A 55,271-nucleotide genomic window follows, 5' to 3' on the forward strand; every position below is an offset into this window, starting at 1 on the left:
CTATAAAGACTCTTTTTTTTTAGAAACGACAAAATTGCTGAAAAACCTATAATATTTTTTCGAAAAAAGAATATGGATATACAGATGTAGATGTAATGAGGTAAAAGCGGGGGAATAAAATGGATGATATACACCGGATTTTGGATGTAGTCGCCAATTCTAAGAATGCTATGGTATTGGCTACCATAATTAAAGTAGAGGGGTCCGCTTATAAAAAAGAAGGGGCCTCCATGTTAATTTTAGGGGACAAAACAAGAGTTGGCATGTTATCTGCCGGTTGTTTAGAAGAGGATCTTGTTGAAAGGGCAGAGCAAGTTTGGACTACAGGAGAGCCCTTGATTGTTCATTTTGATATGAGTGAAGAGGACGATTTATCGTGGGGACAGGGAGTTGGCTGTAATGGTGTTTTGACGGTTTTACTCGAGCCTGTAAAAGGGGAATTAGAAAGAAATCTTAGGACAGTAAAGAAATGCTTAGATATAAAAAAGTCTGTTACTCGAATGAAACGATTCACTAAAAGATTAGAGCCAAGGGAAGATATGTATATCGTTGAAGATGGCAGCGTGTTTGGAACTGGGGATGTTAAGGAGCTAGGCTGTATTCAAAAACTGAGAAATCAGAATCCCCTTTATGATACAGAAAAGGGAATCAAAAGAGATGAATATACGTCTGATTTATTTTTTATCCATCAGATGGTTCCAAAACCTTGTTTATATGTCTTTGGAGCAGGGGAAGATGCGAAGCCATTAGTTTCTTTGGCAGCTGGTATAGGCTTTCATGTCACAGTGATTGATTGGCGTCCTTCTTTATGTCATAACGGCCATTTTCCTAAAGCCGACGATTTGATTGTAGGAGTACTGGAAGAAGTAATGGAGGGTCTGAGCATTACAGAAAGGGATTTTATCGTCATAATGACACACAGCTTTCAAAAAGATCAGATCATTTTACATAAATTTAAAAATATGGATGTGTTTTATAAAGGTGTATTAGGCCCTAAGAGGCGCACGGAACGACTATTAGGCGGGGCTCAGATTCCAGAAGATATTCATTCCCCAATTGGACTTCCCATTGGGGCACAAGGCCCCGAGGAAATTGCTATAAGTATTGTTGGCGAGATGATTAAAAACATGCGAAAACAAAGGTCTACCTCATGAAAACAGCAGCCATATACTTGGCAGCTGGTACAAGCAGACGTATGGGAACAGATAAGCGAAGTTTATTTCTTAATGGAGCCTCCCTAGGAAGTATGGCTCTTAAAAATGCCTTGTTATCTAAATTAGATCATATTTTCGTTATTACGAGAAAGGGAGATTCATTGCATTGGCTTTCGGCTTTTTTCTTTTTATATCCTATGTCAAATAAATGGAGTCAGGTGGAATGTGAGCAAGCGGGTAAGGGCCAGGGCCACTCCATACAATGTGGTTTAAAAAGAGCAGTAGAGTATGAGGCTGATGCCGTTATCATTCTTCTTGCAGATCAGCCATTTGTCACCACAGATATCATCAATACGTTAATTGATTCCTATCAAAGAGAGCACCACTATTCATTTATAGCTGCTGAAAATCAACATCTGCCTATGCCCCCTATCTTATTTTCAAATCAATGTTTTCCAGTGTTACATCAGTTAAAGGGAGATCAAGGCGCTCGGTATGTCATCCGTGAACATATTTTAAATACGGGAAAAATGATTAACTTCCAAGACCCTTTGCTTTTTTATGACGTAGATACAGTTGAAGATTACAATTTACTACTGAATAAATTCGGGGAGTGAATGAGTTGGAGTATATCGGGAAAAGTGTTATACGAAAAGAGGCCCTTGAAAAAGTGACAGGAAAGGCGAAATATACAAATGATTTTCAAGAAACAGGGACATTACACGCAAAAATGTTGGTTAGTCCGTATGCTCATGCGAATATTGCTTCTATAGACTTTTCAGAAGCTTGGAAGATTCCTGGAGTGAAAGCGATATTGGGTGATGAACCTTTTCCGCTTGTAGGTGAAGAAATTAAAGACAGGTCACCGATTGCTTATAAAAAAGTTAGATATCATGGTGAGCCAGTTGCTGTAGTTGTTGCGGAAAATCCAATCATAGCTCAAAAGGCGGCGGATGCCATCAAAGTGTCCTATGAACCTCTTCCTGTCGTAAATTCCCCCCGTGCGGCCTTCCAGAAGAATGCTCCCCTCGTCCATGAACATTTGGACCGCTATGAGAAGAAGGAAGGTGTATACCCGGTTCCGAAGACAAATATCGCAAACCTAGATAAAATCAGAAAAGGAAATATAGAAGACGGGTTTAGGGAAAGTGATGTGGTAGCAGAGTTTCAAATTTCCTTTAATCCTTCTGATCACGCTGCTATGGAAACAAGATGCTCGATTGCTGAAATTCGAGCGGATGGAGAGATTATCATCACCACATCCTCTCAAGCTCCTTTTGCCATTAAAAAATTAATGGAATGGTATTTTGGAATTGAACCTGGAAAGGTTATCGTCAAAACCCCTTTAGTAGGAGGGGCGTACGGGGGAAAAGCAGCAGTTCAGTTAGAGGTTATTGCATATTTGGCATCAAAAGCAGTTGGTGGGCAGCCTGTAAAATTATTTAATTCAAGAGAAGAGGATATGATCACATCTCCTGTTCATATCGGATTGGATGCCATCGTAAAATTAGGAGCAACAAAAGATGGAATCTTAAGGGCGGCAGACATTCAGTTTTTATTTGATGGCGGAGCATACTCCGATAAAGGAGTTGACGTCAGTCGAGCTGGAGTGGTTGATTGTACGGGTCCATACGCAATCGACCATATATGGTGTGATTCATATTGTATGTATACGAATCATCCATATCCCAGTGCATTTAGAGGCTATAGTCATGCTGAAGTTTTATTTGCTTTTGAACGAACGATGGATGTATTGGCAGAAAAGCTAAACATTGATCCATTAGAACTTCGCTATAAAAATGCCATTCATCCTGGTGATACTACACCTACTCAAGTTCTTCTCAATTCAAGCACGGTCGGAAATGTACCAAAATGTATTGAAAGATTGAAGGAATTAATGAATTGGGACGAGGGACAGAGAATTGAAATCGATGATCGGAAGATACGGGCAAAGGGAATGAGCTGCATTTGGAAAACGTCAACATTTGATACAAATGCAACATCCGGGGTTATTTTAACCTTTAATCCTGACGGAAGCATTAATTTGATGTCAGGGGTAGTGGAAATTGGAACAGGGACAAAAACAGTGTTAGCCCAAATCTTAGCGGAACGAATGAAAATGGACATAAGCAAAATTCATGTAAAAATGCTTATCGATACCCAAACAACACCTGAGCATTGGAAAACCGTAGGCAGCAGAGGGACTTTAATGGGAGGAAGAGCTGTACTGAATGCAGCGGAGGAAGCCATTCGAAAGCTTAAGGACGTGGCATCTTGTGTGTTAAGAGTTCCTGTTGAGGAATTAGAGGTGGCTGATGGAAAGGTTTATTTTTTAGATAATCCTAATGTGAATGTTGAAATAAAAGACATTGCTTACGGATATACATTTCCAAATGGAAATACCATTGGCGGCCAAATCATTGCGAGCGGCAACTACACATTAACCCGGATGACGAATTTAGACCAAGAAACAGGAAAAGGAAAGCCGGGACCCGAGTGGGCTGTAGGCGCTCAGGGAATTGAAGTTGAATTAGATAAACGGGATTATACGTATCGAATTACAAAAGCCTATTCTGTTGTGGATATAGGAACTGTACTGAATGAAAAAGCGGCAAGGGGTCAAGTGATGGGGGCGATGAGTATGGGAATTGCATTTGGAGGAAGAGAAACCTTTGTGTTTGATCCATACGGAAGAGTATTAAATCCTCAACTTAGAACATACAGACCCCTTCACTATGGAGAGCAGCCTGAATATATCATTGAATTTGTTGAAACCCCGCATGTGATTGCGCCTTATGGAGCGCGCGGCGGCGGGGAACATGGCCTGTTGGGGATGCCGGCAGCATTGGGAAATTGCCTTTCCACTGCTTTAGGTGTCCAATTGAATCAACTTCCTCTGATTCCTGAACATTTATGGAGGACGCAAGAGGGGTGGAATGATGATACCTTTTGATTTCGACTATTTTAAACCGAAGACCATTCAAGAAACAACCCGCCTGTTTCACTCTCTTGCGGCCGAAAAGAAAACACCAATGTATTATTCCGGCGGCACAGAAATCATAACATTAGGAAGGTTGAATCTCATCTATACGGATGCAGCTATAGATATTAACGCACTTCCGGAATTTCATACCATCCGTTTTCATGAAAATTATCTAGTGATGGGAGCAGGTGTGTCATTAACGAAAGTGGAGGAAGAAAATCCGTTTCCGTTATTGAGTAAAACAGTAAGTGAAATCGCGGACCGGACGGCTCGAAATAAAATCAGCCTGGGTGGAAATATTTGCGGGAACATCTATTACCGTGAGGCAGTCTTGCCATTGTTAATTTCCGATAGTTTGGTAGGAGTCGCAGGGAGAGCAGGGCTTCGTTACCATCCTATTAATAAAGTATTTAACAGGGAAATACAATTACAAAAAGGGGATTTTTTATTTCATATCCTTATAGATCGAACGTATATAGAATTGCCATTTGTAAGTATAAAAAGAAGACAACAGTGGAATGTTGGGTATCCATTGGTGACAGTTTGTGCACTAAAAAAAGATGAAGAGGTTAGAATGGCCTTTAGCGGCGTATGTCCATTTCCTTTTCGTTCTATTGAAATGGAGGAAATGTTCAACGATAAAAGCTATTCATTAGAAGACAGAGTGCGCAGGTCTTTACAGTATCTGCCCAAACCCATTCTTGATGATGTAGAAGGCTCAAGTGAATATCGGATATTTGTCTTGCAACATGCAATCTTGGATGCCTTACATGAATTAGAAGGAGGCCCAAATGTCTAACCCTATTACATTAAAAATAAATGGCAAGGAAAGACGGATTACTGTCAGACCAGCCGATACTTTGTTATATGCCCTTCGTCTTCGTCTTGGATTAACTGGTTCAAAGCCAGGCTGCTTAAATGGCGATTGTGGCGCCTGTACGGTATTAATAGATGGAGTACCGATGAAATCTTGTTTGATGCTTGCAGTAGAAGGTGAAGGTAAGGATATTACTACAATTGAAGGAATTATAAATACGCCAATCCAAAAGGCTTTTATTGAGAAATTTGCGTTTCAATGTGGCTATTGTACCCCAGGTTTTCTAATGAATTGTCATGCTTTAGTGAATACTGAGCCGAACGCTGGCGATGAAATGATAAAAGATTGGCTGCAGTCCAATATTTGCAGATGTACTGGTTATAGGGAGATTGAAGAAGCAGTTAAATCTGTTTTACATACAGAGAAAGGGAATCATTAGCCCGGCATAACTGATTACCAAATATCACGTAAGATTTTTCTTCTAATGAGATCCTTAAAGCCTGAGATGAACTGAATGTTTCATCCAGGCTTTTTTTAGGTATAATATAGCTTATCCTAGGGTGTAATGCATATAGGCAATGATGAGTCAGCTTCCTGTAATGAAGAAACGTTTCTCAGCAAACGAAGGAGGCTTGGGTATCTATAGCTCTTTTACCATTACCTTTTCGCCATTAAAATCGAGTTCACCATTAAAGTGAAAACCAAACCTTTGATAAAGGCGAAGAGCATGAATATTATTTTCAAATATACTTAAATAAATTCTCTTACATTTATATAGCTCAGCAAGGTGCTGAATGAGAGCTTTAAGCATTTTCTTCCCTAATCCTTTTCCCTGATAGTGTTCGTCGATAAAAAATCGGTCAAGCCAAACTCGTCCATTTTTATTATCTTCATCATACTCGGGAAACAATCCATACATTGCAAAACCGACTAGATCTCCTTCAGAGTAAAGCCCGACAGGTTTATAATAGGGGCATTCTTTCGCATCCTCTAAACACACTTTTGCAGATTCAATATATGATAGTTGATTCTGGCTGACATGCAGATCAAGAATGGCAGCACGATTATCATCAGTTACTGCTTTTATTTTTATACTCATACTACATTCTCCTTATTTTTCTTATCCCCCTGTTAGGCTGCGGCTTAAGGTGATGGCAGATGGAATTGATATTGCTAAAACTCTGCATAACTATATTCACGTCAAGCAACATGTAGCCTATCAAATTAAGTACCTTATCTTATTGTGCCTAACCAGGGGCATTCCCTGCATCCAAATGACTTGACTTTATAGAAAATGAATTAATTCAAAGCTGCAGCATCATTCTTATTTTCTTTCCAAACCATTGTAAGACCAAGGCCGATAATCATAACGAAACCTGCAAATAGGAAAGGGAAATGAATGTTAAGATCAAATAGGATACCGCCTAGAGCGGGGCCAAATATATTTCCCAGGCTGGTGTATGTGGAGTTCATGCCTGCTACGAAACCCTGCTGGTTACCGGCCATATTGGATAAATGAGCAGTTAAGGCCGGGCGTAGCAAATCGAACGCCAGGAAAATAAAACAAGTTACAAGCAAAACAGTTAAAAATCCTGACATAACAGTAGACACGAAAGCTAAGATCGCTCCGGTTATTAAGCATAGCTGAATGATTCTTTTCTCTCCAAGTTTGTTGACCAATTTCCCGAAAAGTAAAACTTGAATAACTACCGCCACAATGGAACTAATCGTAATAATGGTTGCAATATCTTTTGGTGTGAAACCAAATTTATGATCAGAAAACAAGCTGAATACCGTTTCATAAGCTGATAAACCAAAAGCCATTACAAAGACGATAATAAATGCAATGAAATAGACAGGATGTATGGACCTCTTCAAGTCTTTAACGAAATTTGACTCCTTTGTGTGAGAGGAGAGTTGATGGCGTTCTTCTATTGACAATGACTCTTTTAGTATAAAAACGGAAGTGACAGCTGCTATTAATGCGATGGCGGAGGCGAAGAAAAACGGCATGCGGATGCCAAAGCCGGCAATAAATCCTCCCGCACCAGGTCCAATAATAAAGCCTGTGCTAATTGCAGCAGAAACATACCCCATAGCTTTTGACCTTTCCTTTAGGGTTGTCATATCAGCTACATATGCTGTTACCGCGGTCATGATAAAAGCCGCACTTATGCCACCCAATATCCTCGAAACATAAAAGATTGAAACATGGGTCCCTAATCCGAAAATCAGCTCTGATAAACTGAATATAAGCAACCCGAGAATAATCATTTTTTTTCTGCCGAAACGGTCAACCCACCTACCTGCAAACGGTGACGCAACTAACTGAGAAATGGCAAAAGCCGCAACAAGATAACCCATAGTGCTGCCGGATAAATGCATGATTTTCATAAAAGAAGGCATAACCGGAATAATTAAACCGATACCAAGAAATGCTACGAAGATGTTGCTCAATAGTATAATGAAAATCGTTTTTTGCTCACTTATTGATTTTTTCATTTGAATTCCCCTTTACTCAATTGAACCCTTTTACCTATCCTTTTCACTTGAAGCTTTTTTCAAGTACAATCAAATCATAAGGTATATGGTTACCGTATAGTCAAGGAGGTTTTTATGGGCGAAGATGTTAGGAAGTATTTCACAACAGGGGAGTTTTCAAAGCTCTGCCGTGTAAAAAAACAAACCTTATTTCATTATGATGAGATTGGTCTATTCTCACCGGAAATAAAAAAAGAAAATGGGTATAGATATTATTCCTATCATCAATTTGAGATTTTTCAAGTCATCAGACTATTTAAAGAGCTTGGCGTTCCGTTAAAAGAAATAAAGTGTCTAATAAAAGGGAAAACACCAGACAAGATCCTGCATGTTCTAAAAGAAAAATCGATTGAAATTGATAAAAAAATAAATGAGCTTAAGCAGTTGCAAACGATCTTACATACAAAAGTGGCGCTTACTGAACAAGCACTTGAGACTGATTTTTCCTCAATTTCTTTTGAATATTTACATGAAGAAACATTCATGTTAAGCCGAAACACATTAAACTTACGAGAACGAAAATATGTGGCTGCCATTTCAGAACTCATTCATGAAGTTCAACAATATGAATTAGATGAAGGATATCCGATAGGCGGGATCTTTGCACGGGAACAAATATTACAAAAAGACTTCTACAATTACAGTTACTTTTATATAAAAGTAAAAGATGGGATAGAGAACATAAATTATCATGTGCGGCCAAAAGGCCTTTATGCAGTTGGATATGAAATAGGCGGAAACACTGAAGAGGCGTATCGCAGAATCATTGAGTTCATTGAAAAGAATGGAATGCAAATAGGGGAAAATGCATATGAGGAATATATGCTGGATGAGATGGTAGTTGACGGGTATGAAAATACATACGCCAAAATCCTCCTTCAAGTTAAGGAGGTGTAAGATTACGAGATGTTGATATGGAAATTGTTACTATTGTGTGCCCAAGAAGAATATAAACTGGTTACATAAAAGCGAGCCTACATACAGGTGACGGTACAAACGGTACTGGGAACCGCAAGTCTATCGGCGTTGACATATGCGATAACGATTCAGGAGGCGCTAAATACTACGTTGCTGAAAAGCTGGCCATCAAGTTGTGGCGCAACTGCTTAAAGAACTCGTAAAGGGCTTTTTTAATGGTTTCGAAAATCCCTAGCTATACAGGGTGTTTTCGAAATCATTTAAAAAACAACCAGTTACCGATTGATTATCGATGACTGGTTGTTTAACTTGCAAGGTGCTTGAACCCTCATATCAGAGGCTCTCTCTCCAAAAATCTACTCTGTTTTGGAATAGCTTGAACTTACTGCTCTTTTTTATAAGCTTTGAGACGTGGGGCGAACAATCAGTTCGTTAATGGTTACGTTCTTCGGCTGCTGGATAGCAAACAGTATGGTTCTTGCAATGTCGATTGGGTCAAGTTGACTCCATTCCTGGCTCCCCAATTTCTCCAATGCCGGATAAATGGAGTTATCGGTTATGGTATCGTACAGTTCGGTCTCCACCGCGCCGGGGGAGATGAGCGTCGTCCGAATATTTTGCGTGTGTCCCAATTCCATTCGCATACCTTCTGTTAAAACCCGTACAGCATGCTTGGTCGCACTATAAATAGAGCTTGAAGGGAAGATGATGTGTCCCGCAATGGACGAGAAATTAATAATATGTCCCTCATTACGGTCCTCCATATGTTTGTATACCGCCGCCATCCCGTAGAGGACGCCTTTAATATTCACATCAATCATTCTCTCCCATTCGTCAACCTTCAAATTTCTGAAGAATGAAAGAGGCATTATGCCAGCATTATTAATCAATATGTCGATTTGACCATAGACTTTAATGGTTTCATCCGCCAAGGCTTCAACGTCAGCGCGCGAAGTGACATCAGTCACCTTGTAGCTGGCCTCGCCTCCAGCGTTACGGATTTCTTCTTGCAACTGCTGCAATCGGTTTTCTCGGCGAGCGGCAAGCATAACTTTAATATTGTGTTGAGCGAGAAGTTTAGCTGTAGCCGCTCCCATTCCACTGCTTGCACCTGTAATGATTGCTACTTTTGCATTCATGTGTGATTCCCCTTTGTCCTTTTATTAGCCACTCATCGCTGGCTTGATTCTAGGTTATCAATTCGAGTTTGCTATAAGTCAAGACTCAATAATTAAAATATTTCTCATAGGCGTAATCCCCACATATCCATGGTTTTTAGGTGATGAAGGATAATAAAAGAGGGTGAAAAAGGGAATGAATGTATAAAATACATTAGAGTTCACTCTAATGTATGAATCAAAAAAACACGTCTTCATCCCGTAAAACGCTCTCCACTTTAGAGCGAAATGTTGCACGACGGAATCCTAGGGTAGCATCTTGTTCAATTCTTTTTCCTGCATGTCATAAAGTGCCAGCTTGTAATTGATTTGCTCCAAATATTTAATAGTCTTCGAGAGTTCCTTCTCCACTTTTTCCTTGTGCGTAAGCATCATTTGTTTACGCATGGTAAGTGTGTTCTCGCCTTCTCGGTATAAATCCACATATTTCTTGATTTCGGCAAGCGGCATGCCCGTCGCTCGCAGCGCCAGAATAAAATTCAACCATTCCATACTCTCTTCGTCATACAATCGATTGCCACTCGAGTCGCGCTTGACGCATGGCAGTATTCCTTCTCGTTCATAAAATCGAAGAGTATGTGGGGTAATTCCGGTTTTCTCCGAAATTTCTTTAATCTTGAACATCGTTTTATCCTCCAATCATCGAAGTAAACTCTAACCTTTTTTCCTCATTCACTTCTATATTACTGGCATTAATTACTGATTATTAAGCGGATTTGTCTAATTTAAAGGCGGATTCAACAAGCTTTTAAATAAGAGTATACTGTTGGGTATTAAAAATAAAAAGCTATACTTTCATTAGCGATCTCATGATCCAAAAAACAATTACAGGTTCATGGAGAAGATATTCTGTAATCAAAACAAAAGAGGTTTCCCCCTGCATCTGTAGCAAAAGGTATAATCTTATCAACTAACTGGTCTTTAACATTATCAATTGTAATAAGGAGATCAATTGGTCGAGTAGGATCTCCGATGCTCAGTAAATTGTTGATTGATTCTCGAGAATCTTGAAATAAAACGACCTTTTTATCTATAGGGAAACATCCATTTTGGTCTTTAATGAACTCTCTGTAATCTGTCGGGAACTTGATTTTTAATTTTTCTTCTACATACTCAATTTGACTGTTTGTGAGGTACATCTCTCAATGAAGAATTTAGTGGTTTTGGAGATTGGCTTATTAAAAACCCACTTCGTGGATGAAGACAATGCTTCAAATGGAGTTTTAAAAATTGTCGCAGGTCGAGTTAATGCATAAAAAGGAAGGTGATTAGACCTTCCTTTTTTATTCGGATGGATTGCTGAACTTGTGCCCAAAATGAATAAAAAAATGTAAATGAGTGTAATGAATGACGACAAATGCGTGAAATAACAGGCATTTGTAACTGAATATGTACTCCCACTTTATTAAGGGCCTAGTGGATGAATAATCCGTGAAGGTTCAAGTCCTCTCGGCCGTATCAATGATACCAAGGGTTTTGCTGCCCTTGGTTATCATCTTTCAAATATCCTTTCGATCTCAGCGAAAAGTCTCGTCTGCTTTTTTGGAAATGGATTTATAAACTATAAACCTTCTGTAGCAATTGCCTTTCCTACAGTATTTGCCCTTCTTATTTTCTTTAAAGGTTCGTACATTTCCGAGTTGAAAAAAGCTTCAATGTTCTGTTTACTAGGAAACTTGAGAATCACAAGTCTTTTAGGCTTCCAATCTCCCTCCATGACAGTTGTGTTGTCATCTTGAACGATGGGGTAACCACCGAAATGATTGACGACACTAAAAATACGATCTTCATATTCTTTGAAGTTATCTGGGTTAGTAATATCAATATCAATAACTAGATAAGCACTCAAAGTAACACCACCTTAGTTGATTTGGAAAGGGCTGAGTTTTATCTCCTCGTTTTCTAAGACCCCTTTCTAGATAAAAGTATACAGACTTGATACAATTCAAGTAAATTAACTATAATTGCTGATAATATTCAAAATAAATGAATGTTAGGTGGGTTAAAATGGAGATTCGCCAGTTAATCACGTTTCAAACTGTTGCTTCCACATTGAACTTTACACGAGCAGCTGAAGTCCTCAACTATGTACCATCCAATGTCACCATGCAAATACAAGCTTTGGAGGAAGAGTTGGGCGTTCGTCTAATAGACCGCTTGGGAAAACAAATCATCCTTACAGAAATAGGAGAAAGATTCCTCATACATACGAAAAAAGTCTTAAACGATCTCGAAGAGGCGAAGCTAGCCGTTAAAGAAAGTAATGAAATAACAGGCACCATTACGTTTAGTGCCAATGAGATAGTTTTAACCTACCGATTACCTGCCCTTTTAAAAGAGTTTAGATCCTTATATCCAGGCGTTCGTTTAATGTTCCGTTCCTTTCCGAATGAACAATTGAAACAAAGTCTTTATGAAGGGAAGACTGATGTAGTGTTTCTTTTGGATGAACCGCTCGTTACGACAAGCCTCCTTTCAAAAACATTAAGGAGTGAGGCATTTCGACTTCTAGTCTCCTTGGATCATCCTCTTGCCAAAAGGAAAAAAATCAGCGGCACAGAACTTCAAGACGAAGTATTCCTGCTGACGGAAAAAGGATGTACATTCCGTACATTGTTTGACCAGTTACTGGAGAGAAAAGGGATCGAAGGAATAACTGACATGGTTTTTTGCAGTGCCGAAGCTATCAAGCAGTGTACTATGGCGGGAATGGGAATAGGTTTTTTACCTGAAGTCGCTGTTAAATCCGAACTTGAGAGAGGAGAATTGGTTTCTCTTCCATTGAAGATGTCGAATCCAAATTTCAAGACTCAAGTGATTTGGCATAAGGATAAGTGGATATCCCCTGCAGTCAGTGCATTCTTAAATGTTGCCGAAAGGGTTCTTGACGATTCAACACAAACCATAATTTCGTGAAAATATTTATAGACAAGCATGAAATAGGTGTTACTTAAACAGTAAGCATGTCTCGCTTTTTAATGAGATGTGCTTTTTATTATAAAAAAGAACAACAAGGTGTGTTAGAAAAAATAAATTTTTCTGAAAATATTGCATGCGATATATTTATGCGATATATTACATGTAACAATAATTTAATTGAGGTGATACAAATGCCAGTACCTAAAAATTTTTCTTCACCAGTTCGGATGACTGCTAAAGAACGAGCACTTTCCCAAATTCAGAGATGGATTATCGACGGTACTCTACAACCTGGTGAGAAGCTAATAGATGCCGAGCTCGCAGAATCTTTGGCTGTAAGTAGAACTCCTATAAGAGAAGCTTTTCAACTTTTAGAAGTTCAAGGCTTGGTTTCAATGTATCCAGGTAAGGAAACTCGTGTTTCGAATATTCAGAAGAGTGATATTTTTCATTTATATCCTACGCTTGCATCTCTTCATGCATTGGCAGCTGAATATACTGCAAATAACATTTTACCTGAGCAAATAGAAAAGCTAAGAGAATTAAATATACAGTTTAAAAAGGCAATTGAAAGTGGACAACCTTATCAGGCAATGGAACTAGATGAACAATTCCATAACTTAATTATAGAAATATCGGAAAATCCATACATTGCTTCGTTTAGTGAATCCCTACAAATTCATATTAGAAGATTTAAATATGTCTTTTTAAAACAACCTATCAAAGAAACTTTAAATTCAGTAAATGAACATGAGTCCATAATAACTGCTTTAGAAAATAAAGATGTACAAAGAGTTTCGGAGTTAATGAAACAAAATGTAATCAGACCGATGCATGAACTAACTAAATTATTTAAGGAGAAAGAGAATAATGAGTAATAAAAGAGATTTGAGAATTCGTAGTAAAGTCATTAGTGAGGGTGTGAACCGAGCACCTAATCGTGCCATGTTGAGAGCTGTTGGGTTTCAAGATGAAGATTTTAAAAAGCCAATGATAGGAATAGCGAGTACATGGAGTGAAGTAACTCCTTGTAATATGCATATTAATGATTTGGCAATACAAGCAAAAAAGGGCGCCAAGGATAATGGGGGCGCACCTTTAATCTTTAATACCATTACCGTTTCAGATGGCATTTCCATGGGACATCATGGCATGTCTTATTCTTTGCCTAGCCGAGAAGCTATTGCGGATACAATTGAAATTGTAACAAATGCAGAGCGTTTTGATGGCATTGTTGCAATTGGTGGGTGTGATAAAAATACCCCTGCCTGTTTAATGTCTATAGGACGCATGAATTTACCTGCTGTTTATATTTATGGGGGGACCATTCAACCTGGACAGTTAGATGGAGATAAGGTGGATATTGTAAGTGCTTTTGAGGCTGTTGGTAAATACCATGATGGTAAAGTTACGGAAGATGAATTACATAAAATTGAATGCAGTGCATGTCCTGGAGCTGGGGCTTGCGGTGGAATGTACACAGCAAATACAATGGCAGCGGCTGCTGAAGCGATGGGAATAAGTCTTCCTGGCTCATCTTCCACTCCTGCTATATCCCCGAATAAGGCTATTGAGTGTGAAGAAGCTGGCAAAAGGGTTCTTGATCTTCTAGAAAAAGGTATTTTCCCTAGAGATATCATGACCAAAAAAGCATTTGAAAATGCGATTACGGTTGTCATGGCTCTGGGAGGTTCAACTAATGCTTTCTTGCATCTTCTCGCGATAGCACATTCAGTTGAAGTAGATTTAAACTATGATGATTTTGAACGTATTCGCAAAAGAGTCCCTCATATCGCAGACTTAAAACCGAGTGGAAGATATGCTATGCAAGACCTAAATAATATAGGTGGGGTTCCAGGTGTCATGAAGATTCTTCTTGAGAAGGGACTCCTTCATGGTGATTGTATAACCGTTACAGGTAAGACATTAGCAGAAAACTTAGCGGAAGCTAAGGACTTGGATCAAGATCAAGATATTATTCGCTCTTTTGATAATCCATTAAAGCCTAATGGACCATTAATTGTATTGAAAGGCAACTTAGCTCCTGATGGGGCGATTGCTAAAATGTCTGGTATGAAAAGATCACGATTTATTGGTACAGCTAAAGTTTATGATAGTGAAGAAGCGGCAACAGAAGCCATTATGCGTAATGAGATAAAAAAAGGGGATGTTCTTGTTATTAGATATTCGGGTCCAAAGGGGGGACCTGGAATGCCTGAAATGCTGTCAGTAACAGCTTTAATTGTAGGAAAAGGACTAGGCGGTGAAGTTGCCCTGATTACAGATGGAAGATTTTCTGGTGGATCTCACGGTTTTGTAATTGGACATGTTGCACCTGAAGCACAAGTAGGTGGTCCAATTGCTTTTCTTAAAAATGGTGATATCGTAACCATTGATAGTGAGAGTCAGGAAATTTCATTCAACATTACAGAAGAAGAATTGCAACACCGTAAGGATAATTGGACTCAACCAAAACTAAAAGTATCAACAGGAGCACTGGGAAAGTATGCACGTTTAGTATCAGCAGCATCAAAAGGTGCAGTCACAGACCTATTTGAACAATAGGTTTATAAGGTATTACAATTGTAGATTTTAAAAGAGATTTCGAAGAAACACAAAGTATCGGGAGAGGTTAGTGAAGAACAATTTAGTGAATTAAGGATGTTGTAATATCTGGCTATTTGATTAAATGACAACTTTCTGGAATAACGAAAAAAGCCCAATTTCTTAAATTCAAAGCTGAGAAATTGGACTTTTTTATGTTCTAAAATAACGTAAAACATAAACACCCAAATCTTTAAAGGTGGGGGAGAGCTTTTGATGATTTTCAAGGTCATCGTAGTTGCCGGCAATGACAAAATGGCACTGTATACGTCTGACAGAATAAAGCTCGTGTTTCTTACAGATATTGTATGAAAGCTCGGCGTAATGCATTGAGATATGTGTTATTTTCATATGATAATAGATTTCGCTTAAAATAAAACTCAGCTTTTTCAATCTTTCGGAGATCGTGGGAATTTTGCGTTCAGCTTTTTTGTAATATGTAATGGCCTTTGTGTATTCACCGTTTCTAAACTCATACATCCCGCGGAAGAAGTTATAATAATATGCCCGCATATTGTCTAGCTTCTTCTTATGTCCTTCGATTTTATTTAAATATTCTGGAAGTTCCATTCGGTTTTCATCTGATGGCAGTGTGTATTCCAAGTTAAATCAAAATAGCCTACTGAGATTATCTTAGGAATTTTGCAAACCTCAATTTAGACAAACACAAACACGTTTGTTTGGATTAGGAAATATAGGTGAAGATAAGTAAAAAAAATTACAAACTTTTTAGCGCATCCAAAGAGATAAATCTAAAAGAGCAGGGATAGGGGGGACAAACAACAGAATTTCGTATACTCTGTTGTTGTGCTATGTAAATGTTCAAAAGCCATTTAGGAGCGTTGACCTTTGATAATCCATCATAAAAGTGTCATCCGATGTATTCGATGTCTTGTTAACAAAGGCTAGTGAAATTCAACATCCATAAAATGATGAAAAAGTCGGTGATAAATTATTCATCCGTGAATCAAACGGTGATCGAACATTCCATTTTGTGTTTAATATGAGTTTTCTTGATTTAGCACACTCCCTTAATAAATGCATAGGATACTATCACAAAAATTTAAAATTGCGGGGATCAAAAAATGTACTATTACCCTTTTTCGCCTCAATGTTATTATTATGTGACTGTACCGATGTATAACGATGGAAGATCTGTTTATTGGACTATTCCAAATGAGATGGAACACGTACACAGATGTGCCGATTTGCGCTCTTCATATGAAGACAGAAACCTTCTCTTGAAGGATTATGGACCAAAACCATTTGTTGTAAATATCAATCGAGCCACAAAACAAAACAATACGTTCCGTACTGCTTTATGGACAGGAAAGCATTTTCAAGTTACTTTGATGAGTCTTGGTATTGGAGAAGATATTGGTTTGGAAATCCATCCTAACGTCGATCAGTTCTTACGGATTGAACAGGGGCGTGGGATCGTCAAAATGGGAAAGAGCAAAGATCATTTGAACTTTCAAAGAAATGTTTATGATGATTCTGCCATTATTGTACCTGCCGGCACTTGGCACAACGTGATGAATACAGGTAATACGCCATTAAAACTTTACTCCATTTATGCTCCTCCTAACCATCCATTTGGTACAGTTCATGAAACCAAAGCAGATGCAGTGGCTGCGGAAGGTTAGCATAGATATTCGCAGAATTCTATGTAATTGGAGTCACATCCAGCATGAAACATGGGGAACCAGTACCCAAGAATTGTTTTTATGTAAATGAAACCCTATGTAATATCCAAGCAGTATGTGCTAATTTTAAAAGTAATTGATAAAATAAAGTCGATTTAATAAAATCGGCTTATTTCTTTATTCGAGTCACTTTTAGCAGAATTGGCATTATCGAAATGAATCTATCAACTCAAAGAAAGTAACTTTCACACTTGACTATATACCTATGGGGGTATATTATTGTTTTGTGAATAACAAAGAGTTAATAAGGTGGTGTAACTCGTATCAATTATTTAGTTATTGCATTCCTGCTTATTTTTGTGATTATCATTGCAACGTATAGACGTTATTATCCTATAACCGGAATCTCTTGTATCCATAAAGATAAATTAAAGCCTATGGACATGACAATATTAGATATTCGCCATTATAACGATGTACCCAATTTTTCGGATGATATTATTTTAAACATCCCATATGCGTATCTAAAACGTTTTTATTTAGAGATCCCACGTGATAAAATACACATAATAGCTCGTGATCGGGTGGAATTAAATTTAGGAGTGCGTTTTCTAAAGCGCAAAGGTATCCATGTAAACAGTTATGAACTGGCAGCATGTAAATGTAAAAATAAATGAAAGAAAGGATTTCATTGATATATGGAGTATGATCAAAAGATTAAAAACCGCTTACGACGGATAGAAGGACAAATTAAAGGTGTATTGACTATGATGGAACAAGGAAAAGATTGTAGAGAGGTTGTGACCCAATTAGCAGCTTCCCGTAATGCTATCGATCGAGCGATGGGTTTAATAGTGAGCACAAACCTTGAACATTGTGTTCGTGAAAGTTTAGAAAAAGGCGAAGACACACAAAATTTAGTAAAAGAAGCAGTCGACTTGTTGGTAAAGAGCCGATAAAAATTCATCAACCTATATTTAAGGTTGACGAATTTTTATATGCGTTATATTATACCCCTAACGGTATTTAAAGAGTTGAATAATAGCAGATCTTTCGAAAAAATTTTTTTGACTTCGATTATACCCCTAGGGGTAATTAGTTAGGAGAATAAACATGACAGAACAAACAAAACGCACAACAATTGTTTTATTTAGCGGGGATTATGATAAAGCAATGGCAGCCTATATTATTGCAAATGGTGCAGCTGCCTACGATCATGAAGTGACGATCTTCCATACTTTTTGGGGATTAAACGCTTTACGTAAAGAAGAGCTGATTCCAGTGAAAAAAGGATTTCTTGAAAAAATGTTTGGAAAGATGATGCCTCGTGGTGCTGATAAGATGGGTTTATCTAAAATGAACTTTGCAGGTATGGGCCCTAAAATGATTAAAAATGTGATGAAAAAGCATAATGCACTTACTTTGCCTCAGTTGATTGAGATGGCTCAAGAACAGGGGGTAAAGCTCGTAGCCTGTACGATGACAATGGATCTTCTTGGTTTACAGGAAAAAGAACTATTAGATGATATCGACTATGCTGGTGTAGCAGCTTATTTGGCAGATGCTGAGGAAGGCAGTGTCAACTTATTTATCTAATGTTACTCATTGCTAAATAAATGAAGGGAGGTTATAACACTACACTATGGATAGTGGCGTAATGTTCAATATCTTACTCATTTTATTTTTACTATGGTTCGTATTTCGACGTTTTTTATCATTGCAAGGTGTTAGACAAATAACAACTGCTGATTTAAAGTCAGAGCTGAAAAATAAAGACATACAGTTTATAGATGTGCGAACACCTTATGAGTTTCGTACAAGGCATATTAAAGGGTTCAAAAATATTCCCTTGACTAACTTGCCTCATCTAACTAATCAGCTTTCGAAAGACAAAGAAGTTTTTGTTATCTGTCAAAGCGGAATGAGAAGTTTAAAGGCAAGTAACATATTGAAGAAACAAGGATTTAAAAACATCACAAATATAAAAGGGGGTATGAATACATGGTATTAACTTCTAGAGGGAACCTTTTTGCATATTTATATACCCCCACCCCTATATGAGAAAAGGAGGAAAAAATGATGAAAGCAAATATTGTACTAGACGCTAAAGGTTTGGCGTGTCCAATGCCTATCGTAAAAACGAAGAAGAGTATGAAGGATTTAAAAGCTGGTGAAGTATTGGAAATTCAAGCGACAGATAAAGGTTCTACAGCAGATCTGGAAGCATGGGCAAATAGTACAGGCCATGAATATCTAGGTACTGAAGCAGAGGGGGAAATACTTCGTCATTTTCTTCGAAAAGGAGGAGAGCTTTCAGCAGAAAATGCAGCTTCAATTCCTGAGATTTCATTAGAAGCTTTCAAACAGAAAGTGGATAGTGACGAGTCTCTTAACATTTTAGATGTACGAGAGATAGAGGAGTATGAAAAAGCTCATATTCCTGGAGTTGTGCATATCCCTCTAGGTGAAGTGGAAAAGCGCTCTAACGAATTAAACAAAAATGATGAAATTTATATTATCTGCCATTCGGGAAGAAGAAGTGAAATGGCGGCCCAAACCATGAAAAAACAAGGTTTTAAAAAGGTTATTAATGTTGTCCCCGGTATGCGGGATTGGACTGGTAAAACAGAAAAAGGAGGCATGTAAACATGACCGTTCAAGCACTTACCGCAAAAGAAGTCACACAAAAAATCTTTAACAAAGAATCTTTATTTATTCTGGATGTGCGTAATGAAAATGACTTTAACGATTGGAAGATCGAAGGACATTGTTTTGACTATTTAAATGTACCGTATTTCGATCTTTTAGATGGCGTAGAAGATATCTTGGAGAAAATTCCTTCTGATAAAGAAGTGCTGGTCGTTTGTGCAAAAGAAGGTTCATCCGTCATGGTATCCGAAATGCTTTCTGAAGCAGGTCATTCTGTATCCTATCTTAAGGGTGGAATGAAAGCATGGAGCGAACATTTAGAGCCGGTAAAGGTCGGGGATTTAAAAGATGGCGGTGAGATGTATCAGTTTGTTCGTATCGGTAAAGGCTGCCTGTCATACATGGTCATTTCCGATGGTGAAGCGGCGGTTATTGATGCGACACGTATGGCGGATATTTTTATAGACTTTGCGAAAGAGAAGGGCGCGGAGATTACACACGTATTTGATACACATCTTCACGCAGACCATATTTCAGGCGGCAGAGTCATTGCTGAAAAAACTAAAGCAACCTACTGGTTACCGCCTAAAGATGCTGAAGAAGTGGCATTCGATTATCAGCCGTTGGAAGAAGGAAATGACATGATTATTGGAAATACAAAGATTAAAATTCACCCGATTTATTCTCCGGGGCACACGATTGGGTCCACTTCTTTCATTGTCGATGATCTGTATCTTCTTTCAGGTGATATTTTGTTTATTGATTCAATTGGCAGACCAGACTTAGCCGGTATGGCAGAAGATTGGGTAGGAGATTTAAGAAAAACGCTTTATAGCCGTTACAAGTCGTTATCAAAGGATTTAATTGTATTACCTGCACACTTTATGATCATTGACGAGCTAAATGAGAATGGAAGTGTTGGTAAAAAACTAAGCACGTTATTTAGCGAGAACCATGGTTTGAACATTGCGGATGAAACAGAATTTAGACACCTAGTAACAGATCATTTGCCTCCGCAGCCAAATGCATACCAAGAGATTCGAGAAACAAACATGGGGAAAATCAGCCCAGATGAAGAAAAACAGCGTGAAATGGAGATTGGTCCAAACCGCTGTGCAATACGGTAACACAAGTTTCTATTAAAAAGAGGAGAGATGAACATGAAATCAGATAAAGTATTAGACGCAAAAGGCCTGGCATGCCCAATGCCAATCGTCAGGACAAAAAAAGCGATGAATGAACTGGAATCAGGTCAAATATTAGAAGTGCATGCAACAGATAAGGGAGCTAAAAGTGATCTTGCAGCTTGGTCTAAATCAGGCGGGCATGACCTTTTAGAGCAAACTGATGAAGGCGATGTATTGAAATTCTGGATTAAAAAAGGCTAATGAATGGAAAGGGTATCGAATAAAAAGATACCCTTTTCCTTTGAAAGGAGGAAACCAAAGTGGATATTGCCTTTATCACAACTCTTTTCACTATAGGGTTTATTGGTGCCTTTATTTCCGGAATGATTGGTATTGGCGGAGCAGTTATTAATTATCCAATGCTATTGTACATTCCTTCTTTAGTGGGAGTGATGTCATTAACTGCCCATGAAGTGTCAGGGATAGGGGCTATTCAAGTTTTCTTTGCGACACTTGGCGGTGTTTGGGCTTATCGTAAGAGTGGTCTTCTAAATAAAGCATTAATTATTTACTTGGGAAGCAGCATCCTTGTAGGGAGTGTATTGGGGAGTTACTTTTCTCATTATATATCTGAAAAAGGAATTAACTTTATATACGGTATTCTGGCTATTTTAGCAGTTATTTTAATGTTTATACCTAAAAAAGGACAAGAACAAAGCGAAGACAAAGAAGTGATATTTAATAAATGGTTGGCTTCGTCCCTAGCGTTTATCATTGGTGGTGTATCGGGTGTTTTAGGAGCTGGCGGCGCCTTTATCCTGGTCCCCTTTATGTTATCAATTTTAAATATTCCTGTTAGAATCACAGTCGCTTCATCTCTTGCGATTACATTTCTTTCATCTATTGGCGCAACAGTTGGAAAAGTAATCACGGGCCAGGTTCTTTTTGTACCGGCTCTGGTTCTTATGATTGCCAGTTTAATTGCTTCTCCTATTGGCGCATCAGTTGGGCAAAAAGTAAATACAAAATTCCTGCAATGGATTTTAGCGTTATTAATAAGTGCGACAGCTATTAAAATTTGGTTAGAGCTGATATGAGTCAGCGGGTAAAATGAAAGATTAAATGATTCATTACTCGTTGGTTTCTTATTAATGTTATGACACTTGGCCATGTTCAATAAATGTTTCAAGTATTTGATGAAATTCATTTTGATAATGGTGACTTGGACAAGTCTGACATAGTACCTTGAAATGCATTTGACTTAGTGGCGTCCAGTGGAATTAGGACAACGTTAAGAAAATAAAAAAACCATAACTTCACCTTTGATCATTTTTTTAAAACGTTTTAATCCTGATTGGTTTAATGGGTATTAATGAGTTAATATAAATTATGTCTATTTTGTATAATAGGCTGTATGGCATGATTTCAAATGCTTGAAACGGCGTGCTTTGTAACTGATAATATACCACTTTTGTTGAGGGATTCGAACTAAAAAGAAGATGCCAAACTATATGGGTATCTTTGTTTGCTTTAGAGTTATTATATTTGAATATCATGACATGGCACCAACAACACGTTATTAAGCATATAAAAAAGAAGCAACTACTTAGGCAGCTTTTGCTGTCTTTTAACACCATATCATATCACCCTCATATGTAATATAATGTTGCCAACCCATATTGGTTGATTCCTTTAAGAGACGTGGCACTGAGGAGGAAATGATAGATGGTTTATTTCGTAATGTTTTTTTGTTTTGCTATTACACTGCATAATATTGAGGAGGCTATTTGGTTACCTAAGTGGTCACAACAACCTTCAAAGTTTCAAAAGCCAGTAACCTCAAATGAATTTCATTTTGCTGTCATTGTTATAACTATGTTGGCTTATTTATCTGCATTTGGTTTTTTATATATGCCAGAATCAGATATTGCAAAATGGATTTTCATTGGCTTTCTAGGTTCTATGGTTATCAACGCTATTTTTCCACATCTTATCGCAACTGTTTTAATGAAAAAGTATGCACCTGGACTTCTCACGGGCTTATTGCTTAATATTCCAGTAAACTCATTAGTCATTTATCAAATGTTTTTAAAGAATTTGATTGTATGGAAGGAGTTAATAATATCTACGTTGGTTGTAGGAATTATTTTATTAGCACTTATTCCATTATTATTTAAAGTTGGTGATAAAGTATCTCCTTAATGAGTTTGAATTGATTAGAATTGAGGAAGATATTAAGGGACACAAATTAGAGGTCAAGATAAAATGGAGTGAAACAAAAGAAAAAACAACAGTATTTAAATTAGAAGAGAAAAAGTTTTTGAATCTAGATTTCTAAAAATTTGCAATGAAATTATTAAAAGGCAGCTGAAACTGGTTGCCTTTTGTGGTTATTTTAAGAGAGACATGGTACCAATGGCAGATCGAATTAACTGATGCTGACCAGAATCGGCTTGTTTTCGTGTTTCGCTTTTTCGAAGGCTTCTTCTCCCCAAGGGCACCAGTTTACACGGTTGTGAGCATGTTAAGTAAGGAGACTTCTCAGCATTGGGTCTATTGTGCGGGCATGGGATCACCTTCTTTCTTTATGATTTATTATCGAGTATGATTTTCTTTATTTGGTATACCGCAAGCTATATCTTTATAGCCTTGTTCTGTGGACTTCTAATCTATTTGTGAATAAAGCAACTACTTAAAGGGTACTTCAGATGGAGTCAATATAACTTACCAACAACACATTTGGTGTTTTTTTATTTATCCTACCTAGTGAAGATCATCTCATTAGGACAAACAGCTGTTACATAGCATTGCCAAGGGGTGATGCATTCTATGAGGTGATAATCATAAGAGGGTCCGCAAGCTGAACAATGTTATTAACGATGGATATTATTGAAAATGGAAATGTTGTAAGGGTGTCGTGTAAGCACAAGCGATCAAGGGGGCAAGCATCGACAGCCAGACCGGAGCCTGCATGAAGAATGCAGGAACGAGGATGCTCTGAAGTTTGACAATGAATGCTTTTCTGGAGAGCTGTTAGAACGTTCGGCTTTGAACTGCTTAAGGGAGGGGGTCAGGAGGGTGTCAGTAAGGCCCCATAAGCCAAATCATCTGCTATGATCCAGACTGTCTTTCTCGGAGAGCATATCAGTGATGACAAAAATGATGTTCCCCTTCGCCTTCTTCCGCTTTTTCCTTCTCTACCCGATAAAACTCATGAAACATCTTCATCAGCGCCCGCTTTTCAATCTGCGATACATTTCGGCTGTCCAAGCATATGTTATAAATTCCGCTGTGTTTAAGTGCGAAGCTTGTAACTGGTTTAAATGAAATCCTGATGTCTAAAGCTTCGGCAATCCGTTCAAAATTAATTTGTTCAGGCTCTGTCATATCAATCTTCCTGTATAAGTTTTCAATCCAATCCTCTAAATGACTGTTTGTATACCTCAAGATGAAAAACCTCTTTAAAGACGACAATTCTAAAAATTGGATTCGCTTAAATATTATAGGGAAATCAAGACTTTTTTTCATAGGAAATTCGTCCAAGTAGATGGGGAATGAATCCATTTAATAAGGACTGTTATCGTAAGTATGATGATTTTAACACGCATCTGGATTTCCCTAGAAAAGTAAAGGTCTTTAGGGATTTATGTCAAAATAATAGTAAGTACCTTATGCAACAAACAGGGAGTTTGGTTGCTTAATAAGGAGGGGGAAGTATGAAAAAAAATATTCACATATTGGGAGCCTCTGGTGCCGGAACGTCAACATTGGGTGCTGCATTATCAAAGCGTTTGCCTCATACGCATCTTGATACTGATAATTACTATTGGTTAGATAAATTCACTAAAAAAAGAGAAATTCCTGAAAGAAAAAGGTTGCTTGAAACAGACTTAACAATAAATGAGAAATGGATTCTTTCTGGTGCAGTGTGTGGCTGGGGCGATAATCTAAAAAGTTATTTTGACCTTGTCGTCTTCTTATGGATTCCACAAGATATACGGCTTGAGAGATTAAGGCATAGGGAATTTCAGCGTTATGGAAATGAAGTGTTAGCCGGTGGCAGTAAATATGAACAATCAAAAGCATTTTTAGAATGGGCTTCTTTATATGACACTGCTGGAATGGAAGTTAGAAGTAAAGCATTACACGAACATTGGATGGCAGATTTATCTTGTCCAGTGCTAAAGATTGAAGGCGATTACTCAGTCAATGAAAGAGTTGACCGTGTCTTGGATTATCTGGATTCTAATTAAACTAACGGATAGCGATAGCTACATAAGAAAATAAATTTAAAAATCAAAGAAAGTACCAGTATGGCATTTACTGAGCTGTTTTTTTATATCGCTATCAGTATGCTGTTGGAGGGGTTAAATATCAATAAAAAATTCTTAAAAAGGTTAATGATTGTACCAATTCTATTCATTTGTTATGTTATATTTTTAAATCCTGAAGTTATACTTGAAGAGAAATGTCCTAATAAGCCTTATAGTTTAACAATCGTAAAGCACGGGACAGGTATATTTGATAAGAAAACTGTTCTAATATATTACAAGATCAACGGAAAAACAGCAGCTGTTGGGGATTTGGTGTTTTTTGAGAATTTCGGCAGGGATATAGATGTTACTTGGGATACGAATACTGATGATGGAACTTGGTGGATAGATAAAAACGTACATTTAACCATGACCTATGCTAAAAATGTTAAGGGGGAATTAGACAAGAAAGATATTGATTTTGATTATGGTACTGTCCAATAATAGTGAAGCAGTTTATTTAAAATAAGAATATACACTAAAAGAACCGCCAGTTGCGGTTCTTTTCTGTTATACAGCTGGTATTAAGTAAAACCAGTCAATGCATATAAGTCCTCCAATCCCTGAAATAAAAAGTAGAACACTGCTCAACTTTGGGTTTGAATAAGACAACAATTGAAGCCGTAAACCGAATACATGAAAAGATCAAAGACCCTCATGCCCCAACAAGAAGGTCGCTGACGGTTTATCATTCAGGACATTGAGTTAACGCTAAGGTTTCAGGAAAATTAGCAGGAACTGTATCAAAAACTAACAAAAGCACAAAATATGTAGAGAGTAGCGTTAAGACAAAGAAAGTACTTAATAGCTGTACTGAAGTTTCCGATTTTAGGCGAAAAATGGACGATGTCCTGATAATTACATAACTAAGGAGAAGCAAAAAAATTAGGATGGGAAAGCAAAAAAGGTAATTTATCAAAAGTAGCACCGGGTAAAAGTATCGGGGGAGATATATACAAAAACAGAGAAAAGTGTCTTCCTGAAGCTAAAAATAGAGTGCGTGAAGCTGATATAAACTATACCACAGGTTACAGAGGGAATGACAGATTACTCTATTCGAATGATGGATTAATATATAAAACAACAGATCATTATAAAACGTTTGTTAAGTTAAAATAATGGAGGACATAATTTTTAATGAAAAAAATAGTTGTAGATGGAAAAGACTTTGAAAATAAAGAAGGGTTACATAATGCACTAAAAGATAAATTAAATTTCCCAGACTACTATGGGAAAAATTTAGACGCTTTATGGGATTGCCTTACAGGGTGGATAGAATTGCCGCAAACTTTAGTTTGGAGAAATTTTGAGTTGAGTAAAAAGTTATTAGGTTCATACGCTGATGATGTATTAGAAGTTTTGCAAGAGGCTCAAGAGGAATTAGAAGGTGAGTTTAAAATAATAGTAGAGTAGACTTTCTTTTTTAGTTTTGTGAATTTGAAAAGAGTACCTTAGCGGCTTTACTTGGGTTCAAGAATGCTTCTGAGGTATTTTATAAATAAGAAAGGCCCTCTTGAAAAGAGGGCCTTTTTTATAATATTAATCCTCAATATTTTCGATTACCTGTCTAACCATCTCATGTATTTGGTCAAACTGCCATTCTATATCACCTATTACTAAATGTAACTGTAGTAATTCAGAAGTTAGTTTTTCTTTATCTTCAATTTGACTTAAATTAGCTAAAATTTTATTCATTCTTTCATCTATTTGCGGAAGTTCTTTAATATTTTCCTCTTCTTCTAAAAGTTCTTCTGTTGAAATTAATGTACTATTATATTTTTCATTTAATTTTTTTAAAGAACTAAAGATTTTATCAATATTTTTCATCTATCTTAACCACCTATTTTAATTTTCTTCCAATGGCATTCTTAGTCTTAACTTCGTTCAATGTTCCATCCAAATTCAACACTACTCTTAAATTTCCTCTTTTATCGAAAACTTCTAAATGATCCTTGTGCAAATTATCTAAATAAAATCTATCGCCTTTTTTCAGATACGGATTATCCAATTTTTTATTAACTTCATAGATTGATTGGCCTTGGAATTGATTTTTTGTTTTTGTAACATTGTTTTTTATAGTTTTTCCAAATCCATCATTAAAAAATTCTTTCATATTCGATACGGATTTAGCTTCACTGGTTATCTTACTACTATTAGCATTCCCCTTAGAACCATGATCAACATCAAAAGACTTTTTAATTTGTTGAATTGTATCTTGTCCAGATTTTTGTAAGTTTAGCACATTTATAGGAACATCGCTAGCTAACAGAAGTTCTTTAGCAAAAGGATTTGGTATTGACTCTAAACCTTTTTTTAAAAGTTTCCCAAAGTCTTTGGTGTCTTTTACTACTTTTTTTGATGCAGATTTACCAACATTTCCGGCACTGTTTACCCCTTTTTTACCCGACTTGCTGATTCCCTTCTCTGCGACTTTCCCGACCTTTGAAACGACGGACCCACTCTTTGTAACAGCACCACCGCCGCCTGATATGAATAGGCTGGCTACATTCAAAGTGAAATATGTGGTGTAGTGCGATTGTGAATACATATCTCCGTGTACAAAGTTTTTGTCCCAGCTTTCTTTTACCTCATCCCAAGTAGAATCCCAGGCTTTTTTATAGTCGAATTCAAAAACGGACTTTATCGTTCCTTTTGGATCTAAACCGAGATCGATCCCGAATTTTGCAATTCCTAAAAGTCCTTCACCAGTTTCCTTCGAAAAATCATAATATGCCATTTGTTTGCCTTTATAGTATTCATATACTGGACCTAGATATTTTTTACCCGCTGCATCTATAGGGGCTAAATATTCTTTAACCGTCTTCTCTGTATCATCTATACCGGCTAATAAACCTTCATATACACCGTCAATCTGTTCTTTCAAAATATCCTTGGTCGCTCGAAGAGGATTATCCCAAAACTCGAGGGATTTAACATACTCCTGTTGTTCAGTGGTGAGGTTGTCGTATCCAATCTCTTTAGCAACTTTTAGATACTCGTCAGGATCATCAACCAACGTATTGAGCTTTTTCTGTAATTCTTTGATTTCCCGTTCTTTTTCTTTTTTCTTCTTAAACGTCAAATAAGCTTCCGTTCGCTTCTCAATATCGCCTTTTTTCTTATGTATATCACTCTCACGGTACGCCTTGGCGTTGTAGTGGATGGGCGTAGCGTTTTTGCCTTTGCCAGTTGCTTCTTGGAGCTTTTGGAAATCTGACTTGATGAATTGTTCATTTGGTTCCGACATAGCATATTCTGTCAGTAAATCTTCGTCAAGGTCACCTAGTTTTTCAATTGTTTTTTTACGTTTATCATTGGCATCCGCAAGCTCATCTTTGAAGGTTTCTGTTGAAAACAAGTCGAGCGGGAGGATGTCGTCAATGTCGTTTAAGATATCTTTCATGGCTTTTTTCTGCTCAGACATGATGGACTTTGATTTTTTATGGGCGTTAGCCAGTTCATGTTCTAAAAAGGATTCTTCAATATAAGCATCAGAGAGACCTTTGTCCTCGACAGCTCCGGCAATGCTGTTAAAAAATGCGATTTTCATGTCAATGTAATCGATCCATTGATCGGTGACACCAACATGATCGTGATAGAATGCTTTAATGTTATTAGCGCCTTTACCTGAGAATTCGCTGTCGTCAAGTTCAGCGACGCTTTGTAAAGCTTTTCTCAAGTTGACCATTTGCGTCCTTAGTTCTTTATATTCTTTGGCGCGGTCTGTAGCTTCAGACATAAGTGTTTTAGCTTCAAAGACTTTCATAATCATATCCTCTCATTTAATTGTATAATAAAATATTACCATGGAAGAATGATGAAACTAATCTAAAATGATCTTGATTAATCATATCAAAGATACCGAATAAAAAGTTTGCGGTTTTTTTGCGGTTCAAACACTTTTTTGAAATGTTAGAAGATTATATAAAAAGACATAAAAGGAGGGGTCCTGTGAATCCGGTTTTATCATCGTCAGAAGTTGGCGTGAAAATCAATGAATGGTATAAAATGATACGTCAATTCAGTGTTCCGGATGCAGAGATTTTAAAGGCAGAGGTGGAACAAGAGATCAATCAGATGGAGGAAGATGAGTATTTACTTATTTACTTCTCTCTAATGAAATTCCGTCATCAGCTTATGTTAGATTATTTGCAACCAGTTATAACAAGAATCAGGCCAACTATTGATGAACTGCTTGAAAAAATAGAAGCATCCAATAAGGGGATAACTGGTCTGTTGTCTTACTACTCTCTTTTTTTTCGTGGAATGTATGAGTTTGATAAGAGGGAATATGTCAAAGCAATTGGTTTTTATCGAGAAGCAGAAAAACACCTTACTCATGTTAATGATGATATTGAGAAGGCGGAATTTCATTTTAAGTTGGCTGAAGCTTACTATATTATGAAGCAAAATCATATCTCGATGCACCATGTTAAACAAGCGATGGACATTTATAATCAATATGAACTTTATAAAGTGCGAAAAATACAATGTCATTTCGTGATATCTGGAAATTACGTTGATTTTAAACATTTCGAGAAAAGCCTGCCGCACCTTGAAAAAGCCTTAGAGTTATCCAAACAATTAGATCGCAATGAAAGGCTGCTTAGCTCGGCTTACTACAATCTCGGAAAGAATTACGCAGATTTAGGAATAAATGATAAAGCAGATCATTTCTTAAATGAGGCTGCCAAGGTATCAGAAAGTGCTAAGTTGAGCAATTTACCACATTCACTGTTTACATACGCTAAATTTCTTTTTAAGCAAGGGGAAACAAGTGAAGCAATAAAAATGAGTAAAAAGGGTTTATTAGCTGCAATATCTCAAGATGATAAACTTTTTGTGTCCCTGCAAAAGTATTTGGAAGCACTTTATATTAATGCAGTAGATCAAGTGGGAATCAAAAAAACGATTGATTACTTAGAAAGAAATAAGAATTATGCGTATGTGGAAGATATCGCAATTGATACGGCTGAAGTTTTTGCAAAATCAAAGGAATTTGAAACATCATATGTTTATCATCAAAAAATGCTTGAAACGCAAAAACAAATTCAGAGGGGAGAATGCCTGTATGAATTTTAAAAAGAGCGTAATCATTATTCTTACTGCAGTAACTTTAAGTTTAGGTCTCGTTACTACTTTTACTGTTGAGCAAGGTATTGCATATCATCAACTTTCTGACCGAAATCAAACATGAAAACTGATTAAACCCTCTTAATTGAGGGTTTTTTATTAAGGTAGTAGGGCACCACAATATAAATTTTCGGTGTGACCACAATAACTTTTTGGTTCTGAAGGAAGATCTCTCAATGGTGAATTAAGCAGTATTAAGAGATTAGTTTATTAAAATTCACTTTGTTGATGCAGACAGTGCTTCAACTGGTGGTTTCAAAATTGCAGGAGATCAAGTTAGAGACTAAAGGAAGAGCGGAACCTTCCTTTTTTTATTTGGATGGATTGAAAATAGTGCTCATTTTCGGCCGAAATGAATATAAAATAGCGTCAATGAATGGAAGGTGTCAGTAAGTAATAATTGTAACAGAAACAACAAAATCTCTTGTTCCTGTTAATACATCCAAGTATGAGTGAGAAATGCAGACTTATTAAAATCGCAATTTGCCCTGAGAATTTGTAGCGGATTTCTTTAATTGACGTACCCAAATAAAGTGTCGGATCAGATAAAAGGTAGTTATCAGGGCAATCATTAATAAAGTCCATAAGGATGAGAAAGATAGGATAATCAAAAAACAGATAATAAGTATTATCGATAAACTCTTTGAAAACTTTCCAAGCAATAATTTATATGCAGACAAAACACCACAAATCGCATTACTAATAAAGAAAGCGTTAGCGATTCCAACTATTTGTTCAACATTAATGAGATGTAAAAATAAAAGAATAAAAACAAAGGCATGAACTATTGTTAATAAACCAATAGATCCAATCGGTATATTGGTTTTGGAGCGGTAAGAAATCAAGGTCATTTTTTTAGTCTCCGAAGCTATTAGACGTGATACTCCACCAGTAACTAATAGATATGTGCTCATACATAATATTGTTGTGATAAAAGCCATTGTCGGGTAAGCAAACGTTCCGAGCATTGGAATTAAAATAATCGTTAATTTTAAGTGAGTATGTGCGTGATGTAAGTCAATCCATTGATAAGCAGCAGCTACAACAATACAAACCGTTGTAATGACAGCTGAGCTTATTACTATTGCTTGGGGAATCGTTCTATTTCTGTTTTTGACATCCAAACTATAATTACCTATAATTTCCCAACCTACTAGAGTCCAAAAAAGCAAAAGAATACTGTAACCAAAGTCATCAAGATGAAATGGGGTTTTAATAAAAGCTTTATCTTTCGTATGGAGAATTGAACTAATCCCTCCACTTAACAATACTACTGTGGCGGCTGTGGAAAATATAAATGACACTTTTCCGACAGAAGAGGTATTCGATAATAGAATGAATAAACAAATCATCATAAGAATGATTCCAAATATCTCTAAGGGCCAATCATTATTTTTGAATAAAGCCTTGAGGTATTGACTGGCTGTCATGAGAACAGCAACTGGTCCCATACTGCCCGCAATAATAAAAAATACAGAAGTTAATTGTTTTATATGCTGTCCAAATGCAAGCTCAATTGTATGTGCAACACCAGATTCATTTGGAAATTCAACACTTAACTTTCCAAACAATGAAGCAAATAGAAAACTAATGATTATCATAATAAACCATGCGAAAACAGCATAATCCCCAGTCTTTCCAAAAATGATTGGTGGTAGCAAAATGATCCCAGATCCCAAAATAGGTCCGACAATTAATCCGCTTAAAAGTACGGGACCAAGTTTTCTTTCTCTCACTTTTCATTCCATCCCTTCCTAAACGTGTTTTACGTTCATATTTCAATTGTAATTTGTTTCCTTTCATCAGTAAAATAGATATATATGATCTTTTCCATCGGAATTAGTAATGTTTAAAGGGGGAGGAATGATGGAAATACGGCATTTAAAAACATTTATAACAATAGTGGAAAAGGGAGGATTTACAAAAGCAGCTGAATATTTGGGTTATGCCCAATCAACCATAACGTCACATATTAAAGATATAGAGCAAGAAATAGGAAAACCGTTATTTAATCGTTTTGGGAAGAAAATGCTGTTAACTGAAGTGGGAGAACGTTTGTTTCCTTACGCTAACGAAATGATCAGGATTTCTGAAAAAGTAAAACAAATACAATTAAGCGATGAACCTATGGGGAATCTCGTTATTGGTGCCCCGGAATCTTTAACGGTTTACCGTTTACCTCAAATTATTCACGAATTCAAAAAGCTTTTTCCTAAAGTGAAAGTAACTTTAAAATCATCGACGTGCTGGGAATTAAAAGATGATCTCCGAAATGGGAAGGTGGATTTAGCGTTTCTGTTGGAGTATGAACAAGAGGAATCTGATTTATATATAGAAAAACTGATAACTGAGCCAATGATATTGATATTCCCTGAACAGCATCAGTTAAAAAATATTTCATTTGATGATTTTTATTTTTCATCTGATGAAGTGATTTTATATACAGAACATGGGTGCAGCTACCGTACTTATTTTGAAGAGTATATGAAACACCAAGGACTGGTTTCGGAGAATACCTTTGAATTCTGGAGTGTTGAGGCTATAAAGCAGTGCGTTTTGTGCGGTTTAGGAATTTCACTATTACCGTTGATCACTGTACAAAAAGAGTTAAAAGAAAACAAATTAAGTGGATTAATTATGGATGAAACACGTATTATAACGCAGATGGCATATCATAAAAAAAGATGGCTTTCCACAGCGATGGTTGAATTTATGAATATAGTAAAAAAACATGCGGAATTATGGGAAAAAACCAGACTTTATAGTCAATGATCTTTAAAATCTTACTTCATTCTTACGCCAGAATAAATAATTGTAAGCACCTATAATCTAAACAAACGTTGATATATAAAGGTTTTGTAACAGAAAGCACAGTTCAGCTTTTTTATTGAAGACCTAGTGGTGTTGAAAACCGATGATCAAAACCATCGGTTTTTTTATTTGTTTTCATACTCATTGAAAATCACCTCATTAGGACAAATATAGTTATTACATAGCATTGCCCAAGGGCGATGCTATGTAAAAGGTGATAATCCTCGAGGGACCGCAAGCTGAACAATGTTATTAACGATTGCTATTATTATTTAATAACAATGGAGATGTATGTAAGGGTATCGACCGAGGAACAAGCGATAAAGGGGGCGAGCATCGACAGCCAGACCGGCGCCTGCATGGAGAGCAGGAACGAGGATGCTCTGAAGTTTGACAATGAATGCTTTTCTGGAAAACTGTTAGAACGTCCGGCTTTGAACTGCTAATAGGCGTACTACTTTTAATTTGCAAAGGGATCACAAAGGTATTATCAACGTGACAGATGGTGTCGAACGAAGATAACTCCTTGAAAATCTACGTCTTGGGGTGCCTACGTAAGTGCCGGGACTACATTTAACAAATCACTGATATTTGTAGAATACGAGAGGGTTGTAGACATTCTTAATAACGAATTGACAACGACGAAATTGTTAAACAATGACATATGGGGAATTCTTGTTTACCTACTATTCACGTGATAAATCAGTTTCGGTTGAATTGGACAATAACTCACTCACAAGCCTAACAGTAGAGAAAATAAGAGTTTCAGAAAAACAAAAATTGTCCGTGTACTTGATGCAATTAATAGTGACCTTACATCTCTTTTGAAAGCATTGATCGAGTTTCGCAAAGCGAGCGGCAGCGACGTTCCTGCTACAAATGACGGTCTTCAGTTCGTGAAAACGTTGATTTTCAATACTTGAGTGTTCTTTAGGATAACGGAGGCATTACTGTTTTTGATTCAGAGAATGACATTACAATTGCTCTGAATAATGATCGAGACAGCTTTTTATTAACCAGTTCAACCAATCGATGTATATGGAAAATAACACCTCAACATTGAGGTGAAATAAAAATAGTATTAAATAGCGCAAAACACCATTTCCGGTAAGAAGGCAGGCTGTTTCTTGATGGAGAAGAAATGGCCCATATCAAAATGTTTGAAGACAACGTGGAGAAAACAAATTCGAGGGGTAATTATCATGTCCCGTTTGCACCGGTATAAAACAACCGGTGCAAACGGGACAGGGACAGCTACTTTTTATAAGATGACCTCTCAATTTGTTTTTATTAAGATGGACTATGTGAAAAAGAGAAGTGATCCTTACTTCACTTTACAAGCTGTTCTGGAAGACGCATCTTCAGATCGTAACCTTGTATGAGATGAACTTGGAGAAAATGGCTGGGCTTGATGTTGATTTAGAAGCAAGTACCTTTGAGGACTTTGGTGTTCCGAAGCAGTTAAAATCAACATTCTAATCACTTTCACAAAATCTCGAAATAGATTACGAAAAGCTTGCGTAAAAAATCACGAAATTCTGACGAGATATTCACGAAAAAATGTGGTAAGATTACGTTAGAAGTAATCCAACTGAACAAGATTAAAATATGAATTGTATTTCTTTCAAAAAAATGCATAAAATAAAAAATACCGGAGTGCTGCAACACTCCGGCCAGTACAAATGCTGGCTCCTCATTGGAGAACTGGCTATAGGTGTATTTAGTATGGACCTCCCCTAGAAGTTTCTCAGGCCTCAAAGGGTGGTCTATTTCTTTTTGTCTATATACGTCAACAAAGCGAGAATAAACATTCCCGTTCCAAGCATTAGGCTTAGGGCTTGAAATGTTGACATAGGCATCACCCCCTTTTAGGGGATTTTAGCCAGCAGACTACCTTTGAGTTAGCCGTGCAAATGGTACAGGAATAATTATACACTGGACAACTATATTTGTGGTTGTCTTTTTTGTTGGATTAAAATTGATTTTAATTTCAAAGGTGACTGATCAATATGAGTGAAAAACAAAACGAAAAAGTATACGACCTTTCATTCTTTATGCCAGGACAACCAATTGAAGCGAAAAAAGTAAGCGTGCTTATGTCTAAGCGGATTTAGACAAGCAAGGAAAGGTAATACCATTTGGTTCAAAGCTATTACCACAGAACGCGTTGGTGAGCTAGAGATAGAAAACAAAAATTACAATAAGTATAAAAAATTCGTGAGCGTGTGAAAGAATTAGCCAGCCGACGCTATTATGCTCGCATTGCAGTTGAAACAACTGTTTATCTGTTTAACGTTAAGGAACGGGAACTACGTGAAAAACAGAAGATGAAGATCCAGGAGAAGTTGCAACTCGTACTCTATTGAAGCAGTTAACGTGATCTTGTCGGCGGTGAGTATGCGAACTTGCTTAGTTCAGCAAGTTCGCATACTCACCAGTTTTGATGAACAGATATAGAAAGCTGGAGCAGCTCTAAATTTCTACCCGGATAAAGGAGCGAAACATAATGGCATAGATTGCATTTTTGGACTGAAAACAGCAGATGCAGTTAGACGATTCCAGTTAATGCATGGGCTTTCTGTCGAGGTATTTATGGACTAAGACTAGAGCGAAACTTGAGTTATTTATTGTTGATTCAATACTTCATCAGAAGGTTGATACTTCAGTTTTTTAACTAATTTATCATTGATTGATACTTCATTTCCATCCACAACACCTGAAAACGTAACTTTTTTGTTAGAAGGATCGTAGTGAAAAATGTAATAGTTGTTTTTGTCAGTTTCGTTCTTTACATAAACAGTTTTAAAGAATCCTTTAGGTGCGTTCAAAGATTTAAACATAGGGTAATCCTCTGATTTAATCTCTTTTTTTGGAATACCATAATCAGCAATATACTGATCGATCTTAGCTTCAGCTACTTTTCGATTGTTAAAATGAACAATTAGGGTGATGCCTCCGATAATAATAATTAGAGCTAATAGAATAAGAGTTATTTTTTTCATATAACGGTCCTCCAATTTAATATCTGTGAACTGAAAAAAATTAGGATTTAAACCAACGGTAATAACGATACCACATTTTAGCTGTCTATCCCCTTAAAATTTCCTTATCGTACTAAAATAATAATTTAGGAAAGTTTTTAAGGGAGATAGGCATATAGGTCTGAAAGAATACTTTATTCATATGGTAAATCAATGTATAAAACAGATTATTCTAAAACATCAGTTGATAAATTCAATGTTATGAGCAATTTTGAAAAGAAAAGGTTATATAAATTCTTCCAAGTCAGATATAGAGAAGCACTAAAAAAACAATTTAATGAAGAGCAACTTATTTTTATTATGCGATAAAAACCTTTGAATTTACAGAAATATTGGAAGAGAAAAAAAGCATTGTCATCATGTCAAATAATCAAATATTAATTTCATATTACTTAAAAGATGGGCAGTTTGGAAAAGAGGATATTGAAAAATTAAAAGAAATGGTCGATGAACAATACTGGTTTCAAAATTATCAATTTAATATTGTATACTGATAATTTACAAAGTGATTTAGATAACAGTATTAGGAAATATTTAATTCCTAAATACGCAAAAAAAGAAAAACAAAGGGACTCTTATATGGATTTTTATAGAAAGAATACATTAGCTGGACTATCTATTGTTAGGGACATTCCTGAGGTCCTTGAAGAAATTAAAGATTATTTAGTATTGCGAATAGAAGAAATGGAGGAAGAATTTGAAGATCAAGAAGAATTTGAAGTTGAACTTTAATTAGATGATTTTAAATATTTATTGCACTTTGGAAAATGACAACTGAATATGAGGGAATAGTGGGCGTGGTATGCGTCAGAGAAGAAACCGATGATCCAAACCATCGGTTTTTTTATTTGTTTTCATACTCATTGAAAATCTCTTCATTTGGACAAACAGCTCCTACATAGCATTACCCATCGAGGGACCGCAAGCTGACAAATGCATTAACGATTGCTATCATTATTTAATAAAACTCTATAGGAAGGAGATCCAGGGTGATAGCAATATATGTAAGGGTATCGACCGAGGAACAAGCGATCAAGGGATCCAGCATTGACAGCCAGATCGAGGCCTGTAAAAGAAAGCAGGGACTTTGTGCTGAAGTATGCCGATGAAGGATTTTCTGGGGAGCTTATCAGTGATAACAAAATGATGTTCATAACTCTTTTATATATTCTTTCTCTATTTCTTTTAAAAGAAACTTTAGTAAAATAGAGAAAGCCGGAACATGAGATCCGGCCTCTTCTGCATTATTTCCCCTTCGCCTTCTTCCGCTTTTCCTTCTCTGCCCGATAAAACTCATGAAACATCTTCATCAGCGCCCGCTTTTCAATCCGCGATACATAGCTGCGCGAGATCCCGAGTTCTTTGGCAATCTCACGCTGCGTTTTTTCCTTCTTCAAATCAAGTCCAAACCGCCCGACAATCACTTCCTTTTCACGGTCATCTAAAATGTCAATGTATTGTTTCACTTTTTCAAGCTCCATATTGAGCTGGATCGTGTCTATCACATCTTCGTTTTCTGATTTCAAGACATCAATCAGGCTTATTTCATTCCCTTCCTTATCCTGCCCGATCGGATCGTGAAGGGACACATCTTTTTTTGTTTTTTTCAATGCGCGCAAATGCATGAGGATTTCATTATTAATTACAAAAGGGGGGTGCACAGATTTCCCGTAACAGTTTGATTAAATAAAGGTTGAGTCAGCTTCCTGTAATAAATGCTCAAACGTTTCTTCGCAAACGAAGGGGATACCTTAAATAACCAAGCTATATTTTCAATTGCATGTGATTGTATGTAAGGAAGGTTGATATTACGCAACATGAAAGTTGGAATGCAAAAGTGATATGTAAAATAATTCGACTGCCACTCTAAATAATCAGTCCAAGTTGACGGCATTGTTTTTTTATCACCTTCATGTCTATATATATGGCAAAATTCATGAGCGAAATCATACCATTGTTCAGTTCGGCTTTTTCGGCTGTCCAAGCATATATTATAAATCCCGCTGTGTTTAAGTGCGAAGCTTGTAACAGGTTTAAACGAAAGCCTGATATCTAAAGCCTCGGCAATCCGTTCAAAATTAATTTGTTCAGGTTCTGTAATATCAATCTTCCTGTATAAGTTTTCAATCCAATCCTCTAAATGACTGTTTGTATACCTCAAGATGAAAAACCTCCTTAAAGACGACAATCTAAAAATTGGATTCGTTAAATATTATAGGGAAGGTACAACTTTTTTCATAGGAAAAACGTCCAAAAGATGCAGGGGTATCCAAATAAATTGGATTGTTAAACGGAGTTTCTTGGTTGGAGGGAGTTAATATCAATAAAAAATTATTAACAAGGTTAATGATTGTGCCCATTTTATTCATCTGTTATGTTTTATTTTTAAATCCTGAAATTATATTTGAAGAGCAATGTCCTAATAAGCCTTACAGTTTAACAATCGTAAAGCACGGAACAGGTATATTCGATAAGAAAATTGTTTTAATATATTACAAGATCGACGGAAAAACAGTAGCTGTTGGAAATTTGGTGTTTTTTGAGAATTTGGGTAGGGATATAGATGTTACTTGGGATACGAACACTGATGATGGAACTTGGTGGATAGATAAAAGTGTACATTTAACCATGACTTATGCTAAAAATTTTAAGGGGGATTTAGACAAGAAAGATATTGATTTTGATTATGGTACTGTCCAATGATAATGAATCAGTTTATTTAAAACAGGAAATACAATAAAAGAACCGCCAGTCGCGGTTCTTTTGTTTTCAGATTCAAACTGATTTAAGAGCAGATTTTTCTTTCCTTACAAATATCATGATCCCGGGGATGATCATAAGTATAGCTGGTATTAAATAGAAACAATCAATACATATAAGTCCTCCCCCTGAGACAAATAGTAGAACACTGCTCAACTTTGGCTTAAATAAGACAACAATTGAAGCTGTAAACCCAATACATGAAAGGACCAAAGATACCCATGCCTCAACAAGAAGGTCGCTTGTCATTTCAAAGTATCTAATTAAATGAAAAAATAAATCAAGATAGGCGATAACTAAAGCAAAAATAGACGCTACAACACCCAATAGGCTCCCTGTCAAACTTAAAAAAAACTCAATGTTTCTCTTCACAATAAACGCTCCTTATGTAATCAGGCCACTTCATTTTTATATATGAAAATGTAAAAGAAACATAAATGAAAATATAAATGAGAAAAACTACAAAAACCCTTGCCACGTAAGGGTTTGTATGGGATTCAAAAGTCACTTTATAAATGAGGGTATGATTGAGATATAAATGAGAATCTAAATCTTATTAGTAAACAGAATTAAACATAATAAACAGAAATAAATAATAATAAACTAACTGCGTTTATTTATCTGATTTCCGTCTTTCCTTTAATTGCTCCGTTATAATCTCCAAAGCAGCCTGTAGAATTTCATCAGTTACTTCACCGTCTTTAGCTGCAAGGAATGTTTCAGGATCGTTTAATACTTTTTTTGCATCGTCAGTGATTATATTGGATGATTTATCTTTTCCTCTTAAAAGGTAGTCTGTAGATACATCAAAAAAGTCGGCTATTTTAATTAATGTTTCGTAATCAGGTTCGCGAGTGCCTTGTTCATAATTAGCAAGTTTTCCTCTTGAAAAGCCTAATCTATCTGCGAGTTCATATTGGCTTAGACCTTTTTCTTTTCTTAAAGCTGCTATCCTTTTACCTAACATATACACTCACTCCTTGTTATTAATTATAACTTGGAAACTAAGCGTTTCTACATTTAGAAACAAAAAGTTTCTAAAAACACTTGACGGACACGTTTTGTGTCCTGTATATTAAAAATCGTAAAAGGAAACAAAACGTTTCTAAGGGGGTGTTATGAGTGGAAAGAGAAGTTTTGTTTTCCTTACGTGGAAACACGTCAAGAACAGTAGTTGCTAATGACTTAAACATAACTCCACAGATGCTAGGGGCTATTGAAAGAGGGGATAGAACTCCTTCCTTAAGTCTGGCCAAAAAGATTGCAGACTATTATGGAACAACTGTAGATGAAATTTTTTTTACTCAAATCAGACACAAAATGTGTCCTGAATATAAGACAAGGACAGATAAGGGGGCTTAATTATGAAAGTCATCTTGAAAAAAGGACCGCTGTTTGAACAGGCAGAGGCCAAAGCTTACAAATACCTCAGTAGCATACTTGTTCAGCGCATGAATGAACACCAAGAGAAGCTTGCACAACAAAATAAAAAGGAATCAGCCTAAGTCATTTATAAACAGCATGGTCTTTTAACTTCAATTTTAAAACTGAAAACTCAATATATCAGGAGGCAAACATATGGAGAACAACCCATACAACATGCGGAATTTACCGCAGATTATGCGTAGTGCCCGAAAGGCTGCAGGTCTTTCCCAATACCAAATCGGCAAGTTAATCGGAGGTAAGGATCAAAGGTATGTTTCAGATGTTGAAAATGGACTTGCCAAGCTCACTCCAGAGTTATGTATCAAGTGGTTTGAGAAGTGTGATGCCTATGAACATATTGATCTTGTCCATTACTTATTTAAACTTCATCCCACAGCCGCTGCTCCTATTGATCCGGCACTTAATGAATGTGCAAGTAATGCGGTGATTAATATGGTTCACCAATTGGAGGAAGCATTACAAGCAACCAAACATTTAGCCCGTTGGCTTACGGATAACCGGCCAGGTAAAACAGAAGAGCTGCCGATGGCAGATATTAAGCAGATTTTTGATTTGATTGCGGCTAACAAAACATTAATTTATTCACTTGTTCGCACTCACGGGTTGAAAATGCAGGAGCTTGCAGATAGGTGGACACGGAAAGCTTTAGTTGATCAAGTTGCTATGGCAAAACAAGAAGGAAGGCAGGTGGTTTCAGTATGAATACAAATCATTTCTTGAAGGCAGATGTTCCTATCGCAAAAAGAAAAATCGAATCAGCAGAAGAGTTAGCAATCATGCTGTCAGAGGCATTGCGTGATGGTGATTATGAAGAAGCGATTAGTCTCGCTGGAAGCATCAAGGTTCTTACTGAGGATATTAGCCGGCTGGCAAACAAAGGACAGCTTTATGAAACAGCATTGAAAATGCAACAGCGAGGCATCAACTTAACAGTAGTGAGCAGGTGTATAGGATGATAGTTCATTATGTTCATAAGCCGGCAACTGCTCTGGAAGTTCGTAAATGGTGTGCGATGATTCGTAACAATAGTGAATTCCATCTGTTATGGGATAGACGTGCAGACAAATTCAGAGAGGAGAATATGAATGGTCGAAAACCCAATGGTCATAAACAACTGGCACGATAAGCTGACTGAAACGGGTGTGCAAATAGATTTTTACGGTGATGAAGTAACTCCAGTTGATGATTATGTAATTGATGGCGGCGAAATCATTCTCAGAGAGAACTTGGAAAGATATCTAAGGGAGCAACTTGGTTTTGAATTTAAAAATGCGCAATAAAAAAGCCCACTCGGCAAAGTGGACTTCTTTAAAGGCTATCTAAAAAAACTCATGTGCAAATATTTTATCAGATAGCCTCAATAAAAACAATGGGGGTTAGGTGGTATGACAAGCAAACGGGCTGAGGTTCTTGCTAAGACTTCTGAAATGAGCCGTGATGAATGGCTTATTGAAAGAAGAAAAGGAATTGGCGGCTCAGATGCATCCATTATCTTGGGGTTAAACAAGTGGAAGACACCTTTTGAATTATGGTTAGACAAAACAGGACAGGTCCCTGTTAGTGAATCGCAAAGTGAAGCTGCTTACTTTGGATCATTGCTTGAAGACATTGTTGCAAAAGAATTTGAGATACGTAGTGGCAAGAAGGTTAGACGTAAAAAAGCAATACTCAGACATCCGGAACATGATTTCATTTTGGCTAATGTAGATCGGATGATTGTTGGTGAAAAAGCGATCCTTGAATGTAAAACAACCTCTGCCTACAACTTAAAAGAATGGGAAGACGAAGAAATCCCCGAGAGCTATATTGTTCAGGTCCAGCATTATCTGGGTGTGCTTGGACCTGAATATCAGAAAGCTTACTTTGCTGTGCTGATCGGCGGGAACAAATTTGTCTGGAAAGAGATTGAGAGAGACGATGAGTTAATTGACATGATCTTTGAAGCAGAGATTGAGTTCTGGAATGACAAGGTCTTAGGTGGACAAGCGCCTGCTTTAGATGGTTCAAGTGCTGCGGAGGAATACCTCAAAAAACGATATGCCGAAACGGAAAATAACAAAGCTATTGATTTAACTGGGGCTAATCGAGAACGTATTCAACAATACTTGCTTCTTAAAGAACAGATCTCAGAACTCCAAAGCCAGGCAAAAGAATTAGAGAACCAGATCAAACATGAAATGAAGGACGCAGAGTATGGGTTTATCGGAAACTATCAAGCTTGTTGGAAGCCTGTTGTCTCAAATCGAGTTGACACGAAAAAGCTCAAAGAGCAGTTTCCGGATATTTACGAGAAGGTCAAAAAGGAAACTCATTTCAGACGTTTTGCAATCAAGGAGGTTAGCTGATTATGGCTACTAATCAATCAATTAAAAACAACATCCAAAAGAAGCAAAAAAACGCACCTGTGCAACAACAAGGAGCAACCATGAAAGGGCTACTTTCCTCACCATCCGTTATTAAGCGATTCGAGGAAGTGTTAGGGAAGAGGGCTACACAGTTTACTGCTTCTATCTTAAGCCTTTATAACAGCGAGCAGATGTTACAGAAAACAGATCCTATGAGCGTTATCTCATCTGCAATGGTGGCAGCTACACTCGACCTTCCTATAGATAAAAACTTAGGATATGCCTGGATTGTTCCTTATGGAGGAAAGGCTCAATTCCAGCTTGGATACAAAGGATACATACAGCTAGCCTTACGAACAGGCCAATATAAATCCATCAATTGCATACCGATTCATGAAGGCGAATTGGAGAAGTGGAATCCGCTGACTGAGGAGATCGAGATTGATTTTGAAAAACGAGAATCAGATGCGGTAATTGGTTATGCAGCTTATTTTGAGTTGATAAATGGTTTCAGAAAAACAGTGTACTGGACAAAGGCACAAGTGGAGAAACACAAAAAGAAATTCAGTAAGTCTGATTTTGGATGGAAAAATGATTGGGATGCGATGGCTCTTAAGACTGTATTAAAAGCAGTTTTGAGTAAGTGGGGGATTCTCTCTGTGGAAATGCAAAAAGCCGTTATTGAGGAAGATGAAACAAGGGAACGGATTGACATTACCAATGAAGCGGATAGCTCAGAAATTATTGATTCCGAGCCTTCAAATAAAGACGAACCGGAAAAAACAAGCGAACAAGAAGCTGATCCTTTTGACGGCAAGCCTGTAGATATAAAAGTAGATGAACTTCCGTTCGATTGAGGTCGGCATCCGTGACATAACTGCACTCTGTGAAAGGAAGTAGGTGATTGACTTGGACATCAAAGCAATGGGGTATGTGGTCATACCCCGACTACCATTCAAAGAGTTTAGGGATGAAAAAATCTATGATCACTTGTTCAAAAGAGCTGAATACAGGCCAAATCAAGAGTTAGAACTTGGGCAGACGATTATCAAAGTTGTAGAACTTGCAAAAGACTTTAATTGGTCAGCTGCTCAGATTAAATACTCACTAGACCGAATGGAGAAACAGGGATATATCAAATTGGACCGTCTTCCACAAAAAAGAGGGTTCATCGTCACCATACTTCATTATGCAGACTACATACAGTTAGGAAATTACATGAAGAAAAAAGCTTTGGAACCAGCTGAGATTGAACATCAGGAGGTCGATGACAAAATGAAAAATGCCTTTGAGCTATATGAAAACAAAGTTGCTCGGTCAGTCGGTCCTATAGAGGCACAGCGAATTGGATACATGGTCGACGATTATGGTGAAGAAAAAGTGATGGAGGCTATCAAGACAGCGTTTCAGCTAAAGGGGAAATCAGTAAGTTTGTCATATGTTCAAGCCATCTTATCAAATCCATTCACTCAAAAGAGAAAGGAGACACAATATGGCTATAAACAAAGCAGTCAGTATAGACACCGCATTTCAAACGATCATGCAGGAGCTTCGGGAAAAGTCAGCCCGCTTTTTGGGAACAAAACAGGCCGTATCCGAAGAAAAGGCTGAATTTGATTGTCCTTATTGTAAGGATCGTGGAATTGTCGTTTATCGGGTCCATAAGGACACTTCTTGGCATTTAGATGAACAGTTAGACCTTATGGTTCCAGACGATATGGTACCTGAAGATGATTTTCTGTTGGGGAAGGTTTGCTCGCCGGACAAAGCTAGTGAATGGAAAGATACTTATTCAAAACAGTGTGAATGTGTGAGACGAAAGAAAATTGCCAGACTCATGGCAGCTAGCGGCATTACAGAAGAGTTTGAAAAGCTTCTCTTTGGTAACTTCATCACGGGCGGTAAGCCAGACATGATCAAGGACGCTTATGAGTGTGCAGTGGAATACTATAAAGATTTTCAAAAGATCAAAGGAGAACGGCAAAACAGTATCGCATTACTTGGACAGCCAGGTAGCGGTAAAACTCATTTGCTCACGGCGATAATGAATAATCTGATCAAGAAAAAATCAGTACACTGCATGTATTTCCCTTATGTAGAGGGCATGGGTGATTTGAAAGCTGACTTTGACAATTTAGAAGCAAAACTCGATGCCATGAGAAAGGTCCAAGTTCTATTCATTGATGACTTATTCAAACCAATAAACGGGCAGCCAAGGGCAACCGATTGGCAGGTTGAACAAATCCAGTCAGTCTTGAACTATCGGTATTTAAATCACAAACCTTTGCTGATTTCTTCGGAGTTAACAATCGATGAGATTTTGGATATAGACGAGGCTCTTGGTTCACGAATTCACCAGATGTGCCGTGATTACATAGTGATTATTAGAGGCGATCGAATGCAATTAAATCATAGGTTAGGTGATTGGGAATGAAAAAGAAAACTGATATAAAAGCAGCTGATGGACTTTATATATTCGGACCTCTAAGTCCTACAGAAGGTAAAGATCTTACGCCAACTATCCGTTTACTTGAGGAAAAAATAAAGCAAATGGAGCGGATGCTGAGTGCTTAAAGCAGTCGTGTCTCTGCTGGCAATTTTACTCTCGGCATCGAGAATAGAAAAAGAAATTGAGCTATGGGAACAGCTTGACGGGAGGTAAAGAACAGTTGGATTGCATTAAGTTCACTGTTTATGGAGAGCCAGTCGCACAAGGACGGCCGCGTGGATCAATACGAAATGGGAAATTGCATATGCGAGATCCAGCAAAATCAAAGCACTTTAAGCAGTATGTCGCATTGGTTGCGTCCCAGTATCGGCCAAAAACAGTTATTACTGGTCCTGTCTCAATGGATGTCAAAGTGTACAGACCAATGCCCCAATCAGTTTCAAACTCATCAAAGAAGAAAGAGAAAGCTGAAAAGGGTCTTCTGCGGCCGACTACAAAGCCCGACGTTGATAACTATGTAAAGGGTGTAAAAGACGCTCTGAACCATCTGATATATAAAGATGATAGTCAGGTGGTGGATTTGAAAGTCAGTAAGTTTTATAGCGAAGAGCCAAGGGTGGAGATCAAGATAAACGAGGTTTCTGTCTAAAAATAAAAAACACCGAAGCGCTTAGCCTCAGTGTTCTTGATATGAACTGGTACTTCTATCATAACACAGGGGGCGCTTTGAGTGTACAATCCAAGAGAAATAAACATCAAAAAAGACTTCACTATTCAGCAGAAGATTGATCCAGGAAAAGTTCAGATTATCGTTTTAGATGGGAATCAGGGAACTGCTCATGTCTTAGATGCTCCGGTACACGGTAAAACGGTTATTCAAACTGTAAAGGGGAGCTTTGCGCGGGTTGATCATGAGATAGGATACAAAGTCAGGTAAGTTATTGAAGGGGTGGCTACTTAGGCATTGCAGTGTTTTTTTATTCTACAGGATTGCGGTTCTGCGGGAGATAGGAGACGAATTCTTTAAATTTCATACAACAACCTTAATTGATTTCAACTAAAATTTAGTATATTTTTAAGAAGGAATTTTTACATGAATTGCATATATACTTTTAGTATAGAAATTTTAAGTTTATAAAAGGTGATACTATGTACAAGTTAAAAGACATAGATCTAAGGAGAAGCCTCTTAGATGTATTATATACAGAATGTGAAAATGAACAAGATACTCGCATTGTAAATGAAATGGGTATACTTTATGGAAAGTCTAGAGTGGATGTGGCGGTTATTAATGGGATTAGACATGGTTATGAAATAAAAAGTGAAAGTGACACATTAATAAGATTGCCGTCTCAAATCTCTCACTATAACTTGGTTTTTAATAGGATGACAATAGTCGTTTCTAAAAATTACCTTGATCAAGTAAAGGAGTTAGTTCCTAAATGGTGGGGAATTATTGTTGTTTATAATAATAAAGGAATTCCGCGACTTAAAAGGGTTAGGAAGGGAAGGGAAAATAAGAAATTAGATCCTATGTCAATCTCGCAGTTATTATGGAAAGAAGAAGCATTAGACATTCTGAAAGAAAAGGGTTTACAAAGAGGTTATCTAAGTAAACCCAAGAATGCGATATTGAACTATTTAGCAGAATCACTGGGGTTAGAGGAACTTCAACAGGAAGTTAACTCTAAATTGAAACAACGAGAGAACTGGATAACTGGGAAGCAACATATTCAAGGTGATGATTTACATTTACAGTAACCCAAGAGGTTGGGTTTCCTCTAGAACTTTCAGGGTTAGTAGCGCGTTCATATATGAAATTATCGCCATAGGAGAAGGCTGCACCCATGTATGCTGGATTAGATATAACATCCTGCGCTAAAGCTTTGGTTTGACCAAAGCCTTCTCCACTTGCTTTAACACCTGATCCTCTATAAATTAAAAATTCTGATTTTGTGGTGTATTTAATTGCTGGAGCCATGTCCATTATTCTTGGGTCAAAATCAGTAGAAGTCATAGGGTTAGTGATTGTATAATCACCGAAACTTGGGATTCTTGCGAGATTTAGTTTTAAAAGTCTTTGATAAGTTAGCCATTCAACTCTCGGAATTGAACCGTTATTTTTAGTCGGAACTTTTTTACTTAACTGCACAGGGAAGGAGGTACCGCAAAATGTAATGGTTCTCCAACTATTTAATTTGGGGAAATTAAGTAAAATTTGAATTAACTCATCTACTACTTGATCAACTGATCTGGTTGAAATATCTTTAAAATCTAAAATAATGTCTACATTTTCTTCGGTTAGACCGAAATATTCAAGTTCATCAGTTATATCAGAAGATAATGTTTGTAAATCACTTAAATCATCGGGAGTTAATCTGATACAAAGACCTCTTTTATACTGATCTATTAACTCCTTTAAAACAATGTCGTATTGTTCTTCAGTATTGTATCTATAGAAACTATACACGGGTATACAATGAGTTCCTGCCATTTCTACTGATGAGACGATATATTTTAAAGGGTGAACGTCTCCGTCAATAAAAGTATCATTTTCGACACTAGAATATAGAGAATCAACATCTACAAAAATTGGGTCTTCTTTTGACCACGACTCTTCAATACTTTGCTGAAATCCAGATAGGTGGTCCTCAATAGTTTTGTTTTTGTCGGGTGATTGAATTTCTAATAAAGGTGTTATGTCTTGTTTGCGATGTAGGTGTTTAAGTGCGTTTCTTTCGCCTTTTTTCCATTTTAAAACAGGTACATAGTGCTTTTCGTCAAACATGTTATAACCTCCATTTTGTTTAGGATAAAAGTAATACGATAAAGGAAGAAATAGGTTTCAAAAAAATTCAAAAAAATTAGATTGTCCAAGATGGAAAGCCTGCGGACACTGAACTACAGCATTTACGCTGTTGGTTTGGTGTCCGTTTTTATTTGTTTAAAAGGAGGACGTTTTATGAATCGAAAAGAAATTGAAAATCTAATCAATAGCTATCATTGGATGGTGAAAGAGGTTCGTCGTTTGCAGAGGGTACTCTATGGTTCAGTAATTCCAATGAAGAATTGGGGGGTTGCTCAATATGGATTAGAAGCTACTATGCCAAAAGGAAGTCCTGGGAAGAGTCAGGCTGAATTGCGGCAAATGGATATGAGAGAGGAACGTCTTTTCAAGCGTCTTAAGTATTATGAAGAGCGAGTATATGCAGTGGAGTTAGGGGCTGAAAAAATCAAAGGAGAGCAACACAAAGTTATTTATGATTGCATGATGGAGGGGATGAGCTACCGTGCTATTGGTCTTCACCTTGGCATTTCACGGGAAACTGTTCGCAAAATGAAAGACGAGTTGATCAGTCAATTATGCCAAGATTGCCACTTTGAGCGTTTGTTGAATCTGAAAAAATCTGTAGTGTAAAATGGGAGGCAGGTCGGCGCGGATCATTTAATCATTCGCGTTAGGAATAAATTAAAAAACAAAAAACCTCTCTCCTAACGGAGAAAGGCATTAGCGATTGCAATCAAAATTGCGACTGCAAACTCCCGGGAAATTTTGATGTGGATTTCCATAACCACACCCCCCTCTAGGCGAGTAAGGATTTCGACTTGTTCGGATTAACCGTGAGAGCCGCGCTCACCTAGCTTACAAAAGCTTGAAATAATTTTAATATAAAAAAAGGATCTGTGTAATGCGTAATCGTTCGACAAATTCTGCAAAATGTTCTTTGTCGAAACCTTTTGCCGATATTAAGGTGGGAGGTGAAAACGTGACAAGAACAATTAATGTTAATCAGCAACATTTGTTAGAACAGTTAGCAGGCGGAGTCAATGCACAATAGAAGCTCTAATTGATATTCTCATCGATAAAAAGGTATTTACTGAAGAAGAATTCGTTAAGTATCAAATGCATCATTTAGAACAATCAGCAGATGAGCACTCTGCGGAGCTTTTAGGTATCAGTAAAGAAGATTACATAAAGAGCAGAAAATAATTAAGCATCCTTTTAGGGTGCTTTTTTTGTTCGACAAATTTTGCAGAAGGTTTTTCTGTTAGGCTCTTTCGCCGATAATAAGATGGGGGGAGATAATGTTGAATTTTGAATCAAAGTATTTGGTTAGATGGGGATTACCGGGTTGGGTGTTTATGATATTTATAACATTGTTGTTCGTAATAAACGAACCAAGTTACATAATCCAAGTTCTCAAATATAAGGGCTTCTCACTTGTAGGGTTTACTGCTCTAGCTGCAGCACTAGGAATAATCTTAGGGCATATCATTCATCAAGTTAGTTTGTTTTTTTGGTTTGTTATTCCTGAATACAGAAAAAGAAAATGGCTAATTTATTTTGACAAGGAATTTAAAATAGATAAGCGAATCGTTGAAGAAGAAGAACTAGGTGAAGGAATAAAAAATATATACAGTTATCGTTTAGGGCAACTTCATGCAAGAAGAGGCTTACTTACAAGTTTGATGTTGTCTTTTTTTACTATAACAATTTTTTGTTGTCTTGATACGGACTTACTTAACGGAAAGACACTAACACTTGGCTTTATAAACGGTGTACTAATAATGATCATGGTGATAAATTATCATTATTTTGACAGAAACCTAGAGTATTTTATGGATAGAGTAAAAGAGTTTGAAAATAAAAGTAATTCCGCTGATGATTTGCATCGATCTAATAATGACAATCAATAGGCACCTTTTTACTAAGGTGTCTTTTAATATTCTCAGCAAACTGCTTCCGTTAAGCCTTAGGATAAACACTTGGCGGTTAACAGCTTGAGCGCGGTGGCGGTTTAGAGAGAATATTATTTTCAAAACAACTCAATTCAAAAGGAGGCGGCGGTGGATGTAGATGATTGAAAAGCACATACAGGCGTATAAAGATTACCTCAAAGGTTTGAAATACAAGGACCTTGCTGAGAAATACGGGGTGTCTGTTAACACAATCAAATCGTGGAAACAGCGGCATGGTTGGCAAAGAAAAAAGGGTGCACCTTTCAAGAAAAGTGTGCACACAAAAAAAGTAGGTGCACCACTCGGTAACAAGAATGCGTTAGGTAATAAAGGGGGCCCACCACTAAGAAATCAAAACGCTGTGACTCATGGATTCTTCTCAAAGTTCCTGCCAGAAGAAACACTATCCATCATGGAAGGGATTCAAGAACGTTCACCTGTCGATATGATATGGGATCAGATACAGATCCAATATGCCGCAATTATAAGGGCACAAAAAATCATGTTCGTTTCTGATAAGGGAGAAATGATTAAGGAACTAAAAAAGAAAAAGTCTGTCCTATCTGAGACTAACGAAGTCGAAGAGGAAGAATACGAATTCCAATTTTCTTGGGATCGTCATGCAACGTTCTTAAATGCTCAATCTCGGGCAATGGCAGAACTCAGGAACCTAATTAAACAGTTTGATGAGTTAGCTCATGCAGAAGACGAACGACGCCTTAAATTGGAGCATATGCGTTTAAGTATAGACAAGAAAAAACTAGAAATTGAAGAACTTACAGAAGAAGATAAACCTTTTGAGATCACCATTGTGAACAAAGGTGATGACAGTGATTAAACAAGTAAATCCTCATTTTAAAGAATTTCTTTTTGACTGGAATCAAAAGTTTCAGTTTCTTGTTGGTGGTTATGGGTCATCCAAAAGTTATCATGTTGCTTTGAAGATTGTTCTGAAATTGCTTAAAGAAAAACGGACTGCACTCGTTATCAGAGAAGTGTATGACACACATAGGGACTCAACATTTTCACTTTTTGATGAACTTGTAAGTGATCTGAAATTAGATCATATCGTTAGGTGTGTATCTTCGCCCATGCAGATTCGATTTTCAAATGGCAGCCGCATCATCTTTAAAGGGATGGATAAGCCAGCCAAACTGAAATCAATCAATAATATTTCACTCATTTGGATTGAGGAATGTTCAGAAGTGAAGTATGAAGGATTCAAGGAGCTGTTAGGACGTCTTCGTCACCCGACTTTGCCGCTCCACATGATACTCTCAACAAATCCAGTCGGAGAGGACAATTGGACTTTTAAACATTTCTTTAAAGATGATCGAGAGAAGCGGTTTGTACTGGATGATAAAGAGCTATACGAAAAGCGTACTGTCGTAATTAACGACACCTATTATCATCACTCAACGGCAGATGATAATCTTTTCCTGCCAGAAAGCTATGTCCAGCAACTTGAAGAATTGAAGGAATACGATCCAGACCTTTACCGAATTGCACGGAAAGGTCATTTTGGTGTGAATGGAATTCGGGTTCTGCCGCAGTTTGAAGAATGGCCTCATGAAGAGGTTATGACTGCAATCTCTAATATTAACCGTCCACTTAAACGAATTGGAATGGACTTTGGTTTTGTTGAGTCGTATAACGCCGTCGTTAGGGTTGCTGTTGATCCTGAAAAGAAATACCTCTATATCTACTGGGAGTATTACAAAAATGGATTAACTGACGATAAGACAGCCGAAGAACTCAAGGAATTTGCAGAGACTAAGGAATTAATCAAGGCAGATTCAGCAGAGCCAAAGACAATCCGTTATTTTCAACAACACGGTTTCAATATGGTGGGGGCCCGTAAGTACCAAGGATCACGCCTCCAATACACAAAGAAGATCAAACGGTTCAAGAAGATCATTTGCTCTGACCGTTGCAAGAACACGATTTATGAACTTAAAACGCTCACTTATGCTACCGATAAGCTGGGGAACATCTTAGAAGACGAGTTCACCATAGACCCGCATACACTGTCAGCTATCTGGTACGCTCTCGATGATTATGAGGTAACCGATTTGAAAGAAGAATCAAAAGGAAGACCGCAAAGATCAAGACCGGGAAGGAGGTAGAGCATGTCAAAACAATCTGTTAAAGCAAGAGTGATTAAAGCTTCTCCACCTACTGAATCAACGAAACAAATTTATGAAGATGAATTTGCGGACACTTATGACAGCAATATTTTGCCACCCCCGTATAACCTAAAAGAATTAAAGATGATTGCTGAGTATTCAACGATCTTACAGCAATGTGTTGATGCCTACAGGACAAATATTGTGGGCTTTGGATTTGATTTTGAGTACTCGTTTGATGTGAATTCGCCAGATGTGACAAACAAAGAAAAAACAGAAGCTGAAAATGAATGGACAAAGCTTGAAGAGTTCATTAAATATCTCCATTTTGATGAGTCAGCTGAGACTTTACTGGGTTTTGTTATTGAAGACCGAGAAAAGACGGGCAATGGCTTTATTGAGGTCATTCGAAACGGTGAAAATAAACCAGCTGGTATTGAATATATGGATGTTCAAAATGTTCGGGTTTGCAAACTGTCTGACCCAATTGAAGTTGATTTTACATACTTCGAACAAGGACAAATGAAATCGATCAAAAGAGAAAAACGATTTCGTAAGTATGTTCAGATGATTGATGGTCGTATAGTTTACTTTAAAGAGTATGGTGATCCTCGTACTTTAAATTTAGAGACGGGTCAATATGATGAACAGACTCCATTCGAAAAACGAGCAAATGAAGTGGTTCACTTCAAAATTGGAAGCGGTACTTATGGAAAACCGCGATGGATTGGCCATATTGTTAATCTGTATGGAGCTCGTAAAGCAGAAGAGCTGAACTTCATGTATTTCAAACAAGGAAGACATATTCCCGCTGCCATTACAATTGAAAACGGAATGTTGTCAGAGGATTCATACACACAATTGCAGGATTACATGAATGGTCTTGAAGGAGTGGAGAACGCACATAAGTTTCTTTTACTTGAAGCGGAAGGCATAGCGAAGGGAAAAAACATTCATGGTGATGAAGAGATTGCTCCAGTGAAAGTCGATATTAAGTCACTTACTGAAATCCTTCAAGAAGATGCTCTGTTTCTTGAATATGACCAAAAGAGCCGAGATAAAATTAGATCGGCTTTTCGTTTGCCTCCACTTTATACTGGTGAAGCTCAAGATTACAACAGAGCGACTGCAGATACAGCAAGAAAGATTACTGAGGAACAAGTCTTTCAGCCTGAACGAAAGTTAATCACAGGTAAACTGAACGCTTTATTTCTAAATGATCTTGAGATTCATAAGGTTCGTCTTCAGTTAAAGGGACCTGACTTTAGAGATCCACTTGAGATTGCTAAGGTTCTAACACCGTTTATAACAGCTGGTGCAGTTTCTCCGAATGATCTACGTGATTTAGCTGGGAGAGTTCTTGGTAAGACGCTTGAGGAATGGCCTGAAGAAGAATATAACAGGCCGCTTGGTAAGAATAGTACTGAGTCCGCTTCCGATCCTTTGGCTGCGCTGTTTAAATCTAGAACCGGTACTCCTGATATGATTGGGTTATTAAAAGATATGCGGGATGTTCTGGAGGATCTGAAGAGATGAACAAAACGGATAAGCTGTTGGAAAGTCTAAACGTATTCATTCAAAAAGCCGAGGAAAATCAGTATAAGCAATTGGGGGAGATGGTACCTGACTTTCCTGGCAAATCTAATATACCCAAGTATGTGGAGGAATATGAAAAAGGCATCGCTAGATTATTCAGGCGCCAGCGTAAGAAGTTTTCAGATGGTCTTAAAGGTTTTGTAAGCAAAGAATCAAAAGAGACGTTAGAAGCCCTTTTAGTGTTTTTTACTCAGAACCTTTTGGCTGTGGATGATTTCGAAGAAGAATTTCAGGAACTGACTGAGGGATTCCTGCAACAGACTATTGAAGAGCTGGCTGAAGTAATCATGGATTCAATAGATCCAGAGGTGCCTTTTAAAGTCTTATCCAATCGTACGATTAATTGGATTAAGGATTGGTCAAAGAAGTTGGCTGAGATCATGAAGCTGAATACACATGAAGCGGTGGAAAACGTACTGACTGATGCTATCGAGAACGGATCATCTATACAGGACATTGAATTGACTCTCAAAGAAATGCCTCAATTTGATAGAGAGCGGGCCCGTACCACAGCCATTACTGAAGTGCTTGCCGCTTCCTCTGTCGCTCAGCATGAATCTTATGCGCAATCGCCGGCAGTAAAGAAAAAGAAATGGCGGCACAGCGGTGGGAAGAAGAACATCCCGCGTGAGAATCATATAGATCTGGATGGCACCGTCATTGGAGTGGATGAAGAATTTCAGATACCAGGTAGCAGCGAAACCTGCATGTTTCCTCGAGATCCTAAACTATCTGCAGGAGAGCGGGTTCATTGCCATTGTGTTTTATCGCCTGTGGTTGATAATGAGATTTTAGGATTGTCAGCTGAGGAAAAAGAAGAGATTCGAAGAGAAGTCTTAGCAAACATGGAATAAAATAGTATAATAACCTCATTATTTGAATGGGGGATTTTTATGACGATACTCTTCAGCTTTTTCTTTTTTTTATATTTACTAGATATTCAAATTCCACTGGCTGAAGTAACTAAGTTGATAACATCTGTTTTAAATTCTAAATTTATTACCAGTGCAATTGCCTCTTGGCCGTTAGCCGCAGTAATCATTGCGTTTGCTTACAAAAAAGGGATACTTCAAATCATTGAAAAAAGAAAAGTCCAACTTACAGCAGGAGGGGGAAACGGTGTTCAGATAGATATTGGTGAAGTTATAGAAACCAAAATAGAAAATATAAAAGAAGCAACTGTTCAGCCTGCCAATGATACGAAACACGTCGATGATACGAAACATGCTAATGATACGAAACATGCTAATGATACGAAACATGCCAATGACGTAAAATTTCCTGAATTATCAATGACTATGGATAATATAGGTTTAGGTTTAACATTCTTTAAAGCCATACAAAGTCCGGTAAAAGCTTTTAGTGAAACATGGGATTCATTCTCAGCAGATTTAAGCAAAACTATAGCGGTTATAAGAGAAAATACCGGATTAACCTTAGAGGGTGATCCCCTGCATGTAATAGATGTTCTGCGTCAAAACAATAAGATTTCGAATGAAACGGCCCAGGCTGTAACACAATTATTTGAAATCTTCCGATTAGCACAAATTAAAGGTGCTTCAGACCAAATGGATAAATATGAATTTGCAGAAAAAGCAAGGGAATATTATACCGTTTGTGTAGTTGTGCTATCAAAATTACGTTCAGAGTTATCAGAATCACTTGCAGCAGACCTTCGATCATGAAGGTCTTTTTATTTTGAAAGGAGGTGAACAATATGCCAAGGGAATTGGTAAATGCAAAAATCACACATGTTTCTTACGTAGACAAGGCTGCTAATCAAAAGCAGTTCTTTTTTATGAAGTCAGAAAAACAGCCGGACTTTCAAAAAGAAGTCAAAGTCATTGCGAAAGAAGCGGACGAACAAAAACTTGTATACGGTATCGTATATGAGCCGGATACAGTAGACGCCCACGGCGATTTCATGACAGCTGCAGAAATCGAAAAAGCCGCTCATGGATTCCTGAAAGATGCC

The 55,271-nt window shown here is 37.3% G+C and carries 67 protein-coding genes and 11 pseudogenes (2 of these 78 cut by a window edge); 59 read left to right on the forward strand and 19 right to left on the reverse strand.

The annotated features are described in order from the left end of the window. From ACQXR1_RS04580 to ACQXR1_RS04605, 6 genes are all read left to right on the forward strand, one after another. Positions 1-52, forward strand: partial view of an FUSC family protein gene (locus tag ACQXR1_RS04580; protein WP_071581584.1) — the final stretch only. The gene continues 908 nt to the left of window position 1, outside the view; the window shows 52 of its 960 coding nt (coding positions 909-960); its start codon lies beyond the left edge, outside the window; its stop codon occupies positions 50-52. A 67-nt stretch (positions 53-119) separates the two neighbouring features. Next, positions 120-1,154 carry an XdhC family protein gene (locus tag ACQXR1_RS04585; RefSeq protein ID WP_430771794.1) on the forward strand — a complete coding sequence of 345 codons (1,035 nt, stop codon included), beginning with the start codon at positions 120-122 and terminating at the stop codon, positions 1,152-1,154. Next, on the forward strand, positions 1,151-1,771 hold the full coding sequence (locus ACQXR1_RS04590; protein WP_430771795.1) for an NTP transferase domain-containing protein: 621 nt from the start codon (positions 1,151-1,153) through the stop codon (positions 1,769-1,771). The genes ACQXR1_RS04585 and ACQXR1_RS04590 overlap by 4 nt, the downstream gene beginning before the upstream one ends. A 5-nt stretch (positions 1,772-1,776) precedes the next feature. Continuing rightward, positions 1,777-4,107 (forward strand): xanthine dehydrogenase family protein molybdopterin-binding subunit, encoded by a 2,331-nt coding sequence (locus ACQXR1_RS04595; RefSeq protein ID WP_430771796.1) that lies wholly within the window; start codon positions 1,777-1,779, stop codon positions 4,105-4,107. Then, the gene (locus ACQXR1_RS04600) at positions 4,094-4,936 is read left to right on the forward strand and encodes an FAD binding domain-containing protein (RefSeq protein ID WP_430771797.1); all 843 of its coding nucleotides are present in this window, start codon (positions 4,094-4,096) and stop codon (positions 4,934-4,936) included. The genes ACQXR1_RS04595 and ACQXR1_RS04600 overlap by 14 nt, the downstream gene beginning before the upstream one ends. Continuing rightward, on the forward strand, positions 4,929-5,393 hold the full coding sequence (locus ACQXR1_RS04605; RefSeq protein WP_430771798.1) for a (2Fe-2S)-binding protein: 465 nt from the start codon (positions 4,929-4,931) through the stop codon (positions 5,391-5,393). The genes ACQXR1_RS04600 and ACQXR1_RS04605 overlap by 8 nt, the downstream gene beginning before the upstream one ends. 201 nt (positions 5,394-5,594) lie before the next feature. On the opposite strand, the gene bltD is transcribed toward ACQXR1_RS04605, so the two are convergent. Both bltD and blt read right to left on the reverse strand, forming a co-directional pair. Then, entirely contained in the window at positions 5,595-6,053 is a 459-nt protein-coding gene (gene bltD, locus ACQXR1_RS04610) for a spermine/spermidine acetyltransferase (protein WP_038829690.1), read from the reverse strand. 200 nt (positions 6,054-6,253) lie between these two features. Beyond that, positions 6,254-7,456, reverse strand: coding sequence for a multidrug efflux MFS transporter Blt (gene blt / locus ACQXR1_RS04615; RefSeq protein WP_430771799.1), 1,203 nt, complete (start codon positions 7,454-7,456; stop codon positions 6,254-6,256). A 114-nt stretch (positions 7,457-7,570) separates the two neighbouring features. Here blt and bltR point away from each other — a divergent pair, with 114 nt between their 5' ends. Both bltR and ACQXR1_RS04625 read left to right on the forward strand, forming a co-directional pair. Continuing rightward, the gene (bltR, locus tag ACQXR1_RS04620) at positions 7,571-8,392 is read left to right on the forward strand and encodes a multidrug efflux transcriptional regulator BltR (RefSeq protein WP_416723630.1); all 822 of its coding nucleotides are present in this window, start codon (positions 7,571-7,573) and stop codon (positions 8,390-8,392) included. A gap of 80 nt (positions 8,393-8,472) precedes the next feature. Beyond that, positions 8,473-8,609: pseudogene (locus ACQXR1_RS04625) on the forward strand (N-acetylmuramoyl-L-alanine amidase); the annotation flags it as partial. A gap of 199 nt (positions 8,610-8,808) precedes the next feature. On the opposite strand, the gene ACQXR1_RS04630 reads toward ACQXR1_RS04625, so the two are convergent. The 4 genes from ACQXR1_RS04630 to ACQXR1_RS04645 form a co-directional block, all read right to left on the reverse strand. After that, on the reverse strand, positions 8,809-9,552 hold the full coding sequence (locus tag ACQXR1_RS04630; RefSeq protein WP_069839548.1) for an SDR family oxidoreductase: 744 nt from the start codon (positions 9,550-9,552) through the stop codon (positions 8,809-8,811). 285 nt (positions 9,553-9,837) lie between these two features. Beyond that, complete coding sequence (locus ACQXR1_RS04635; RefSeq protein ID WP_069839547.1) at positions 9,838-10,215, reverse strand: MerR family transcriptional regulator; 378 nt, start codon at positions 10,213-10,215, stop codon at positions 9,838-9,840. A gap of 209 nt (positions 10,216-10,424) precedes the next feature. Next, entirely contained in the window at positions 10,425-10,730 is a 306-nt protein-coding gene (locus tag ACQXR1_RS04640) for an SMI1/KNR4 family protein (RefSeq protein ID WP_234698035.1), read from the reverse strand. 422 nt (positions 10,731-11,152) lie between these two features. Beyond that, complete coding sequence (locus ACQXR1_RS04645) at positions 11,153-11,440, reverse strand: DUF1330 domain-containing protein (protein WP_430771800.1); 288 nt, start codon at positions 11,438-11,440, stop codon at positions 11,153-11,155. Positions 11,441-11,598: 158 nt separating this feature from the next. Between ACQXR1_RS04645 and ACQXR1_RS04650 the strand changes: the two genes are divergently transcribed. From ACQXR1_RS04650 to ilvD, 3 genes are all read left to right on the forward strand, one after another. Next, positions 11,599-12,507 carry a LysR family transcriptional regulator gene (locus ACQXR1_RS04650; protein WP_430771801.1) on the forward strand — a complete coding sequence of 303 codons (909 nt, stop codon included), beginning with the start codon at positions 11,599-11,601 and terminating at the stop codon, positions 12,505-12,507. A 194-nt stretch (positions 12,508-12,701) separates the two neighbouring features. Further along, positions 12,702-13,388 carry a GntR family transcriptional regulator gene (locus tag ACQXR1_RS04655; protein WP_069839544.1) on the forward strand — a complete coding sequence of 229 codons (687 nt, stop codon included), beginning with the start codon at positions 12,702-12,704 and terminating at the stop codon, positions 13,386-13,388. After that, positions 13,381-15,075, forward strand: a complete 1,695-nt coding sequence (gene ilvD, locus ACQXR1_RS04660; RefSeq protein ID WP_430771802.1) for a dihydroxy-acid dehydratase — start codon at positions 13,381-13,383, stop codon at positions 15,073-15,075. Before ACQXR1_RS04655 ends, ilvD begins: the two co-directional genes overlap by 8 nt. Positions 15,076-15,303: 228 nt before the next feature. On the opposite strand, the pseudogene ACQXR1_RS04665 reads toward ilvD, so the two are convergent. Beyond that, positions 15,304-15,717 (reverse strand): annotated as a pseudogene (locus tag ACQXR1_RS04665) (aspartate phosphatase); the annotation flags it as partial. Positions 15,718-15,850: 133 nt separating this feature from the next. On the opposite strand from ACQXR1_RS04665, the gene ACQXR1_RS04670 reads away from it, so the two are divergent. The 11 genes and pseudogenes from ACQXR1_RS04670 (at position 15,851) to ACQXR1_RS04720 (ending at position 22,738) form a co-directional block, all read left to right on the forward strand. Continuing rightward, positions 15,851-15,967: a hypothetical protein gene (locus ACQXR1_RS04670; protein WP_072176381.1), complete on the forward strand. Its 117-nt coding sequence runs from the start codon at positions 15,851-15,853 to the stop codon at positions 15,965-15,967. Between the two features lie 232 nt (positions 15,968-16,199). Continuing rightward, on the forward strand, positions 16,200-16,760 hold the full coding sequence (locus tag ACQXR1_RS04675; RefSeq protein WP_306289644.1) for a cupin domain-containing protein: 561 nt from the start codon (positions 16,200-16,202) through the stop codon (positions 16,758-16,760). A 359-nt stretch (positions 16,761-17,119) separates the two neighbouring features. Further along, positions 17,120-17,437 carry a sulfurtransferase gene (locus ACQXR1_RS04680; protein ID WP_080375751.1) on the forward strand — a complete coding sequence of 106 codons (318 nt, stop codon included), beginning with the start codon at positions 17,120-17,122 and terminating at the stop codon, positions 17,435-17,437. A 21-nt stretch (positions 17,438-17,458) separates the two neighbouring features. Next, positions 17,459-17,719, forward strand: coding sequence for a metal-sensitive transcriptional regulator (locus ACQXR1_RS04685; protein ID WP_003237170.1), 261 nt, complete (start codon positions 17,459-17,461; stop codon positions 17,717-17,719). A 154-nt stretch (positions 17,720-17,873) separates the two neighbouring features. Then, positions 17,874-18,356 carry a DsrE/DsrF/DrsH-like family protein gene (locus ACQXR1_RS04690; RefSeq protein WP_024572226.1) on the forward strand — a complete coding sequence of 161 codons (483 nt, stop codon included), beginning with the start codon at positions 17,874-17,876 and terminating at the stop codon, positions 18,354-18,356. Positions 18,357-18,402: 46 nt separating this feature from the next. Then, a complete protein-coding gene (locus ACQXR1_RS04695; protein WP_430771803.1) occupies positions 18,403-18,771 on the forward strand; it encodes a rhodanese-like domain-containing protein in 369 nt (122 codons plus the stop codon). A gap of 65 nt (positions 18,772-18,836) precedes the next feature. Continuing rightward, positions 18,837-19,406, forward strand: coding sequence for a sulfurtransferase TusA family protein (locus tag ACQXR1_RS04700; RefSeq protein WP_430771804.1), 570 nt, complete (start codon positions 18,837-18,839; stop codon positions 19,404-19,406). Beyond that, positions 19,378-20,536 (forward strand): annotated as a pseudogene (locus ACQXR1_RS04705) (MBL fold metallo-hydrolase). Before ACQXR1_RS04700 ends, ACQXR1_RS04705 begins: the two are co-directional and overlap by 29 nt. Positions 20,537-20,569: 33 nt before the next feature. After that, the gene (locus tag ACQXR1_RS04710) at positions 20,570-20,797 is read left to right on the forward strand and encodes a sulfurtransferase TusA family protein (RefSeq protein WP_012116896.1); all 228 of its coding nucleotides are present in this window, start codon (positions 20,570-20,572) and stop codon (positions 20,795-20,797) included. Between the two features lie 59 nt (positions 20,798-20,856). Beyond that, on the forward strand, positions 20,857-21,633 hold the full coding sequence (locus ACQXR1_RS04715; RefSeq protein ID WP_430771805.1) for a sulfite exporter TauE/SafE family protein: 777 nt from the start codon (positions 20,857-20,859) through the stop codon (positions 21,631-21,633). Positions 21,634-22,261: 628 nt separating this feature from the next. After that, entirely contained in the window at positions 22,262-22,738 is a 477-nt protein-coding gene (locus ACQXR1_RS04720) for an HXXEE domain-containing protein (protein ID WP_151257286.1), read from the forward strand. 201 nt (positions 22,739-22,939) lie between these two features. Here ACQXR1_RS04720 and ACQXR1_RS04725 read toward each other — a convergent pair. Together ACQXR1_RS04725 and ACQXR1_RS04730 are read right to left on the reverse strand one after the other, a co-directional pair. Next, positions 22,940-23,060: pseudogene (locus tag ACQXR1_RS04725) on the reverse strand (DUF255 domain-containing protein); the annotation flags it as partial. A 662-nt stretch (positions 23,061-23,722) separates the two neighbouring features. Further along, positions 23,723-23,983, reverse strand: a pseudogene (locus tag ACQXR1_RS04730) (ImmA/IrrE family metallo-endopeptidase); the annotation flags it as partial. A 269-nt stretch (positions 23,984-24,252) separates the two neighbouring features. Here ACQXR1_RS04730 and ACQXR1_RS04735 point away from each other — a divergent pair. The 4 genes and pseudogenes from ACQXR1_RS04735 to ACQXR1_RS04750 all read left to right on the forward strand — a co-directional run bounded on the left by ACQXR1_RS04735 (position 24,253) and on the right by ACQXR1_RS04750 (position 26,262). Beyond that, a complete protein-coding gene (locus ACQXR1_RS04735; protein WP_430771806.1) occupies positions 24,253-24,789 on the forward strand; it encodes an AAA family ATPase in 537 nt (178 codons plus the stop codon). Between the two features lie 60 nt (positions 24,790-24,849). Beyond that, the gene (locus ACQXR1_RS04740; protein WP_326273198.1) at positions 24,850-25,293 is read left to right on the forward strand and encodes a hypothetical protein; all 444 of its coding nucleotides are present in this window, start codon (positions 24,850-24,852) and stop codon (positions 25,291-25,293) included. Between the two features lie 492 nt (positions 25,294-25,785). Next, positions 25,786-25,968 (forward strand): annotated as a pseudogene (locus tag ACQXR1_RS04745) (ribonuclease domain-containing protein); the annotation flags it as partial. An 18-nt stretch (positions 25,969-25,986) separates the two neighbouring features. Then, a complete protein-coding gene (locus ACQXR1_RS04750; protein ID WP_326273200.1) occupies positions 25,987-26,262 on the forward strand; it encodes a barstar family protein in 276 nt (91 codons plus the stop codon). A 126-nt stretch (positions 26,263-26,388) separates the two neighbouring features. On the opposite strand, the gene ACQXR1_RS04755 is transcribed toward ACQXR1_RS04750, so the two are convergent. Together ACQXR1_RS04755 and ACQXR1_RS04760 are read right to left on the reverse strand one after the other, a co-directional pair. Next, positions 26,389-26,676: a hypothetical protein gene (locus tag ACQXR1_RS04755; RefSeq protein ID WP_326273202.1), complete on the reverse strand. Its 288-nt coding sequence runs from the start codon at positions 26,674-26,676 to the stop codon at positions 26,389-26,391. Positions 26,677-26,689: 13 nt separating this feature from the next. Beyond that, positions 26,690-28,615 carry a ribonuclease YeeF family protein gene (locus ACQXR1_RS04760; protein WP_326273204.1) on the reverse strand — a complete coding sequence of 642 codons (1,926 nt, stop codon included), beginning with the start codon at positions 28,613-28,615 and terminating at the stop codon, positions 26,690-26,692. A 185-nt stretch (positions 28,616-28,800) separates the two neighbouring features. Between ACQXR1_RS04760 and ACQXR1_RS04765 the strand changes: the two genes are divergently transcribed. Continuing rightward, on the forward strand, positions 28,801-29,931 hold the full coding sequence (locus ACQXR1_RS04765; RefSeq protein WP_430771807.1) for an aspartate phosphatase: 1,131 nt from the start codon (positions 28,801-28,803) through the stop codon (positions 29,929-29,931). A 521-nt stretch (positions 29,932-30,452) separates the two neighbouring features. Here the strand turns inward: ACQXR1_RS04765 and ACQXR1_RS04770 are convergent. Continuing rightward, positions 30,453-31,718, reverse strand: a complete 1,266-nt coding sequence (locus ACQXR1_RS04770) for an APC family permease (protein WP_430771808.1) — start codon at positions 31,716-31,718, stop codon at positions 30,453-30,455. 130 nt (positions 31,719-31,848) lie between these two features. On the opposite strand from ACQXR1_RS04770, the gene ACQXR1_RS04775 reads away from it, so the two are divergent. From ACQXR1_RS04775 to ACQXR1_RS04790, 4 genes and pseudogenes are all read left to right on the forward strand, one after another. Continuing rightward, the gene (locus tag ACQXR1_RS04775; RefSeq protein ID WP_430771809.1) at positions 31,849-32,754 is read left to right on the forward strand and encodes a LysR family transcriptional regulator; all 906 of its coding nucleotides are present in this window, start codon (positions 31,849-31,851) and stop codon (positions 32,752-32,754) included. A gap of 326 nt (positions 32,755-33,080) precedes the next feature. Beyond that, complete coding sequence (locus tag ACQXR1_RS04780; RefSeq protein WP_289707684.1) at positions 33,081-33,239, forward strand: recombinase family protein; 159 nt, start codon at positions 33,081-33,083, stop codon at positions 33,237-33,239. A gap of 16 nt (positions 33,240-33,255) precedes the next feature. After that, positions 33,256-33,856 (forward strand): annotated as a pseudogene (locus ACQXR1_RS04785) (phage tail sheath C-terminal domain-containing protein); the annotation flags it as partial. 67 nt (positions 33,857-33,923) lie between these two features. Continuing rightward, on the forward strand, positions 33,924-34,175 hold the full coding sequence (locus tag ACQXR1_RS04790) for a phage tail tube protein (protein WP_430771810.1): 252 nt from the start codon (positions 33,924-33,926) through the stop codon (positions 34,173-34,175). 384 nt (positions 34,176-34,559) lie between these two features. Here the strand turns inward: ACQXR1_RS04790 and ACQXR1_RS04795 are convergent, their stop codons facing one another. Then, complete coding sequence (locus ACQXR1_RS04795; protein WP_221626017.1) at positions 34,560-34,652, reverse strand: putative holin-like toxin; 93 nt, start codon at positions 34,650-34,652, stop codon at positions 34,560-34,562. A gap of 150 nt (positions 34,653-34,802) precedes the next feature. On the opposite strand from ACQXR1_RS04795, the pseudogene ACQXR1_RS04800 reads away from it, so the two are divergent. Further along, positions 34,803-35,155: pseudogene (locus ACQXR1_RS04800) on the forward strand (phage tail assembly chaperone); the annotation flags it as partial. Positions 35,156-35,322: 167 nt separating this feature from the next. Beyond that, the gene (locus tag ACQXR1_RS04805; protein WP_430771971.1) at positions 35,323-35,394 is read left to right on the forward strand and encodes a hypothetical protein; all 72 of its coding nucleotides are present in this window, start codon (positions 35,323-35,325) and stop codon (positions 35,392-35,394) included. Positions 35,395-35,417: 23 nt separating this feature from the next. On the opposite strand, the gene ACQXR1_RS04810 is transcribed toward ACQXR1_RS04805, so the two are convergent. Then, the gene (locus ACQXR1_RS04810; RefSeq protein ID WP_430771811.1) at positions 35,418-35,795 is read right to left on the reverse strand and encodes a hypothetical protein; all 378 of its coding nucleotides are present in this window, start codon (positions 35,793-35,795) and stop codon (positions 35,418-35,420) included. A 486-nt stretch (positions 35,796-36,281) separates the two neighbouring features. On the opposite strand from ACQXR1_RS04810, the gene ACQXR1_RS04815 reads away from it, so the two are divergent. The 3 genes and pseudogenes from ACQXR1_RS04815 to ACQXR1_RS04825 form a co-directional block, all read left to right on the forward strand. Further along, entirely contained in the window at positions 36,282-36,566 is a 285-nt protein-coding gene (locus ACQXR1_RS04815; protein ID WP_430771812.1) for a hypothetical protein, read from the forward strand. Between the two features lie 166 nt (positions 36,567-36,732). After that, positions 36,733-36,905: pseudogene (locus ACQXR1_RS04820) on the forward strand (hypothetical protein); the annotation flags it as partial. After that, a pseudogene (locus ACQXR1_RS04825) lies at positions 36,866-36,965 on the forward strand (recombinase family protein); the annotation flags it as partial. The pseudogenes ACQXR1_RS04820 and ACQXR1_RS04825, both read left to right, overlap by 40 nt. 113 nt (positions 36,966-37,078) lie before the next feature. Here the strand turns inward: ACQXR1_RS04825 and ACQXR1_RS04830 are convergent. Further along, positions 37,079-37,477 (reverse strand): annotated as a pseudogene (locus ACQXR1_RS04830) (sigma-70 family RNA polymerase sigma factor); the annotation flags it as partial. After that, a complete protein-coding gene (locus ACQXR1_RS04835; protein ID WP_430771813.1) occupies positions 37,477-37,995 on the reverse strand; it encodes an ImmA/IrrE family metallo-endopeptidase in 519 nt (172 codons plus the stop codon). The gene ACQXR1_RS04835 and the pseudogene ACQXR1_RS04830, both read right to left, overlap by 1 nt. Positions 37,996-38,138: 143 nt before the next feature. Between ACQXR1_RS04835 and ACQXR1_RS04840 the strand changes: the two genes are divergently transcribed. After that, positions 38,139-38,537, forward strand: coding sequence for a hypothetical protein (locus tag ACQXR1_RS04840; RefSeq protein ID WP_430771814.1), 399 nt, complete (start codon positions 38,139-38,141; stop codon positions 38,535-38,537). 72 nt (positions 38,538-38,609) lie between these two features. On the opposite strand, the gene ACQXR1_RS04845 is transcribed toward ACQXR1_RS04840, so the two are convergent. Together ACQXR1_RS04845 and ACQXR1_RS04850 are read right to left on the reverse strand one after the other, a co-directional pair. Next, a complete protein-coding gene (locus tag ACQXR1_RS04845) occupies positions 38,610-38,966 on the reverse strand; it encodes a hypothetical protein (protein ID WP_430771815.1) in 357 nt (118 codons plus the stop codon). A 241-nt stretch (positions 38,967-39,207) separates the two neighbouring features. Further along, positions 39,208-39,561, reverse strand: coding sequence for a helix-turn-helix domain-containing protein (locus tag ACQXR1_RS04850; RefSeq protein WP_021480133.1), 354 nt, complete (start codon positions 39,559-39,561; stop codon positions 39,208-39,210). Positions 39,562-39,716: 155 nt separating this feature from the next. Here ACQXR1_RS04850 and ACQXR1_RS04855 point away from each other — a divergent pair, with 155 nt between their 5' ends. The 14 genes from ACQXR1_RS04855 to ACQXR1_RS04920 all read left to right on the forward strand — a co-directional run bounded on the left by ACQXR1_RS04855 (position 39,717) and on the right by ACQXR1_RS04920 (position 46,595). Beyond that, complete coding sequence (locus tag ACQXR1_RS04855; protein WP_430771816.1) at positions 39,717-39,956, forward strand: helix-turn-helix transcriptional regulator; 240 nt, start codon at positions 39,717-39,719, stop codon at positions 39,954-39,956. A 2-nt stretch (positions 39,957-39,958) separates the two neighbouring features. After that, positions 39,959-40,099, forward strand: a complete 141-nt coding sequence (locus tag ACQXR1_RS04860; protein ID WP_017697589.1) for a hypothetical protein — start codon at positions 39,959-39,961, stop codon at positions 40,097-40,099. Positions 40,100-40,172: 73 nt separating this feature from the next. Then, positions 40,173-40,742, forward strand: coding sequence for a helix-turn-helix domain-containing protein (locus tag ACQXR1_RS04865; protein WP_430771817.1), 570 nt, complete (start codon positions 40,173-40,175; stop codon positions 40,740-40,742). Beyond that, positions 40,739-40,996 (forward strand): YqaH family protein, encoded by a 258-nt coding sequence (locus ACQXR1_RS04870; protein ID WP_032722183.1) that lies wholly within the window; start codon positions 40,739-40,741, stop codon positions 40,994-40,996. Before ACQXR1_RS04865 ends, ACQXR1_RS04870 begins: the two co-directional genes overlap by 4 nt. After that, positions 40,993-41,166, forward strand: a complete 174-nt coding sequence (locus ACQXR1_RS04875; protein ID WP_125825444.1) for a hypothetical protein — start codon at positions 40,993-40,995, stop codon at positions 41,164-41,166. The genes ACQXR1_RS04870 and ACQXR1_RS04875 overlap by 4 nt, the downstream gene beginning before the upstream one ends. Beyond that, the gene (locus ACQXR1_RS04880; RefSeq protein ID WP_041055602.1) at positions 41,126-41,320 is read left to right on the forward strand and encodes a YqaI family protein; all 195 of its coding nucleotides are present in this window, start codon (positions 41,126-41,128) and stop codon (positions 41,318-41,320) included. The genes ACQXR1_RS04875 and ACQXR1_RS04880 overlap by 41 nt, the downstream gene beginning before the upstream one ends. Positions 41,321-41,425: 105 nt before the next feature. Further along, positions 41,426-42,385, forward strand: a complete 960-nt coding sequence (locus ACQXR1_RS04885) for a YqaJ viral recombinase family protein (protein ID WP_430771818.1) — start codon at positions 41,426-41,428, stop codon at positions 42,383-42,385. A 2-nt stretch (positions 42,386-42,387) separates the two neighbouring features. Beyond that, on the forward strand, positions 42,388-43,242 hold the full coding sequence (locus ACQXR1_RS04890; protein ID WP_430771819.1) for a recombinase RecT: 855 nt from the start codon (positions 42,388-42,390) through the stop codon (positions 43,240-43,242). 76 nt (positions 43,243-43,318) lie between these two features. Then, the gene (locus ACQXR1_RS04895) at positions 43,319-43,996 is read left to right on the forward strand and encodes a DnaD domain protein (RefSeq protein WP_322393680.1); all 678 of its coding nucleotides are present in this window, start codon (positions 43,319-43,321) and stop codon (positions 43,994-43,996) included. Continuing rightward, positions 43,878-44,819: an ATP-binding protein gene (locus tag ACQXR1_RS04900; protein WP_430771820.1), complete on the forward strand. Its 942-nt coding sequence runs from the start codon at positions 43,878-43,880 to the stop codon at positions 44,817-44,819. Before ACQXR1_RS04895 ends, ACQXR1_RS04900 begins: the two co-directional genes overlap by 119 nt. Continuing rightward, positions 44,810-44,959 carry a hypothetical protein gene (locus ACQXR1_RS04905; RefSeq protein ID WP_225514167.1) on the forward strand — a complete coding sequence of 50 codons (150 nt, stop codon included), beginning with the start codon at positions 44,810-44,812 and terminating at the stop codon, positions 44,957-44,959. Before ACQXR1_RS04900 ends, ACQXR1_RS04905 begins: the two co-directional genes overlap by 10 nt. A gap of 95 nt (positions 44,960-45,054) precedes the next feature. Then, entirely contained in the window at positions 45,055-45,483 is a 429-nt protein-coding gene (locus tag ACQXR1_RS04910; RefSeq protein ID WP_430771821.1) for a RusA family crossover junction endodeoxyribonuclease, read from the forward strand. Positions 45,484-45,564: 81 nt separating this feature from the next. After that, a complete protein-coding gene (locus tag ACQXR1_RS04915) occupies positions 45,565-45,771 on the forward strand; it encodes an XtrA/YqaO family protein (RefSeq protein ID WP_069703854.1) in 207 nt (68 codons plus the stop codon). 212 nt (positions 45,772-45,983) lie between these two features. Then, entirely contained in the window at positions 45,984-46,595 is a 612-nt protein-coding gene (locus ACQXR1_RS04920) for a sce7726 family protein (protein WP_069703855.1), read from the forward strand. Here the strand turns inward: ACQXR1_RS04920 and ACQXR1_RS04925 are convergent. Then, complete coding sequence (locus ACQXR1_RS04925; protein WP_061573736.1) at positions 46,522-47,622, reverse strand: beta family protein; 1,101 nt, start codon at positions 47,620-47,622, stop codon at positions 46,522-46,524. The two genes, ACQXR1_RS04920 and ACQXR1_RS04925, sit on opposite strands and share 74 nt — an antisense overlap. A 174-nt stretch (positions 47,623-47,796) precedes the next feature. Between ACQXR1_RS04925 and ACQXR1_RS04930 the strand changes: the two genes are divergently transcribed. From ACQXR1_RS04930 to ACQXR1_RS04965, 8 genes are all read left to right on the forward strand, one after another. Then, a complete protein-coding gene (locus ACQXR1_RS04930) occupies positions 47,797-48,252 on the forward strand; it encodes a sigma factor-like helix-turn-helix DNA-binding protein (RefSeq protein WP_069703856.1) in 456 nt (151 codons plus the stop codon). Between the two features lie 671 nt (positions 48,253-48,923). After that, entirely contained in the window at positions 48,924-49,532 is a 609-nt protein-coding gene (locus ACQXR1_RS04935) for a hypothetical protein (protein WP_133063222.1), read from the forward strand. A 160-nt stretch (positions 49,533-49,692) separates the two neighbouring features. Next, positions 49,693-50,412: a phage terminase small subunit gene (gene terS / locus ACQXR1_RS04940; RefSeq protein WP_103750541.1), complete on the forward strand. Its 720-nt coding sequence runs from the start codon at positions 49,693-49,695 to the stop codon at positions 50,410-50,412. Further along, positions 50,405-51,700, forward strand: a complete 1,296-nt coding sequence (locus tag ACQXR1_RS04945; RefSeq protein ID WP_080286168.1) for a PBSX family phage terminase large subunit — start codon at positions 50,405-50,407, stop codon at positions 51,698-51,700. The genes terS and ACQXR1_RS04945 overlap by 8 nt, the downstream gene beginning before the upstream one ends. A 3-nt stretch (positions 51,701-51,703) precedes the next feature. After that, a complete protein-coding gene (locus ACQXR1_RS04950) occupies positions 51,704-53,236 on the forward strand; it encodes a phage portal protein (RefSeq protein ID WP_128753627.1) in 1,533 nt (510 codons plus the stop codon). Then, positions 53,233-54,150: a phage head morphogenesis protein gene (locus ACQXR1_RS04955; RefSeq protein ID WP_128753626.1), complete on the forward strand. Its 918-nt coding sequence runs from the start codon at positions 53,233-53,235 to the stop codon at positions 54,148-54,150. Before ACQXR1_RS04950 ends, ACQXR1_RS04955 begins: the two co-directional genes overlap by 4 nt. A gap of 39 nt (positions 54,151-54,189) precedes the next feature. Beyond that, positions 54,190-54,981 (forward strand): hypothetical protein, encoded by a 792-nt coding sequence (locus ACQXR1_RS04960; RefSeq protein ID WP_430771822.1) that lies wholly within the window; start codon positions 54,190-54,192, stop codon positions 54,979-54,981. 32 nt (positions 54,982-55,013) lie between these two features. After that, positions 55,014-55,271, forward strand: partial view of an XkdF-like putative serine protease domain-containing protein gene (locus ACQXR1_RS04965; protein WP_128753624.1) — the 5' end (the start) only. 720 nt of this gene lie beyond the right edge of the window; the window shows 258 of its 978 coding nt (coding positions 1-258); its start codon is at positions 55,014-55,016; its stop codon lies beyond the right edge, outside the window.

The organism is Bacillus sp. ATD, from assembly GCF_050585765.1.
Lineage (GTDB): Bacteria > Bacillota > Bacilli > Bacillales > Bacillaceae > Bacillus > Bacillus stercoris.

What these genes read in the sequence shown, in the direction of transcription:
- ACQXR1_RS04585 (WP_430771794.1), top strand. Translation starts at nt 120, where the DNA reads ATGGATGATATACACCGGATTTTGGATGTAGTCGCCAATTCTAAGAAT.
- ACQXR1_RS04590 (WP_430771795.1), top strand. Translation starts at nt 1,151, where the DNA reads ATGAAAACAGCAGCCATATACTTGGCAGCTGGTACAAGCAGACGTATG.
- ACQXR1_RS04600 (WP_430771797.1), top strand. Translation starts at nt 4,094, where the DNA reads ATGATACCTTTTGATTTCGACTATTTTAAACCGAAGACCATTCAAGAA.
- ACQXR1_RS04605 (WP_430771798.1), top strand. Translation starts at nt 4,929, where the DNA reads ATGTCTAACCCTATTACATTAAAAATAAATGGCAAGGAAAGACGGATT.
- bltD (WP_038829690.1), bottom strand. Translation starts at nt 6,053, where the DNA reads ATGAGTATAAAAATAAAAGCAGTAACTGATGATAATCGTGCTGCCATT.
- blt (WP_430771799.1), bottom strand. Translation starts at nt 7,456, where the DNA reads ATGAAAAAATCAATAAGTGAGCAAAAAACGATTTTCATTATACTATTG.
- bltR (WP_416723630.1), top strand. Translation starts at nt 7,571, where the DNA reads ATGGGCGAAGATGTTAGGAAGTATTTCACAACAGGGGAGTTTTCAAAG.
- ACQXR1_RS04630 (WP_069839548.1), bottom strand. Translation starts at nt 9,552, where the DNA reads ATGAATGCAAAAGTAGCAATCATTACAGGTGCAAGCAGTGGAATGGGA.
- ACQXR1_RS04635 (WP_069839547.1), bottom strand. Translation starts at nt 10,215, where the DNA reads ATGTTCAAGATTAAAGAAATTTCGGAGAAAACCGGAATTACCCCACAT.
- ACQXR1_RS04640 (WP_234698035.1), bottom strand. Translation starts at nt 10,730, where the DNA reads ATGTACCTCACAAACAGTCAAATTGAGTATGTAGAAGAAAAATTAAAA.
- ACQXR1_RS04650 (WP_430771801.1), top strand. Translation starts at nt 11,599, where the DNA reads ATGGAGATTCGCCAGTTAATCACGTTTCAAACTGTTGCTTCCACATTG.
- ACQXR1_RS04655 (WP_069839544.1), top strand. Translation starts at nt 12,702, where the DNA reads ATGCCAGTACCTAAAAATTTTTCTTCACCAGTTCGGATGACTGCTAAA.
- ilvD (WP_430771802.1), top strand. Translation starts at nt 13,381, where the DNA reads ATGAGTAATAAAAGAGATTTGAGAATTCGTAGTAAAGTCATTAGTGAG.
- ACQXR1_RS04675 (WP_306289644.1), top strand. Translation starts at nt 16,200, where the DNA reads ATGTACTATTACCCTTTTTCGCCTCAATGTTATTATTATGTGACTGTA.
- ACQXR1_RS04685 (WP_003237170.1), top strand. Translation starts at nt 17,459, where the DNA reads ATGGAGTATGATCAAAAGATTAAAAACCGCTTACGACGGATAGAAGGA.
- ACQXR1_RS04690 (WP_024572226.1), top strand. Translation starts at nt 17,874, where the DNA reads ATGACAGAACAAACAAAACGCACAACAATTGTTTTATTTAGCGGGGAT.
- ACQXR1_RS04695 (WP_430771803.1), top strand. Translation starts at nt 18,403, where the DNA reads ATGGATAGTGGCGTAATGTTCAATATCTTACTCATTTTATTTTTACTA.
- ACQXR1_RS04700 (WP_430771804.1), top strand. Translation starts at nt 18,837, where the DNA reads ATGATGAAAGCAAATATTGTACTAGACGCTAAAGGTTTGGCGTGTCCA.
- ACQXR1_RS04710 (WP_012116896.1), top strand. Translation starts at nt 20,570, where the DNA reads ATGAAATCAGATAAAGTATTAGACGCAAAAGGCCTGGCATGCCCAATG.
- ACQXR1_RS04720 (WP_151257286.1), top strand. Translation starts at nt 22,262, where the DNA reads ATGGTTTATTTCGTAATGTTTTTTTGTTTTGCTATTACACTGCATAAT.
- ACQXR1_RS04735 (WP_430771806.1), top strand. Translation starts at nt 24,253, where the DNA reads ATGAAAAAAAATATTCACATATTGGGAGCCTCTGGTGCCGGAACGTCA.
- ACQXR1_RS04740 (WP_326273198.1), top strand. Translation starts at nt 24,850, where the DNA reads ATGGCATTTACTGAGCTGTTTTTTTATATCGCTATCAGTATGCTGTTG.
- ACQXR1_RS04750 (WP_326273200.1), top strand. Translation starts at nt 25,987, where the DNA reads ATGAAAAAAATAGTTGTAGATGGAAAAGACTTTGAAAATAAAGAAGGG.
- ACQXR1_RS04755 (WP_326273202.1), bottom strand. Translation starts at nt 26,676, where the DNA reads ATGAAAAATATTGATAAAATCTTTAGTTCTTTAAAAAAATTAAATGAA.
- ACQXR1_RS04760 (WP_326273204.1), bottom strand. Translation starts at nt 28,615, where the DNA reads ATGAAAGTCTTTGAAGCTAAAACACTTATGTCTGAAGCTACAGACCGC.
- ACQXR1_RS04775 (WP_430771809.1), top strand. Translation starts at nt 31,849, where the DNA reads ATGGAAATACGGCATTTAAAAACATTTATAACAATAGTGGAAAAGGGA.
- ACQXR1_RS04780 (WP_289707684.1), top strand. Translation starts at nt 33,081, where the DNA reads ATGTATGTAAGGGTATCGACCGAGGAACAAGCGATAAAGGGGGCGAGC.
- ACQXR1_RS04790 (WP_430771810.1), top strand. Translation starts at nt 33,924, where the DNA reads ATGGAGAAGAAATGGCCCATATCAAAATGTTTGAAGACAACGTGGAGA.
- ACQXR1_RS04795 (WP_221626017.1), bottom strand. Translation starts at nt 34,652, where the DNA reads ATGCCTATGTCAACATTTCAAGCCCTAAGCCTAATGCTTGGAACGGGA.
- ACQXR1_RS04810 (WP_430771811.1), bottom strand. Translation starts at nt 35,795, where the DNA reads ATGAAAAAAATAACTCTTATTCTATTAGCTCTAATTATTATTATCGGA.
- ACQXR1_RS04815 (WP_430771812.1), top strand. Translation starts at nt 36,282, where the DNA reads ATGAACAATACTGGTTTCAAAATTATCAATTTAATATTGTATACTGAT.
- ACQXR1_RS04850 (WP_021480133.1), bottom strand. Translation starts at nt 39,561, where the DNA reads ATGTTAGGTAAAAGGATAGCAGCTTTAAGAAAAGAAAAAGGTCTAAGC.
- ACQXR1_RS04860 (WP_017697589.1), top strand. Translation starts at nt 39,959, where the DNA reads ATGAAAGTCATCTTGAAAAAAGGACCGCTGTTTGAACAGGCAGAGGCC.
- ACQXR1_RS04865 (WP_430771817.1), top strand. Translation starts at nt 40,173, where the DNA reads ATGGAGAACAACCCATACAACATGCGGAATTTACCGCAGATTATGCGT.
- ACQXR1_RS04870 (WP_032722183.1), top strand. Translation starts at nt 40,739, where the DNA reads ATGAATACAAATCATTTCTTGAAGGCAGATGTTCCTATCGCAAAAAGA.
- ACQXR1_RS04875 (WP_125825444.1), top strand. Translation starts at nt 40,993, where the DNA reads ATGATAGTTCATTATGTTCATAAGCCGGCAACTGCTCTGGAAGTTCGT.
- ACQXR1_RS04880 (WP_041055602.1), top strand. Translation starts at nt 41,126, where the DNA reads ATGGTCGAAAACCCAATGGTCATAAACAACTGGCACGATAAGCTGACT.
- ACQXR1_RS04885 (WP_430771818.1), top strand. Translation starts at nt 41,426, where the DNA reads ATGACAAGCAAACGGGCTGAGGTTCTTGCTAAGACTTCTGAAATGAGC.
- ACQXR1_RS04890 (WP_430771819.1), top strand. Translation starts at nt 42,388, where the DNA reads ATGGCTACTAATCAATCAATTAAAAACAACATCCAAAAGAAGCAAAAA.
- ACQXR1_RS04900 (WP_430771820.1), top strand. Translation starts at nt 43,878, where the DNA reads ATGGCTATAAACAAAGCAGTCAGTATAGACACCGCATTTCAAACGATC.
- ACQXR1_RS04920 (WP_069703855.1), top strand. Translation starts at nt 45,984, where the DNA reads ATGTACAAGTTAAAAGACATAGATCTAAGGAGAAGCCTCTTAGATGTA.
- ACQXR1_RS04925 (WP_061573736.1), bottom strand. Translation starts at nt 47,622, where the DNA reads ATGTTTGACGAAAAGCACTATGTACCTGTTTTAAAATGGAAAAAAGGC.
- ACQXR1_RS04930 (WP_069703856.1), top strand. Translation starts at nt 47,797, where the DNA reads ATGAATCGAAAAGAAATTGAAAATCTAATCAATAGCTATCATTGGATG.
- terS (WP_103750541.1), top strand. Translation starts at nt 49,693, where the DNA reads ATGATTGAAAAGCACATACAGGCGTATAAAGATTACCTCAAAGGTTTG.
- ACQXR1_RS04950 (WP_128753627.1), top strand. Translation starts at nt 51,704, where the DNA reads ATGTCAAAACAATCTGTTAAAGCAAGAGTGATTAAAGCTTCTCCACCT.
- ACQXR1_RS04955 (WP_128753626.1), top strand. Translation starts at nt 53,233, where the DNA reads ATGAACAAAACGGATAAGCTGTTGGAAAGTCTAAACGTATTCATTCAA.
- ACQXR1_RS04960 (WP_430771822.1), top strand. Translation starts at nt 54,190, where the DNA reads ATGACGATACTCTTCAGCTTTTTCTTTTTTTTATATTTACTAGATATT.